At 37.1% G+C, this 57,671-nt stretch carries 56 protein-coding genes, 1 tRNA gene and 1 other annotated feature (2 of these 58 only partly in view); of the genes, 12 read left to right on the top strand and 45 right to left on the bottom strand.

Going from position 1 to position 57,671, the window contains the following annotated elements; all coding sequences use genetic code 11:
• The 4 genes from IGJ66_RS08835 to IGJ66_RS08850 form a co-directional block, all read right to left on the bottom strand.
• Positions 1 to 448 carry the 5' portion of a mannose/fructose/sorbose PTS transporter subunit IIB gene (locus IGJ66_RS08835; protein ID WP_067480482.1) on the bottom strand. It extends 44 nt beyond the left edge of the window, so the window shows 448 of its 492 coding nt (coding positions 1–448); it begins with the start codon at positions 446 to 448; the stop codon falls past the left edge of the window.
• Between the two features lie 205 nt (positions 449 to 653).
• Complete coding sequence (locus IGJ66_RS08840) at positions 654 to 3,467, bottom strand: sigma 54-interacting transcriptional regulator (RefSeq protein WP_067481324.1); 2,814 nt, start codon at positions 3,465 to 3,467, stop codon at positions 654 to 656.
• A 710-nt stretch (positions 3,468 to 4,177) separates the two neighbouring features.
• Positions 4,178 to 4,333 carry a hypothetical protein gene (locus IGJ66_RS08845; RefSeq protein WP_157495812.1) on the bottom strand — a complete coding sequence of 52 codons (156 nt, stop codon included), beginning with the start codon at positions 4,331 to 4,333 and terminating at the stop codon, positions 4,178 to 4,180.
• A 134-nt stretch (positions 4,334 to 4,467) separates the two neighbouring features.
• Entirely contained in the window at positions 4,468 to 4,695 is a 228-nt protein-coding gene (locus tag IGJ66_RS08850; protein ID WP_067480478.1) for a helix-turn-helix domain-containing protein, read from the bottom strand.
• A 255-nt stretch (positions 4,696 to 4,950) separates the two neighbouring features.
• On the opposite strand from IGJ66_RS08850, the gene IGJ66_RS08855 reads away from it, so the two are divergent.
• Positions 4,951 to 5,658 carry a GntR family transcriptional regulator gene (locus IGJ66_RS08855; protein WP_071868197.1) on the top strand — a complete coding sequence of 236 codons (708 nt, stop codon included), beginning with the start codon at positions 4,951 to 4,953 and terminating at the stop codon, positions 5,656 to 5,658.
• A gap of 132 nt (positions 5,659 to 5,790) precedes the next feature.
• On the opposite strand, the gene rpmA is transcribed toward IGJ66_RS08855, so the two are convergent.
• Genes rpmA through rplU form a run of 3 tightly spaced genes read right to left on the bottom strand, consistent with a single transcriptional unit; the run spans position 5,791 to position 6,778 of the window.
• The gene (rpmA, locus tag IGJ66_RS08860) at positions 5,791 to 6,084 is read right to left on the bottom strand and encodes a 50S ribosomal protein L27 (protein WP_010751514.1); all 294 of its coding nucleotides are present in this window, start codon (positions 6,082 to 6,084) and stop codon (positions 5,791 to 5,793) included.
• A 12-nt stretch (positions 6,085 to 6,096) separates the two neighbouring features.
• Positions 6,097 to 6,441, bottom strand: coding sequence for a ribosomal-processing cysteine protease Prp (locus IGJ66_RS08865; protein WP_067480472.1), 345 nt, complete (start codon positions 6,439 to 6,441; stop codon positions 6,097 to 6,099).
• Positions 6,442 to 6,469: 28 nt separating this feature from the next.
• Entirely contained in the window at positions 6,470 to 6,778 is a 309-nt protein-coding gene (gene rplU / locus IGJ66_RS08870) for a 50S ribosomal protein L21 (protein WP_067480469.1), read from the bottom strand.
• Between the two features lie 19 nt (positions 6,779 to 6,797).
• Positions 6,798 to 6,873 (bottom strand) — a sequence feature (ribosomal protein L21 leader region).
• Positions 6,874 to 7,022: 149 nt separating this feature from the next.
• Here rplU and IGJ66_RS08875 point away from each other — a divergent pair.
• Positions 7,023 to 7,682 (top strand): uracil-DNA glycosylase, encoded by a 660-nt coding sequence (locus IGJ66_RS08875; RefSeq protein ID WP_067481322.1) that lies wholly within the window; start codon positions 7,023 to 7,025, stop codon positions 7,680 to 7,682.
• Between the two features lie 37 nt (positions 7,683 to 7,719).
• On the opposite strand, the gene IGJ66_RS08880 is transcribed toward IGJ66_RS08875, so the two are convergent.
• The 6 genes from IGJ66_RS08880 to IGJ66_RS08905 form a co-directional block, all read right to left on the bottom strand.
• Positions 7,720 to 9,345, bottom strand: a complete 1,626-nt coding sequence (locus tag IGJ66_RS08880) for a SulP family inorganic anion transporter (protein WP_067480466.1) — start codon at positions 9,343 to 9,345, stop codon at positions 7,720 to 7,722.
• A gap of 253 nt (positions 9,346 to 9,598) precedes the next feature.
• The gene (locus tag IGJ66_RS08885; protein ID WP_368026919.1) at positions 9,599 to 10,150 is read right to left on the bottom strand and encodes a DUF1697 domain-containing protein; all 552 of its coding nucleotides are present in this window, start codon (positions 10,148 to 10,150) and stop codon (positions 9,599 to 9,601) included.
• A complete protein-coding gene (locus IGJ66_RS08890) occupies positions 10,147 to 10,608 on the bottom strand; it encodes a GNAT family N-acetyltransferase (protein ID WP_270608094.1) in 462 nt (153 codons plus the stop codon). Before IGJ66_RS08890 ends, IGJ66_RS08885 begins: the two co-directional genes overlap by 4 nt.
• A gap of 266 nt (positions 10,609 to 10,874) precedes the next feature.
• A tRNA-Arg gene (locus IGJ66_RS08895) sits at positions 10,875 to 10,948 on the bottom strand.
• Between the two features lie 274 nt (positions 10,949 to 11,222).
• Positions 11,223 to 11,918 carry an O-methyltransferase gene (locus tag IGJ66_RS08900; RefSeq protein WP_067480457.1) on the bottom strand — a complete coding sequence of 232 codons (696 nt, stop codon included), beginning with the start codon at positions 11,916 to 11,918 and terminating at the stop codon, positions 11,223 to 11,225.
• A 113-nt stretch (positions 11,919 to 12,031) separates the two neighbouring features.
• Positions 12,032 to 12,544, bottom strand: a complete 513-nt coding sequence (locus tag IGJ66_RS08905) for a signal peptidase I (protein ID WP_067480455.1) — start codon at positions 12,542 to 12,544, stop codon at positions 12,032 to 12,034.
• Positions 12,545 to 12,757: 213 nt separating this feature from the next.
• Between IGJ66_RS08905 and IGJ66_RS08910 the strand changes: the two genes are divergently transcribed.
• Positions 12,758 to 14,590, top strand: a complete 1,833-nt coding sequence (locus IGJ66_RS08910; protein WP_430616515.1) for a hypothetical protein — start codon at positions 12,758 to 12,760, stop codon at positions 14,588 to 14,590.
• A gap of 65 nt (positions 14,591 to 14,655) precedes the next feature.
• On the opposite strand, the gene IGJ66_RS08915 is transcribed toward IGJ66_RS08910, so the two are convergent.
• The 11 genes from IGJ66_RS08915 to IGJ66_RS08965 all read right to left on the bottom strand — a co-directional run bounded on the left by IGJ66_RS08915 (position 14,656) and on the right by IGJ66_RS08965 (position 26,216).
• Positions 14,656 to 15,660 (bottom strand): lipoate--protein ligase, encoded by a 1,005-nt coding sequence (locus tag IGJ66_RS08915; protein WP_067480448.1) that lies wholly within the window; start codon positions 15,658 to 15,660, stop codon positions 14,656 to 14,658.
• Positions 15,661 to 15,670: 10 nt separating this feature from the next.
• The gene (locus IGJ66_RS08920) at positions 15,671 to 16,411 is read right to left on the bottom strand and encodes an MBL fold metallo-hydrolase (protein ID WP_067480445.1); all 741 of its coding nucleotides are present in this window, start codon (positions 16,409 to 16,411) and stop codon (positions 15,671 to 15,673) included.
• A gap of 62 nt (positions 16,412 to 16,473) precedes the next feature.
• Positions 16,474 to 17,286, bottom strand: coding sequence for a DUF975 family protein (locus tag IGJ66_RS08925; protein WP_067480442.1), 813 nt, complete (start codon positions 17,284 to 17,286; stop codon positions 16,474 to 16,476).
• A 3-nt stretch (positions 17,287 to 17,289) separates the two neighbouring features.
• Entirely contained in the window at positions 17,290 to 18,369 is a 1,080-nt protein-coding gene (locus IGJ66_RS08930; protein ID WP_067480439.1) for a M42 family metallopeptidase, read from the bottom strand.
• A 264-nt stretch (positions 18,370 to 18,633) separates the two neighbouring features.
• Positions 18,634 to 19,893, bottom strand: a complete 1,260-nt coding sequence (gene dltD / locus IGJ66_RS08935; protein WP_218657891.1) for a D-alanyl-lipoteichoic acid biosynthesis protein DltD — start codon at positions 19,891 to 19,893, stop codon at positions 18,634 to 18,636.
• Positions 19,894 to 19,895: 2 nt separating this feature from the next.
• Positions 19,896 to 20,129, bottom strand: coding sequence for a D-alanine--poly(phosphoribitol) ligase subunit DltC (gene dltC, locus IGJ66_RS08940; protein WP_067480435.1), 234 nt, complete (start codon positions 20,127 to 20,129; stop codon positions 19,896 to 19,898).
• A gap of 50 nt (positions 20,130 to 20,179) precedes the next feature.
• Complete coding sequence (gene dltB / locus IGJ66_RS08945) at positions 20,180 to 21,385, bottom strand: D-alanyl-lipoteichoic acid biosynthesis protein DltB (protein WP_067480434.1); 1,206 nt, start codon at positions 21,383 to 21,385, stop codon at positions 20,180 to 20,182.
• Positions 21,382 to 22,896 (bottom strand): D-alanine--poly(phosphoribitol) ligase subunit DltA, encoded by a 1,515-nt coding sequence (gene dltA / locus IGJ66_RS08950; protein ID WP_311798180.1) that lies wholly within the window; start codon positions 22,894 to 22,896, stop codon positions 21,382 to 21,384. Before dltA ends, dltB begins: the two co-directional genes overlap by 4 nt.
• 10 nt (positions 22,897 to 22,906) lie before the next feature.
• Positions 22,907 to 23,056 carry a teichoic acid D-Ala incorporation-associated protein DltX gene (locus tag IGJ66_RS08955; protein WP_067480430.1) on the bottom strand — a complete coding sequence of 50 codons (150 nt, stop codon included), beginning with the start codon at positions 23,054 to 23,056 and terminating at the stop codon, positions 22,907 to 22,909.
• Between the two features lie 318 nt (positions 23,057 to 23,374).
• The gene (locus tag IGJ66_RS08960; RefSeq protein ID WP_413124011.1) at positions 23,375 to 25,459 is read right to left on the bottom strand and encodes an ABC transporter permease; all 2,085 of its coding nucleotides are present in this window, start codon (positions 25,457 to 25,459) and stop codon (positions 23,375 to 23,377) included.
• Positions 25,449 to 26,216, bottom strand: coding sequence for an ABC transporter ATP-binding protein (locus tag IGJ66_RS08965; protein ID WP_071868189.1), 768 nt, complete (start codon positions 26,214 to 26,216; stop codon positions 25,449 to 25,451). Before IGJ66_RS08965 ends, IGJ66_RS08960 begins: the two co-directional genes overlap by 11 nt.
• A 303-nt stretch (positions 26,217 to 26,519) precedes the next feature.
• On the opposite strand from IGJ66_RS08965, the gene nrdD reads away from it, so the two are divergent.
• Together nrdD and nrdG are read left to right on the top strand one after the other, a co-directional pair.
• Positions 26,520 to 28,703 (top strand): anaerobic ribonucleoside-triphosphate reductase, encoded by a 2,184-nt coding sequence (nrdD, locus tag IGJ66_RS08970; protein WP_067480422.1) that lies wholly within the window; start codon positions 26,520 to 26,522, stop codon positions 28,701 to 28,703.
• A gap of 145 nt (positions 28,704 to 28,848) precedes the next feature.
• Positions 28,849 to 29,451 carry an anaerobic ribonucleoside-triphosphate reductase activating protein gene (gene nrdG / locus IGJ66_RS08975; RefSeq protein ID WP_067480419.1) on the top strand — a complete coding sequence of 201 codons (603 nt, stop codon included), beginning with the start codon at positions 28,849 to 28,851 and terminating at the stop codon, positions 29,449 to 29,451.
• A gap of 84 nt (positions 29,452 to 29,535) precedes the next feature.
• Here the strand turns inward: nrdG and IGJ66_RS08980 are convergent, their stop codons facing one another.
• The 14 genes from IGJ66_RS08980 to dnaX form a co-directional block, all read right to left on the bottom strand.
• Positions 29,536 to 31,056: an MFS transporter gene (locus IGJ66_RS08980; RefSeq protein ID WP_067480416.1), complete on the bottom strand. Its 1,521-nt coding sequence runs from the start codon at positions 31,054 to 31,056 to the stop codon at positions 29,536 to 29,538.
• A 20-nt stretch (positions 31,057 to 31,076) separates the two neighbouring features.
• Positions 31,077 to 32,492: a glucuronate isomerase gene (gene uxaC / locus IGJ66_RS08985; protein ID WP_086270785.1), complete on the bottom strand. Its 1,416-nt coding sequence runs from the start codon at positions 32,490 to 32,492 to the stop codon at positions 31,077 to 31,079.
• Between the two features lie 101 nt (positions 32,493 to 32,593).
• Positions 32,594 to 33,667, bottom strand: a complete 1,074-nt coding sequence (gene uxuA / locus IGJ66_RS08990) for a mannonate dehydratase (protein WP_430616516.1) — start codon at positions 33,665 to 33,667, stop codon at positions 32,594 to 32,596.
• A 2-nt stretch (positions 33,668 to 33,669) separates the two neighbouring features.
• Positions 33,670 to 35,298 (bottom strand): mannitol dehydrogenase family protein, encoded by a 1,629-nt coding sequence (locus IGJ66_RS08995; protein ID WP_430616517.1) that lies wholly within the window; start codon positions 35,296 to 35,298, stop codon positions 33,670 to 33,672.
• A 547-nt stretch (positions 35,299 to 35,845) separates the two neighbouring features.
• Positions 35,846 to 36,961 carry a DNA polymerase IV gene (gene dinB / locus IGJ66_RS09000; protein ID WP_071868185.1) on the bottom strand — a complete coding sequence of 372 codons (1,116 nt, stop codon included), beginning with the start codon at positions 36,959 to 36,961 and terminating at the stop codon, positions 35,846 to 35,848.
• A 563-nt stretch (positions 36,962 to 37,524) separates the two neighbouring features.
• Positions 37,525 to 38,397 (bottom strand): 16S rRNA (cytidine(1402)-2'-O)-methyltransferase, encoded by an 873-nt coding sequence (rsmI, locus tag IGJ66_RS09005; RefSeq protein ID WP_270659599.1) that lies wholly within the window; start codon positions 38,395 to 38,397, stop codon positions 37,525 to 37,527.
• An 84-nt stretch (positions 38,398 to 38,481) separates the two neighbouring features.
• Positions 38,482 to 38,829: a DNA replication initiation control protein YabA gene (locus tag IGJ66_RS09010; RefSeq protein ID WP_067480400.1), complete on the bottom strand. Its 348-nt coding sequence runs from the start codon at positions 38,827 to 38,829 to the stop codon at positions 38,482 to 38,484.
• Positions 38,822 to 39,646 (bottom strand): PSP1 domain-containing protein, encoded by an 825-nt coding sequence (locus tag IGJ66_RS09015; protein WP_067480397.1) that lies wholly within the window; start codon positions 39,644 to 39,646, stop codon positions 38,822 to 38,824. The genes IGJ66_RS09010 and IGJ66_RS09015 overlap by 8 nt, the downstream gene beginning before the upstream one ends.
• 29 nt (positions 39,647 to 39,675) lie before the next feature.
• On the bottom strand, positions 39,676 to 40,620 hold the full coding sequence (gene holB / locus IGJ66_RS09020) for a DNA polymerase III subunit delta' (RefSeq protein WP_218657894.1): 945 nt from the start codon (positions 40,618 to 40,620) through the stop codon (positions 39,676 to 39,678).
• Between the two features lie 8 nt (positions 40,621 to 40,628).
• Entirely contained in the window at positions 40,629 to 40,958 is a 330-nt protein-coding gene (locus IGJ66_RS09025) for a cyclic-di-AMP receptor (RefSeq protein WP_067480388.1), read from the bottom strand.
• Positions 40,959 to 40,972: 14 nt separating this feature from the next.
• Positions 40,973 to 41,617, bottom strand: a complete 645-nt coding sequence (gene tmk / locus IGJ66_RS09030; protein WP_067480385.1) for a dTMP kinase — start codon at positions 41,615 to 41,617, stop codon at positions 40,973 to 40,975.
• Between the two features lie 64 nt (positions 41,618 to 41,681).
• Entirely contained in the window at positions 41,682 to 42,278 is a 597-nt protein-coding gene (gene recR, locus IGJ66_RS09035) for a recombination mediator RecR (RefSeq protein WP_067480382.1), read from the bottom strand.
• 24 nt (positions 42,279 to 42,302) lie between these two features.
• On the bottom strand, positions 42,303 to 42,617 hold the full coding sequence (locus IGJ66_RS09040; RefSeq protein ID WP_067480379.1) for a YbaB/EbfC family nucleoid-associated protein: 315 nt from the start codon (positions 42,615 to 42,617) through the stop codon (positions 42,303 to 42,305).
• A gap of 21 nt (positions 42,618 to 42,638) precedes the next feature.
• On the bottom strand, positions 42,639 to 44,387 hold the full coding sequence (gene dnaX / locus IGJ66_RS09045; RefSeq protein WP_430616518.1) for a DNA polymerase III subunit gamma/tau: 1,749 nt from the start codon (positions 44,385 to 44,387) through the stop codon (positions 42,639 to 42,641).
• Between the two features lie 217 nt (positions 44,388 to 44,604).
• Between dnaX and IGJ66_RS09050 the strand changes: the two genes are divergently transcribed.
• Genes IGJ66_RS09050 through IGJ66_RS09060 form a run of 3 tightly spaced genes read left to right on the top strand, consistent with a single transcriptional unit; the run spans position 44,605 to position 47,862 of the window.
• Positions 44,605 to 45,852: an SPFH domain-containing protein gene (locus IGJ66_RS09050; protein ID WP_086270783.1), complete on the top strand. Its 1,248-nt coding sequence runs from the start codon at positions 44,605 to 44,607 to the stop codon at positions 45,850 to 45,852.
• Between the two features lie 19 nt (positions 45,853 to 45,871).
• The gene (locus IGJ66_RS09055) at positions 45,872 to 47,065 is read left to right on the top strand and encodes a TFIIB-type zinc ribbon-containing protein (protein WP_430616519.1); all 1,194 of its coding nucleotides are present in this window, start codon (positions 45,872 to 45,874) and stop codon (positions 47,063 to 47,065) included.
• Positions 47,062 to 47,862, top strand: coding sequence for a TPM domain-containing protein (locus IGJ66_RS09060; protein WP_067480367.1), 801 nt, complete (start codon positions 47,062 to 47,064; stop codon positions 47,860 to 47,862). The genes IGJ66_RS09055 and IGJ66_RS09060 overlap by 4 nt, the downstream gene beginning before the upstream one ends.
• 57 nt (positions 47,863 to 47,919) lie before the next feature.
• Here the strand turns inward: IGJ66_RS09060 and IGJ66_RS09065 are convergent, their stop codons facing one another.
• Positions 47,920 to 48,834, bottom strand: coding sequence for an N-acetylglucosamine kinase (locus IGJ66_RS09065; RefSeq protein ID WP_067480364.1), 915 nt, complete (start codon positions 48,832 to 48,834; stop codon positions 47,920 to 47,922).
• An 8-nt stretch (positions 48,835 to 48,842) separates the two neighbouring features.
• A complete protein-coding gene (locus IGJ66_RS09070) occupies positions 48,843 to 50,291 on the bottom strand; it encodes a glycoside hydrolase family 1 protein (RefSeq protein WP_071868179.1) in 1,449 nt (482 codons plus the stop codon).
• Between the two features lie 232 nt (positions 50,292 to 50,523).
• Between IGJ66_RS09070 and IGJ66_RS09075 the strand changes: the two genes are divergently transcribed.
• On the top strand, positions 50,524 to 50,829 hold the full coding sequence (locus tag IGJ66_RS09075) for a hypothetical protein (protein ID WP_368026906.1): 306 nt from the start codon (positions 50,524 to 50,526) through the stop codon (positions 50,827 to 50,829).
• A gap of 27 nt (positions 50,830 to 50,856) precedes the next feature.
• Positions 50,857 to 52,203, top strand: a complete 1,347-nt coding sequence (locus IGJ66_RS09080; protein ID WP_271026867.1) for a PTS sugar transporter subunit IIC — start codon at positions 50,857 to 50,859, stop codon at positions 52,201 to 52,203.
• 506 nt (positions 52,204 to 52,709) lie between these two features.
• On the opposite strand, the gene IGJ66_RS09085 is transcribed toward IGJ66_RS09080, so the two are convergent.
• A complete protein-coding gene (locus IGJ66_RS09085) occupies positions 52,710 to 53,366 on the bottom strand; it encodes a Crp/Fnr family transcriptional regulator (protein ID WP_067480351.1) in 657 nt (218 codons plus the stop codon).
• Positions 53,367 to 53,559: 193 nt separating this feature from the next.
• Between IGJ66_RS09085 and IGJ66_RS09090 the strand changes: the two genes are divergently transcribed.
• Together IGJ66_RS09090 and IGJ66_RS09095 are read left to right on the top strand one after the other, a co-directional pair.
• Positions 53,560 to 53,844: a hypothetical protein gene (locus IGJ66_RS09090; protein ID WP_067480348.1), complete on the top strand. Its 285-nt coding sequence runs from the start codon at positions 53,560 to 53,562 to the stop codon at positions 53,842 to 53,844.
• A gap of 18 nt (positions 53,845 to 53,862) precedes the next feature.
• Positions 53,863 to 55,050 (top strand): MFS transporter, encoded by a 1,188-nt coding sequence (locus IGJ66_RS09095; protein ID WP_067480345.1) that lies wholly within the window; start codon positions 53,863 to 53,865, stop codon positions 55,048 to 55,050.
• Between the two features lie 163 nt (positions 55,051 to 55,213).
• Here IGJ66_RS09095 and IGJ66_RS09100 read toward each other — a convergent pair whose 3' ends face one another.
• The 4 genes from IGJ66_RS09100 to IGJ66_RS09115 form a co-directional block, all read right to left on the bottom strand.
• Positions 55,214 to 55,858 (bottom strand): sugar O-acetyltransferase, encoded by a 645-nt coding sequence (locus tag IGJ66_RS09100; RefSeq protein WP_270492367.1) that lies wholly within the window; start codon positions 55,856 to 55,858, stop codon positions 55,214 to 55,216.
• 28 nt (positions 55,859 to 55,886) lie between these two features.
• Positions 55,887 to 56,276 (bottom strand): VOC family protein, encoded by a 390-nt coding sequence (locus IGJ66_RS09105; protein ID WP_067480340.1) that lies wholly within the window; start codon positions 56,274 to 56,276, stop codon positions 55,887 to 55,889.
• Between the two features lie 68 nt (positions 56,277 to 56,344).
• On the bottom strand, positions 56,345 to 56,980 hold the full coding sequence (locus tag IGJ66_RS09110) for an SdpI family protein (RefSeq protein WP_067480337.1): 636 nt from the start codon (positions 56,978 to 56,980) through the stop codon (positions 56,345 to 56,347).
• A gap of 263 nt (positions 56,981 to 57,243) precedes the next feature.
• A protein-coding gene (locus tag IGJ66_RS09115) for an endo-beta-N-acetylglucosaminidase (protein WP_430616520.1) crosses the window boundary here: on the bottom strand, positions 57,244 to 57,671 show its end. The gene runs 2,416 nt beyond the window's last position; the window shows 428 of its 2,844 coding nt (coding positions 2,417–2,844); its start codon lies off the right edge, out of view; its stop codon occupies positions 57,244 to 57,246.

The raw sequence follows: 57,671 nt of genomic DNA on the forward strand, positions 1-57,671 counted from the left end.
TTCTGTCTGCAGGTACTTTGCGAATCTCTAACTCTACTTTTTGACTATCCAAATAGTTAAAAGCTTCTATATCGCGCTGATTTACTGAAACAAAATTAGTAATCATTGTTTTACCATCAGTAAAACTCATACCGCCAATATTTAATGAGCTGAGCTGTACACCACAGCGAACAATTGCTTCTACATCCTGAGGGTTGGTGAACAACAGCATTACTTTCGCATTTGCTAATAATCCACTTTGATAAACTTGAATCATCTTTTGAACGGTTATAACGTTCGCATGAATTCCTGGCGGTGCAGCCTCTTTTAACAGAAACTTTCTCAAATCATCTTTTGCCACCATATCGCTGACCACAATGATTCGTTCAACACCAGTCGATTTTGACCAAGCCGTCGCAACTTGTCCGTGGATTAAACGATCATCTATACGCGCTAATCGAATATCCATCTTCAAAACTCCTTTTTTCAAACTACTTCACAGAAACCCCTATCATTTCTGTGAAAGCAACCAATTCCTAGCACACTTATATAAAAGCAAGAAGCGTGCCAACTTTTAAACAATACACTACTGGTTCTTTAAGCTTTTTTAAACAATACACAAAAAAGATACACTTCTTTAGTGTATCTTTTTTGTGTATTGTTTATTTAGTGTGTTACACCTTGGCCAACTGATTATGAATCAAGCGCAAAATATAATAGCTTTCAACTAAAGGAATCTTGAGATTCACTCTTTCTTCCAATGGAACAATTAAATTTTGAAGCATCCTATAAAATGGGTCTTGAACTGTTTCATCCAGCTCTTCTTTCTCAGCAGTTAGCGGTTCATTTAATACGATTCGTTCGATCATTCCTGCGGTGTGCATGACCAAATTGATTTTAAAACCGTATTCCCTACTAGCCAGTCCAATACTTTCTGTCACATGCTCAGCAAAGTCCCAAATAGGATCAATCAGCTTTCTTCCATTAATAAACGTAAAGTTATCTGATATAAATTCCACGCAGGTTTCTTTCGCTGTTTCCTCGGTTAAAGAAACATCTGGTGTTTCTTCTAAATCTGCTTCAAGCAACAGTTGATCTAAAATCAATTCGATATTTTGATCAATGAATCGTTCTAGTGGAATAAATGGCGCTGCAATTTTAGGATCAGTGATTCCCGTTGTAGCAATCACTTGATAATCTGCTTGAATACGTGGTAGTTCTTTTTCTAATTCAACGATGGACAAAGCTAAAACCGTCAGTTCTGCTTCTTGTCGCTTACTTACCGCACGTTCGATCAATTCTTTGATTCTTTTTGCCGTACCTTCACCCGAAGCACAAATAGCTAAAATTGCTTTTTGCTCTTGGACTGGCTTCTCAATAACTGGTGCAGGAGAAACGGCCGCGTAACCACGAAAGTTTTTTAAGGAGTCATAAAGCGTATCTAAGTCTGTGCCTAGGACAGAAACTTTTCGAACAGTTTCTAAGACTAATGAGGTCGTCACCATGTCGACTGTTCGAATGGGAACCCCTGTATCTCGTTGAATTTGGGTATTGAATGAAGCCAACGACCCCATATCAACCAACAACACAACCCCACTTCCCTCATCAACTTCTTGAACATTTCGTTCAATGCGACTAAGTGCAGTTTTAGGATCCATGTCCAACGGCATATCGACTGCTCGAACATTATCAACATCTAAAAGTTGTTTCACCACTTGAACCATGCTACTAGCTGTGCTATTCCCGTGAGCTGCAACGACCACTCCGATTCGTCCAGTAGCTTGATTGGCTCTTAAAGAAACTAACAAGACCGTCAAATAATAATCTTCACTTTCCGGAATACGAACTTGAAAATATTCTTCAATGTATTTACGTACTTCTTTTGCAACAGCATACTCTTCTGGAAAATCAAATGTCATTTCTCGAATATTATCATTGGTATGTCGTTCTTCACCTAAATTGATTTTTTTCAAAAATGAACTGATATGCAAACTCATTGCATAAATAAAATTCTGTTGAAATTCATAAGGTAAAGAGTTCTTAACCATACTATAAATTTGATGTGTCACTTCGATTACTTTAGGATCAACAAATTCAGCTAACTTATTGTCAGCATTGAAAGAAAAACCATGATCTTTATAGAAAGATTTCAAATGAATATTGATATCTGTCGAAATAAAATGGTTGATTGCTTCTTGATCTAAGCCATCAGATTTCAACAAAGCCGCTTTATCTCCAATAATATCGTATAAGTTATAAGGTAATTCATACGAATCTGATTGAATTTTCATCACATCATCGTTTGGTACGATTGTTAGCTTCGGTTCTAAAATTTTTGATAGCTCTGCCATTGCTACTCGGTTGCTAGCTAATTGGATCAGACCACTTCGAATTCCTTCAGTTAAATCACTAACCGTAATCGAAATTTCGGGTGAGTTCATATGATTCAGGAATCCACGCGCACAAATCAATTGGATATTTGATTTCAATTGTCCAATATTCCCATAAGTAACGCTACCAATCAAGGCTTTGGCAACATCTTCTGTCAGAGAAATTTTTCGTTGAATTCGATTCGCTTCGTGAGCAATCATGATTTTTACCAAATCGACTTTTTCATTAGCAGGTCGCTTTTCAAAAGACGGCAACTGAATGTTGATTGGAATTCGTCTCACAAAAGTTTCTAATAAAGAAGAACCTGGGTCTTCTGTTGTTGCGCCAACGATCCGGACATTTGCTTCATGTGATTTTGTCGTCTCACCCAATCGGCTATAAGTTCCATGATCCATAAAATAAAAAATCATTTCTTGTCCTTCTGGTGGTAAGCGATGAATTTCATCTAAAAAGAGCATCCCGCCATCTGCCTGGTCGATAATCCCCATTTTTTCTTCAGCCGCGCCAGTAAATGCTCCTTTGGTATAACCAAAAAGATGACTCATCAATAATTCTGGATTATTCGCATAATCGGCACAATTAAACACAATCAATTCATTTTCTTCATCAATGACATGATTTGCTTTGGCAAAATGAAACATTGCATGTGCAAAATAGGTTTTTCCAGAACCAGTTGGTCCCGTAATTAAACAATTTAATCCTCTAGGTGGATATAAAATAGCAGCTTTCGCCTGTTCAACAGCATTTTTCATACTGCCATTTTCACCGATAATTTTGGAAAAAATATCTTTTGTATCAATATGAACGATTGGTTCTTCAACTGGTAGAACATCTTCTTTGTAACTAACCACGTGCTTGCTTACAGGTTTTTGATATTCGTCTGCCTTTTGATATATGTAACGGACTGGTCTGCCATCGGACTTGACTAATTTCCCTTCACGAACTAGCTGGTTTAAATCTTTACTGCTATTTGTTCGTTGAATTCCTAATATTTCAGCAATTTCTTGAGTAGTTACTCCTTGATCTGCTTCTACTTTTGTTAAATGAGCGGTTTTTTCTTTGACATAGAGATAAATTCGGTCAATACGCTTTGTCAATTGATACGCCCCTTCCTGTGTTTCCAAATTTCCTGCTACACTATTTTCCTTACTATTATAGAACAAACATAACTAAAAATAGCTAACTACAAAACATAATACTATGGATTTCTAGAGGATTCGTCAACTATTTACCTCATGCTTTTTCAAAATAAACGAAACATTTGTTAAACAAGTATTTACTTTTATACACTATTGTTCTTTTTTCATTAAAAAAACTTTCTTTAAAAGTAACTAAAACTATCATTTTTTACAGTCAATTCACTTGTATTATTTAGTACCGCACTTGGAACTTTTTCACCAATCAGTGATGCGAATAAACATGTGCCCAGCAAGAACAAACAACCAAAATTTTTAATTTCTTTTTATATTTACTATTCACATAGTGAAAATAAAAAAATTATTTATTCAGTCACTTTCCCTATATTTATTCTATTTCTTTTATTAAGTTGAATTTTATCAAAATTGTCATTTAGAATAGCTGAATACATAATGCAAACTACAGAAGGCTTCAATTGATGATGTTTTCATCAGAATCGTTGGCAACGTTTCTCTTTCATCGTCTTAGTTTATAACAAAAAACTGTAGGACAAAGAATTTTTCCTTTGTCCTACAGTCTGAGAAACCTGACGTCTGTCAAATTTCTTTTTATTCAATGATACTTGTCATACACACAATATTTTTTAACATAGATCTTACATTACAATGTTTTACCAACCCGCAAAATAACCAATGATTACTTGCATCAACCGTCCAAACCAAACACTTACCAACAGGCAGGCAACCAGCCCAAATAAAACTTCAGCTACAAACAACAACACTTGAAGCAACGGATGCCCATTTAGGTTCACTGATTTTACCTTCATCAAAAGCCCTTCTTTTGTCCTGTGACTTATTCACTCCCCCAACTTTCCTTCACCATACAATGTATCTAAAATATTTACCATAGACAAAATTTACAAACTGTTTGGTTCCGCTTTCTTCCCACCTGTTCTTTCAATTATTTTTTCCTTCTTGGCTCTGGCAACTTCTTTGAAAAATCCGTGCGCCCTAACAAAAAATCTAAATTTGTCTCAAAAAAATCAGCGAGTGCAATCAAAATATATAGCGGAACTTCCCGTTCACCACGCTCATATTTTGAATAGACAGAATAATCACAGTGAAGATGTTCAGCTAATTTTCGAATCGTTAGCTGATGCTGCTTACGTAAATAATATAGTTTCTTCATAATGAAATCCTTTTTTGCTAATTATATAATGCGCTTTTCTCAATCGGTCAATTGTGGACAAAAAGACCACTTGTTTCAGTAAACCAGACTACACAACACGATGAATGACTTGCTCTAACTTCCCTTCTTTCTTCATTTTATTTTGACAACCGCAAATTTGTTCTTTCTATTATTCCCTTTATTGCGAAAGAAAAATGAACATGCTATTCTTAAAATTGATAACACTACACCAACATTTCGGAAAAAGGTGATTTTATGATTCCAAAGTATGAACAAATCAAACAAGATTTACTAACTGAAATCAAAACAAATAAATTTGTTCCAGGTGATAAATTTTATTCAGAAGCTGCGATTAAGCAAAAGTATGCCGTCAGCTCAATCACAGCGGTTAAAGCACTCAATGAGCTAACGAATGCCGGCTACCTTTATCGAGTACAGGGAAAAGGCACTTTTATTTCACGATCAAAAGTAGCAGAAACTGTCAAATTCTCAGATCTTGAACGGAATTCATTTGATAAAGAACACGTCACTGTATTATCCATCGAAGAAAAAAATGATGCCACGATTTTGCATGAATTAAAATTACCTAGCGATGAAACCTATTACAAAATCAAACGCGTTCGTTACTTTGATGAAACGCCTTTCTTGGTTCACCTTACTCACTTACCCAAAAAGCTAATGAAGCAACCACTTGCAGATGACTTATCAACTTACACAAGTGTCTACGAACGAATCCGTTTAGATTTCGGTATCGATCTTTTTTCCTTAGCATCTGTTGAAACAAATGAAATTGTCTTTCCTGATGATCCCGAGTTGCTTCGTTTGTTGAATCTAAGTTTTAGAGAGCCTGCTGTCAAACAGGTCAAACATTCTTACCTACCAGATAAAAGTGTTGCGGAGTATATCGTTAGTTACAAACATTGGAAATATTTCAAAACAAAAATTGAAGTAGAAGCAAAATAAATTAGCGACATTCTTTAGGTACTTTTTATTTAAAAATTACTTAGCCAATAGGTCATCAAAAAATTATACAAACTTGCTTAAAAACAAAAAAGCTCCATCCCTCGCCAAGCGAGGGATGGAGCTAACTGTTTATTAAGCTTCTTGAGCTACTGGATAAACAGACACTTGTTTTTTGTCGCGGCCTTTACGTTCGAAACGTACTACGCCATCAACTTTAGCAAATAAAGTGTCGTCTCCACCAATACCCACGTTTACACCTGGATAGATTTTTGTACCGCGTTGACGGTAAAGAATTGATCCACCTGTAACAGTTTGTCCATCAGCACGTTTAGCACCTAAACGTTTTGATTCTGAGTCACGGCCGTTAGATGTAGAACCGCCACCTTTTTTGTGGGCAAATAATTGAAGATTCATAGATAATAACATGGTCTGCACCTCCTATTTATCAGTAATTGTTTTAATTTGGATATATTCTGAATTCTCAGCTTCTATGGATTGTAAACCTAATAAAAGATTTTCCAGTAGAATTTCGGCAATATTCGTTTGTTCCTGTGTCATGATTGAGCTAACTTCGGTATAAAGATACCCGCCGTCTTCTTCATTCACGTCAACAATCGGATCAAAACCAGCTAATGAAGCAATCCCATTGACTGTGCTGATTGCTAATGCAGAAACACCTGCACATACAATATCACTTCCATAAGGACCCGCATCAGCATGCCCTGTCAAAGTAAATGAAACGATTTGACCTGCGTCATTTCGCTTAAATGTTCCTTTGATCATCATTCAGGCCTTCTTTCTCAAACACTAATTAAGCGTTGATTGCGTCGATAACCACTTTTGTGTATGGTTGACGGTGACCTTGTTTGCGGTGTGAATGTTTTTTAGGTTTGTATTTGAAAGTAACGACTTTCTTTTGTTTGCCGTGTTTTTCAACAGTTCCTTCAACAGTTGCACCGTTGACTGTTGGAGCGCCTACTTTTGTAGATTCGCCACCTACTAAAATAACTTCGTCAAAGACAACTTTTTCACCTGCTTCAACGTCAAGTTTTTCGATGTAGATTGCTTGACCAACTTCAACTTTTACTTGTTTACCACCAGTTTTAATAATTGCGTACATGCTATAAAGCACCTCCTTATTTTATACTTAGACTCGCCATCCTAAGTGACAGCCAGGCTGTGCTTACTACTTATTCTGTGCGGTTGTAGCTGTGGAGTCCACAATTACAACGTTACTAGCTTAACAAAATAAACACTATCCGTCAACTAAAATTTCTGATCTTTCTGACCTCTTTAGTCGCATTTTTTTCTCTATCCTTTTATACTAAAAAAGAGTCAAACGAAAAATGAAAGTAGATGAACGCATGAACTACCCTACTACATTAGTGAAAGAAGTAAAACAACGAATGAATAATCGACCTGTCGAAGGTTTTGTCGCAGGGCAAGGTTCTCTTAAACCAAAAATAATGTTTGTTGGTGAAGCTCCAGGAAAAAACGAAGTTGAAAACCATATCCCTTTCAGCGGACAAGCAGGGAAAGAATTGATGGCCTGCCTTGAAGGACTGAAGTTAACCAGGGCAGATGTCTACATTACTAGTGCAGTTCGCAGTCGACCTTATCGTGTTGTTGAACGAATAAATAAGCGAACTCATGAAAAAGAAATCGTTTATCCAAACAGAACCCCGACTAAAGCTGAAGTGTTTGCACACGCCCCCATTCTCGACTATGAAATTGCCAAAATCAAACCTGATTTAATTGCTACTTTAGGAAATATCGGCCTACAACGTTTACTAGGAAAAGACCACACTGTTTCAAAAAATCATGGGCAATTATATGTGGGACCCGTTTTAGAATTGAACAAACAGAAAACACACTACGAATGGTCAAAGAAAACTTATCGCATTGTTCCCCTGTTTCATCCTGCTGCTATTTTTTACAATCGTTCTTTAGCTCCACTTATTAAGCAAGACTGGGAAATACTGGATACGCTCATCAACGATACAAGAAAAGGAAGCTCTGAATAATCTCAGGCTTCCTTTTTTAGTTTAGTTATTTCTTTTATTAATTCGTTTCATATCGTGCATGTAATGCAGACAATGCATGTGCTACGGTTTGATGTTGTTCCGTGCTTTCTCCTTGCCACAAGTGTTTCATATATTTTTCTACTTCTGGTTGGAGGGAAGTATAGATAACTAGTTGGCCTCTTTCGTCTGCATTCGTTTGAAATTCGTCAAAGACAGACAGCGCCGTCAGGTCAATACTCGGAACACCACGCATCGAAAAGATAATGCCATCTTGGTCACTCAACTCAGCTAATTTTGATTTTAATTTTTCTGATGACATGAAAAACAAAGGGCCACTGATATAAACAACTGTCCAGTCTTTTAATTTTTCAGTTTCAGGTAAATCCATTCGTTTCCAATCAATTGTTTCAAGCGAAATCGTAATCGCCGCACTTTTCATGACAAAGAAAATGCACCCGCCAATGATTCCGATGACGATTGCAATACTTAAATCAAAAACAACCGTACAAATCATTGTTAGGAAAAATAGAAGAATAGAAGTCCAATATTTTTTTGAAAACAACTCGCGGATGGTTTCCCACTCATTCATTCGCCAAGCAGTAACAATCAAAACACCCGCCAATGCAGGCATCGGAATTTGAGACATCACTGGTGCGAAAACGAGCATAGATAGGAATAGAACACCGGCATGAATGATTCCAGCTAGACGTGTCTGAGCACCTGATTTAATCGCAACACTCGTTCGAGCAATTGCGGCTGTCGCAGGAATCCCACCAAAGAAAGGTAATAACAAGTTACCGATTCCTTGCGCCACTAATTCTTGATTACTATCTAATGGTTTGTTTGCCATTCTTCCAGCTGACGCCCCGCATAATAAACTCTCGACCATTCCTAAAAGTGCAATGCTGACTGCCGGAACTGCTACTTGTTGTAAATCGGCAATCTGAAAATCACTTAAAACTAAACGATTGCTACTAATTATTGTCTGTGGAATTTTACCTACCGTCGCCACAGGCAAATGAAAAATCAACATGGCACCTGTCGCAAGAATAATTGCTAAAAGCGAGCTTGGCATTTTTTGTGCCCAGCTTTTCGGATAAAAAGCCATTCCCAGAATCACTAAACTTCCCATGAACAAGGCGCTCCAATTAACTGTAAACCCTAACGTCTGATAACTGCTTAATTTTTCAATCACATTCGCGCCTTGTGAATGAACACCAAATAAATTATCCACTTGGCCCAAACCAATAATGATTGCGATTCCTGACGTAAAACCGGTAATTACCGGTGCCGGAATAAAAGAGGTTAATGTTCCCAACCGAAAAATTCCGGCAATCAACAAGAAAATCCCAGCTAAGAAAGTCGCCAGCAACACACCATGGATTCCTTGCGTTGCTACAATGGACATTAAGATTGCTGCCATTGCCCCAGTTGGTCCAGAAATTTGATAAAAACCACCTGACAAACCACCAATAATGACACCAGCTAAAATAGCAGTAATCAATCCTGCCGCCGCATCAGCACCACTTGAAACCCCGAACGCTAACGCAAGAGGCAAAGCAACTGCTGCAACAGTTACACCTGCCAACAAATCTTTTTGAAACTTTGCTAAATCATACCCTGAAAATTCTTTTTTTAACAACAAACGATAATTTTTGAACAACCTACAAACTCCTTTTCATGAAAATTTCTTAAATACACAATCATTAGGATAGCATAATTTTAGTCTAAAAGTAAGAACATTCACAAAGTCCTGTTATCATTAATCAGCTTTGCTACTACTGAACTAAAAAACGTGAGAAAATATATTAAAATAAATAGAACAAGAGGTAGACCAAAAAAATCTCTTCTTGATCTGCCTCTTGTCGTGTTCAATTATTCTTTTCTTTAGTTGTTTGCTTTTTATCGTAAAAAAGTCAGCTAGTCAATAATTCACTGATTTTATTTAAGGTTTTTCGATTGCGAACAGTAAAAGAATCATCGAGTTTTGTCAATTTATTTCCCAGTTTAGAATTCCGAATACTCTGCGCACTCAAGAAATAAATTTCTCTTTTTCCAACAAAAACCTTGTCTTGCCCTACAAATTCTTCAGCCAGCTTTGCTACAGCAGACGCATCGATTTCTTGATTGCCGAGATAAAAATACACGTGCTCGACCTCTGGCAAATGATCATTCATTTTCTGGATTTCAGCTTCTGTAAATGGAAACTCAGCTAAGATAGTTGCAAATTCCTCAGCTGTTCGTAAAACAATTTTGCTCTCAAAACCAAATCGTTCAACAAATGCTCTGACAAGTTCAGACATAATCATTGTTTCTGGTCTATTTGACTCAAAAATGACATTCCCACTTTGAATATACGTTTTGACATTTTGATAACCTAAATCACTAAATAATACTCTTAAATCAGCCATCTTAATGCGATTTTTACTTCCAACATTGATTCCCCGAAAAAATGCGATATAGTTCATTTGTATACTCCTTCTTTCTCGTTCTCGCTCTGCTTAACTAAATGAAGGATGGGATAATTTTTCCCAAAACCATCTATTTGGTCCTCTGAATCAATTGTAAATCCATGTTTCAAATAAAATGCTTTAGCGTTTTTATTTTGCGCGTTGACATCTATTTTTTGAATGTTTTTATTTTCTAATAACCAAACTAAAATTTTACTGCCATATTTTTTTCCCATAAACTCTGGGTTAAGAAATAGCATTGCTAACTCTTCATCCTGTGTACCACTAAATCCTAGCAACTGTTCATCATCGTACCATAACAAGAGTTCAACAGCATTCAAGTAGTTTGGTATAGCTTCTTGATAAAACACAAAATCTTTTTGTGATAAAAAGTTATGTGTTTCTTTAACTGATTTCCCCCAAACTTCTAGTACTTTAGGGTAATCATCCAGTACAGCTTTTTTATGCGTCAACATATGCTTTCTCCCTAACTTTAATAATAAATTTTTCTGGTGCTGAATGGATTATTTTTGTATCTATTTTCTCAAATGCATCTAGTTATTTGTTGATGATACGAACTATTTTTCGATAAATTCTATCTATTTTGAAGTGTCAAATAGACGCATTTAAAAGACCTAGCTAACCCAACTGCTTCTAACTTTAACTGAGTAAAAACTTTTACCACAAGTTTGACACAAAAACAAAAAACCGTTAGAAACAAACGTTTCTAACGGTTTTTATACGTCACAGGAGGGATTCGAACCCCCGACCGTCCGCTTAGAAGGCGGATGCTCTATCCAGCTGAGCTACTATGACCTCACATGTTTATCACATGAATTAGCGCAACAAGGTAATTATAGAGAAACAAAAAGATTCTGTCAATAAGAATTTAGTTATTTAATTGCAAAAAGTTTTCAACAAAATCATAGAATTCAAAATAAAAGCTTTTTTTCTACGTATCTTTTTGTGAAGGCTTAGATTAGACAATTTACTAAATTAATTTCACAAAAAAGACTGGGATCTCTCCTTCCCAGCCAGATAACTATTTTTATTTTCTTTTTAGAATCAGTGATTGCTTAGTTCTGATTGTTTATTGAACTTCAGCTAATGAAACATCATCAGCTTCTTTAGTAATCATAATCACACCATCACCCAACGGCAAGATGCTTGATGTTAGTCCAGGATGATTCATGACAACTCTTAGAAATTCATTTAATTTACGATGAATTGCTCGTTTTCCTCTGGGAATTTCTTCATCTGGTAATAAAATTGTGCCGCCTTGAAAAATATCATCTACCATCAGCACCCCGCCTTTTCTTAATAAACGCAAACATTCTGGAAGGAACTCAATATATTTTGACTTCGCACTATCCATAAAAATAAAATCGTATGGGCCTATCAATGTTGGCAAAATTTCAGCTGCTTGTCCTTCAAGTAACGTTACTTTATCTGTTAAACCAAGACGTTCATAATTTTTTTTCGCTTTTTCAATCATTACATCAAAACGATCAATCGTTGTAACGTGGCCTACCTCACTAATTGAAGTTGCCATCAAGCTAGACGAGAAGCCTATGGCAGCGCCAATTTCTAATATATTTTCTGGTTTCATTTGACCAAGGAAAAATTTCAAAAAGAGTGCCGTTTCATGAGGAATGACAGGAACTCCTGCCTCATGCGCCTCTTCTTCAAGAAGCCCTAGCTCACCAGGTAATTTTTTTTGTTGTGTTCGCATAAAATCCAGTAATTCTTCCTTTATAACTGGACGATGCATCATTTCATTGCGCATACTTCTCCTCCTCTTTCCAACATTATACTTAGAACAAATTTATTGTACAAGTTACTAAAAGTTTTTCTTAGCAAAAAAAGTTCGACAGAAATTCTGTCGAACTAAGTATTTGATCAAATCATTCTACAATTTTTCTTTTTCCGAAATTCATCTACCGTGTTCCACGTCGTGACAGCAGTTAAACAAAATGCCATACCCCAAAACAAGATATTCATTTTCGAAAAGCTATCTTTAGCCAGTAGCGCACCTACATAGGGAATTTGAAAAACTGGTTTTCCAATTACACTTCGTGGTTTTATCATGCCTGATTCAACTTGTGTCTGCGTATCTGCTTTCGTATAAAAATATTCTTGGTTCTCACCTGCAGCGACCACACGTCGGGTTTTCACTCGCTCACCAGAATTTTCATAATAAGTAATGACGTCACCAACTAAAATATCTTCCGCTTTTTGTGGTCGAACATAAACCACACTTCCGTTTGAATACAGTGGAGCCATATCTTTATCAGTAACAATTTGTGGTGTTAGGCCAAGCAAGTGTGGCAATAAAACAATACATAAGATAATGGCTAAAAATAGAATCAATACAATTGAGCCAATAAGAGTTATTTTTTTGTTAAAAGGCACCGTTTTCCACCTCAATTCCCTAATTTACTAAAGTAACAATATAATAACACAAATTTTTATCTATATTTCTTTTTTATTAGAAAACTGATATTTAAAACTTGAAAATCTCCTTATTTTCTTAATTAAATAGCTAATTAAGTGTTATAAAGGCATTGACTACAAATAAAAAAAAGTTTAACCTAAATGTACTCCAATTGGAAAGGACCGTTACATATGACTCCTTTAAATAACACACATAATAAAAAAGATTTTTTTTCAACAAAAATGAAATGGTTTTCTATAATAACATTATCCTTGTTATTTTTATTTGGCATTAGCTATTTCTTCTATTTTATCCTTTCTCCAGTCGATAGTGATGAAACAAAAGAAATTCAACAAGCTTGGGATTTTTATTCAAAGGATGATCCTGAGACTCGCTACAACAGTGAGTATTTAGAAAAAGTGCCCCAAGTTTCAAAAAATGAAACTTTCGTGATGGAAACCACTTTAACAAAAAAGCTTGACCAAGCCAGTATCTTGTTGAAAGGAAATCATCAATGGATCAAAGTTCGATTAGATCAACAAATTCTTTACGAACGAACAGGTGACGCAAATACCAAAAATCCTGGGTTATCACTAGCAGTCATTGATTTACCTGACAATTATGTTGGAAAAAAATTATCAATTGAAGTTGCCTCTCCTTACATAAATTTTGCGGGGATCCCACCAAAAGTTTATATTGGTACTGCCTCTTCAATGGTCACGTTTATCTTCTCTAAATCAGTACCACAGTTTCTGACTATGATTATCGCAATTCTATTAGCGGTTGGAACATTGATTATGGCAATCTATATTATGTATAAACAACAGCGGCTGGATCTCTCATTGATTTTTTTAAGCTGTTTTGCATTAATCGTCGGCTTTAGCGCAATGTCTGAAGATATTTTGAGTGGATTGTTATTTGATCCAATCGTTCATTCTACTCTGTCGCATCTTTTTACCGTTTTAAGTGCATTGTTCCTAATTTCTTATTATGCGTTACGCATGGAACGTTATCGACGGCTTTTTGGAATCTGGTGTCTTATTCAAGTTTTCTTATCTTGCTTACCCATTTTATATGCTCTTTTCACACCAGAAGAGCTTCCTGAAATGATGCAATTGATTAGTATCATTCGAGTTTTCAGTACACTGGTGACTTCCCTTGCCTGTATTGGTGAAGCCTATCATGGAAATCGTTTTTTCGTTTCCTGTACGCCTTGGATCATTCTGATTGCAATTAGCCACTGCTACTTGTTTATCCAAAGCACCCTAGGAAATTACGCTAGCACACTCAACTGGTCAACTATTCTTTATATGATTATTTTGCTAGTAATTGTCATTTATAGTATTTCTGAACATATCCATGCCGTAGATCAAAATATTCGAGAAGCTAATTTTTTAAAAACTAAAACTGAGCTGCTTGAGGCGCATTATGAATCCTTACGTGCACATATGAAGGAAATCAGCACACTTCGTTTAGACTTTTTAGATCGAATGACAACAATTCAAGCAATGTTGCAAACTAGTCAACCAGAACAAGCAGAAAACTATCTGAATGAACTTCTTGATGAAGCACAAAATTTTGAGCTTATGACTTCTTTATCTGGTCATTCATTGACAAATTTGATTTTGGCACGTTATCAAGAAATTGCGAATAAGCAAAGTATTGAAATTCATTTTAATGCCGACCTTCCAGGAACGTTATTTGTTCACGATGACGACTTGACCCAATTATTGATTCATATCTTGGAACATTCTTTCAGAGAATCACATGCAATTGAAAACCCATTACAGCGAAAAATTTTCCTTTCAATGCGTGTCAGTGATGATGATTTCATTATTCATTGTGAACACAATGCACATTATGATACAAATATTTTTGACCGTGGAATAACGACCGAATTAGATAGTCAAGAACACTTTGATTTAATGATGATAAAGCTTGTCACTGATAAGTATTCTGGTAAATTAACTCAAGAAAAAGATGAAATTTTTGATCGTGTTACGATTCAACTTTCTCGCATTTAAAAAAATAAAAAAGCTTCCGGAAAAATTTCCCGGAAGCTTTTTTGGTTACTAATCGGTCACTCTTTTTAATAAAGTAATGACAGTAAGTCTTCCGACTCGATTGCACCAAAGTATTTTTTAACGTCGATTGTATCGACCGTTTTCTCTAATGAAGCTTTTTCATATTTTTGACCAATCAACGCTTGTTCAACATCAGCGATATTTCCTAAACCAAAGAAATCACCATAAATTTTTGCATCGTCGATCAATCCATCAGCAACATCTAAATGAACTTCAATCGAGCCAATTGGAAAACGTTTTTGACGAGAAAAATTGAAATCAGGTGATTTTCCATAATTCCAATTCCAATTTCTGTAATAATCTTCAGAAATTTGATTGATTTTTTCCCAATCAGCTTCAGTTAATTGATATTCTTTAATATCAGCCTCTGATTCTACACCAAAGATTTTTAATAAGATTTCTTGACGAAACTCTTCCGTTGTCATCTCTTGTTTATCTTCTGGCAAGAATGGTTTGATATTTGTCACACGTGAACGAATAGACTTGATCCCTTTTGATTCAATCTTGTCTTTTTTCACCTTCAAAGCATTAACAACTTCATTGATATCGGAATCGAACATGATTGTCCCATGGGCAAACATTCTGCCACTTGTCGCATACATTGCATTCCCAGAAAACTTCATTCCATCAATTACTAAGTCATTTCGACCTTTTAACTCGGCACCTGTAACACCTAATTCATGAAGTGCTTGAATAATTGGTTGTGTAACTTTTGCAAAATCACGGAAAGAATTTCCATCATCAGGCATGATAAAACTGAAATTCAAATTACCAAGATCGTGATAGACAGCTCCGCCACCACTTAGTCGGCGAACCACATGGATTCCTTGCTCTTCAACATAGTCACGATTGATTTCTTCAATCGTATTTTGATTACGTCCGATAATAATCGAAGGCTCATTGATATAAAAAAGTAGAATAGGTTCATCTAAAGGCATTTCTTGTAATAAAAATTGTTCAATTGCTAAATTTACTCTTGGGTCGTGGTTTTCATTCGGTACAAAAATCATGGTCGTCCTCCTAGATTTCAAATACTTTATCGACAGCTGCCAATTCAACAATCACATCTGGACCAGCAGCTTTTTGTGCTTCGTTTCTTAGTTGTTCCAAATCACCAAATTGAGGTAAATGCGTCAAAACAAGTTTTTTCACCTGTGCAGCTTGTGCCAACTCACCAGACTCTTTTGACGTAAAATGCGCACGATGGCGTTCATTTCCTTCAAATAAATAAGTGTCTGCTAAAAATAAATCGGCTTCTCGTGCAAACGGAATAAAACTTTCCAGATAACCAGAGTCACCAGTGAACACAAATACTTTTCCAGTAGCTTCTTCTACGATTCGCATCGCATAGCAAGGAACTGGATGGATCGTCTTCATAAAAGTAATGAGAAACGGCCCCACTTTTAGTTCTTCTGGTTCATAATAAGCAATTCCTTCTGAGACACCGGGCATACTTAATTCAGCAAAATGAAAAGCATCTTCCGTATGACCATAAATCGGTAATACTGCCTCTGGGTCTTTTTCAGGATGAAGTTGCCAATAGTACTGCAACACACCTAAATCCGCAATATGGTCATGGTGATAGTGACTCAAAATCACCGCATCCAAATCCAGTGGTTCAAGATGTTCCTCCAGTTTAACTAACGTTGCACTTCCCGCATCAATTAGTAAATGAAACTTGTCAGATTGTAATAAATAACCGGTTGTTCCTTGATTTTGATAAGGATAGGCACCTAAACAGCCTAAAACCGTTAATTTCATCGTACATTCCTCCTCAAAAACTTATCCTACCACAAAAGTAATCTTTTCGATGAATAAACTGCTTACACTTGTGCAAAATATTCTGCAGGTGCGCCTTTTTCATTCCTTGCATGGTCGTAAAATCCAGCGGCAGTCACGTTAACATATGCAATAACCCATAATAAACCAAAGACTAAAGCCAACGCTCCTAAAATGTACCAGCCAACAAATGACAACTGCAATAAAATATAAGTGAACCAACGATCTTTCATCAAATACCAAGCATAGCGAAGTGCCTGCATTACGGTTAATTCTGGATAATCAAACTTTGCCCAAACAGCAAACTGAAATAAACCACCCACAATGTTCATCAAGATAACTGAGATAAAAAGTAACAATAACATGCCAAAAATGACACCAAAATCAAGAAAACCACCCTCGCTCACACTGACAGCCACTGTCCCAGATGAATTTAAAATCAAACTGGCATATGAACGAACACCAGACATCAAGATTGCTGGTAAAAACACCAATGAATTAATCAACCAATTCACTACAGTGTTCAACAAATGGATCAGCAATAATGGCACAAAATATTCCTTTTGAAAAACAACTAGCAATAGATTCATTTTTGCCTTCCCACCACGCATCACAAATAAAGCAATGTACACTAGCGAATAAGTAAATGCAAATAGTAAAAAGTTATCTAGCAAAAAGTTGAGAATATTTTCTTGCGTGCTATCTGGAGCAAAAGAGGTCATATTTCCAAAAATCATCTCAATGATGCCTGAGATCAAGCCAGCTAAAAAGATTAACCCAGCATTAATACCCCACTGTTCCTTTAACGCCGTACGCGCCTGCGCACGATAATCTGAAATGCTTACCGTCTTATTCATCAATTAATAGCTCCGAATCTTTTCAACAGTTTCATGGTCTAGACGTTTTACTAACTCCGTCACCAATTTGACTGTATTTAAATAGTCATCTTCATGAATAACCGATGTATGTGAATGTAAGTAACGAACCGGAACAGTGATTGCAACTGAAGGAACACCATCTCTTGTTAAATGCATTTGACCTGCATCTGTTCCTCCACCAGTAATGACTGTATATTGGAAAGGAATCTCCAGTTCTTCTGCTACATCAATCACAAAGTTCAATAATTTTTTATGCGGAATCATTGAAGCGTCAAAAATCAAGATTTGTGGACCTTTTCCTAAAACAGAATCTGCTTCTTTTGGTGTCATTCCTGGTGTATCACCGGCTGTTCCCGTGTCTAATGCAAAAGCAATATCTGGATTTACCAAATGGGTACTTGTTCGTGCACCACGTAAGCCAACTTCTTCTTGAACATCACTACCTGCAAATAAAACATTCGGATGACCTTCTTTGGCTAAGTTTTCTAAAACTCGTAAAGAAACGGCTGTTCCAATTCGATTGTCCCAAGCTTTGGCTAATAAAAATTTACCACCATTTAATCGTTTATATTCAATATAAGGCGTAACCATATCTCCAGGTCGAATGCCCCACTCTTTAGCTTCCTTGTCACTCGTTGCACCAATATCAATAAACATGTCCTTGATATCATATGGTTTATTTCTAACTGCGGGCGTTAAAACGTGAGGCGGTTTTGAACCAATCACACCATGGATCACATCCCCCGCTTGTGTTTTGATTTCAACTTGTTGTGCAAGCATTACTTGTCCCCACCAGCCACCAAGTGTTTGAAATTCTAAGAAACCTTTTTCTGTAATTTTTGTAACCATGAAACCGACTTCATCCATGTGACCAGAAATAAAAACTTTTGGTCCGCCGCCAGCACCATGCTTTGCAATGACGCTTCCTAACCCATCAAAGAAAATATCATCCGCAAATGATTGCGCATACTCTTTGAAAACTTCGCGCACTTCTTCTTCATTTCCAGGTACACCTTTAGCAGATGTTAATTTGATTAATAATTCTTCTTCCTTTTTGTCCAAACTCGTTCCCTCTTTTCTTATTTAGTAAACTAAATTATACCATTTCTCTGCAAGAATGGAGAAAAAGGTTTTCAAGAAAATCATGAAAAAAAGAAAAAGAGGTATGACAAAATTCGTGTCATACCTCTTTTTTTCAGAATAAATGGTATTCCCCAAGCAGCCACTTGGGCAATCAATCTTTTTCCTCTACAAATACGAGTGGCTATTTTTAGGGAAAATCCCGTATGGCTTGCTTGTTGCCGTAACTTTCGACCTACTTAATCGTTAATTTAACTTATCTGGCTCTTTTTGTTGCCACTCTTTACTATAAAAAGCATTATCCAACTTGTAATGAACAGGTGCTTGCTTTTCTGCTAAAAAAGGTGCAATTTTTTGATCGGCGGCTAACCAACCTTGCCAACCTAAATGAATTGTGTCTTCCATAAAATAGGGTGTATTTGCTTGATTTGTTAGATCAACAACTTGTTCAAAGCCTTGACTGGTTAATTGGAATTTCACTTTTTTCGCAAATTGTTGCAACATCTCTTGAGACAATCCAGTGTAATCACTCCATTTTTCATTCACTGGTGGAATGATGAACATCACTTGCATTTTTTGTTTAGCAAATTGTTCCAAAACTAACTGAAAATCTGAAAACTCTGGTGAGCAACGATAGTCCCAGTTTGTCTGTGACTGCTTTAATTTTTCAATTTCTGGACGTACGCGATGCGTATAAAATTCATTTTTTAGTCCATATGGATTATTATTCGTCGATTTTTCACCAATTTTATTTGCTAGTTTTTTCAATTGTGTATCTTGATAAACTTCTGGTAATTGTCCAGTTGCATGATCAATTCGTTTTTGCTTCCCAACTAGCCCAATCTGACTAAATAATTCATCTTCTCTTTTCAATAACTGCCACGCTGGATAGAGTTTCTTACGACTTTTCTCAGTTGGCAACCGACCAGCTTTGATTTGTTGGAGCAACTCAGTCAGCGTTTGGTTTTCTGTTACTTTAGGAAAGCTAAGCAATCGGCGAGCTACATAGCGGTCAGCTGATGTCACTTTTTTCAATCCAAAGAGCCAATCATATGTTTGTAACTCTGAATAATACATATTAAAGTAATCTTTACTTACCCCCTTCTTAACAAACCACTGAGGGGAAATAATAAAGACTGCTTTCTTATCTTTCAAATGACTTCCAGCAGATTGCATCAACATAAATTGACTAAACGATTGGGTACCTGGTGCCCCTAATAAAAAAGGTTCGTAGTCACGCTGATATTTTTTTGCTAAAACACTAGGGTGGAAAGGGCTGATTCGACTTAGTTCACTTGAACCAAAGAAGGGCACATATTTTTCTTCGGCTAACGCTTCGTTTTTGATAGCGTCCCCCTTCAACAAATTACCAGACATTGAACTAGCTGCTTCATGAATAACTTTTGGATCATTTACATTCACACGATAGGGCGAAATAAACAAGAAAACTAATAATCCGATTGCCAAAACAACTGGTCCAAATATGGCAAAAAGCTTCTTTTTCATCATTAATCCTTTAAGTTTTCCGCTTGTGCAATAATTTTATTTGGAGTCGCCCACTCTTCACGTTCAAATTCAGAAACAGGTACTTGAATTCCTAACTCGCCATCTAATTCTACTAATAGTTGAACAGTTGCAAGTGAATCAAGTAGTCCTTCATCAAATAAGTTCATATCGCGATTGTTTCGAACCTCATCCGTTCCAGTAATTTCTGTTAAAATTGTTAAAATTTGTTCTCCCATGTGTATTCTCTCCTTTTAATAAATGTAATTTTCTTTTGTTGAATCAAAGATCAAGCAAAAAGTAAGGTATTTAAAATTCCTGAAAAGATCAATAAACCAAAACAGATTGCCTGAAATGTTAAGAAAACTGCAAATGCGTGTGTCAACTTATTTGCAGGTAACTGACCTTTGTGCTTGCGTTTGAAACGAATCCACGCATCGGTCAGACAAATCAAAGTTGCGTGGTAAATCCCGTAAACAATGTAAAACCAAGTTAACCCATGCCAGACACCCATGATTAGAAATAACACAAAGTAGCCAACATTAGAGGCAACGATTTTGCTTTTAAAAACTTTATTCTTCATCAAGAAAAACATCAGGCGCATATAAATATAATCTCTAAACCAAAAAGATAACGTCATGTGCCAACGATTCCAGAATTCTTTGATGTTCCAAGATAAAAACGGTTTGTTAAAATTGATTGGTGTCTCATAACCCATGAGATAGCTCGTGCCAATCGCAAACAAACTATAGCCAGCAAAGTCAAAGAATAGATACAAACTATAGACATACATATAACCAAGTAATGCCCACGAAATGCCACCATTATGAACCACCATATGTTTCAAAGCTGGTTCTAGAACTTGCCCTAGATAATACCCAATAATAAATTTGTAAAGAAAACCAACAAAAATATTTTGGACACCTTTTCCCAATAACTCAACATATTTCTCAGCACTTGGCGGCTGCAACTCATCCTTTTCAAAACGACGATAGCGGTCGATTGGGCCCGATGAAATGGTTGGGAAAAAGAGTAAAAATTGGATATATCGCAATGGATGATATGCTTTGATCATGCCATCGCGAATCTCCATAATCATCTGAACGGATTTAAAGGTCAGATATGAGATACCTAGAAATCCGATGAATGAAATTGGCTTATCTGTTAGTAATGGCATAATCTTGGTGATTGTCAAAGGTGCAATCGCCAAAAATACTGCCAAGTAAAACCAAACTGTTTCGTTCTTTCTCTGGCGATAACTGAAATAAAGCCAAACTAAGATTACCTGCCAGATAACATAGCCAATTAAAGCAACTCCTTGTTTCCAGTCTGCCCCACCAAAACTAATGAATAAGAAAAAGACAGTGACGATTGCCTGATAAATCGGTAATCGCTTGTTCCGTACGAGTAAGGAAAAAACGATAGGTGCTAACGCAACCAACAATAGCAGAAAGTACAAGGGTTGCGCATAAGGAATCATATGAGGAATCGTCATGTTGGATTCACCTCAGCCAGTAATTTCTTACGATCAATTTTATCGTTTGGTGTTTGTGGTAATTGATCAAGATAGTTGATTCTTTGTGGAATCATGTACTCCATCACTGATTGTCCTAGCTCTTGTTTAATTGCTTTCGTTAACTGAAACGATGGTTCGACCTTTTGTTCTAAGACAATAAACGCAACCAATTGCTGAACTTTCACTCCTTGATATTTAGGTACCACTACTGCTTGTTTAACATTTGGATTCATCCCTAAATAATGTTCGATGTCGCCAAGCTCAATTCGATAACCATGTAACTTGACTTGAAAATCCAAACGACCTTCATACAAAAGCATGCCATCTGTAGTCAAGCTTCCGGCATCACCTGTTCGGTAGCTTGCCTGATTTTCATAATCAAAGAATGCTGCTTCCGTTTTTTCCGGGTTATTCAAATAACCTTTTGAAACACTTGGTCCTGAAATAATGATTTCGCCTGTTTCACCGGCTACACAAGGCTGATTTTCCGCAAAGATTGTTACTTTTGTATCTGATTTCACTTTACCAATTGGAATTCGTTCATACGCATCTAACACAGCTTGCGTAACTTGAACACTAGAAATTGCAACTGTAGCTTCAGTTGGACCATAAGTATTGTAAATTGCCGCATTGGGAAATCGTTTCAATAATTCTTGTGCTGTTTTTTTCGTCAGTTCTTCTCCACAAAAAATAAATTGTTCGAGTTCAGGAACATGCTGTTCATTAAAGTTTGGTTCCATCAAACAAATATCCATAAAGGACGGTGTCGAAACCCATGTTTCCAATTTTAACTGTGGCAAAGTCTGAAATAATTGCTTGAAATCTTGAATAACTGCTTTTGCTAATGGAACAAGTATTCCGCCAGAAACCAATGCTGGATAAATAGAGAAGACCGATAAGTCAAATGAAAAAGGTGCCTGTGCTAAAAAACGCATGCCGGGATGGATAGTAAAATCTGTTAATGTCCATTCCACAAAACTTTTTAAGTTGTCGTGACTAATTTGAACGCCCTTTGGTTGTCCTGTTGTTCCCGAAGTAAAAATAATATAAAAGTTTTCCGTCATGTTTACTGGATGACTAGGCTGAAATGAAACTTTCTCTTCAAAAATAGAAACGAATTCTTTTTTTGTTAAAACTGTTTGTTGATTCAATGCTTCTGGCCATTCGCCCACTCCCACAATCAAGGTTGGCTGCGCCACCGTTAAAATGGCTTCGATTCGTTCTTGCGGTGTCTGTTCTTCAATTGGCAAATAGGCGTGTCCCGCTTTGACAGCTCCTAAAAAAGCAACCAGCATTTCAAATTCTAAATTACCAAATACGACGATTGGCTTTTTATCGTCTACATTTGATTCTAAATAATAGGCAAAAGCATCAGATGCTGCTTTCAATTTTCCATATGTGTACTCTTCGTTCGCCGTGCGGTAAGCCACGCGTTCTGGCTCAGTTACGCCCCAGCGATCGATTGCTTCAATGATTGTGCTAAATTTCATGATGTCCCTCCTAAAACTCATTGTAGATAAAGGATCCTCCCTGGATATTTTTATAGTGATACAAATAAATCAGCGCAAGGAATATCAAACTATAAAAAAGGGTGCGAATGAAAAATTTTCCCCAATAATTAACTTGAGGTTGTGCCCACCATTTCTTCATCAAAACACCTCCATATCAAACTTCTACAGAAATTTTAACGATTTTTCGTCTAAGGGGACATCTATCTAGCTTACGATAAGCGATTTCAGGCTAACACTTTTGTCACAAGGTTGAGAAATAAGGATTATGTCAAAAAATAAAAATAAAAATTAACAGAAATTTTTCTAATTCCTTCAAAAAAATTTAAACTTTTTTCCAACCTATTTTTAGTAATTCTCCCTGCAAGCATTACTCCTTCACTTTCTCCTATTCAACGTACAAAAAAACAACACTCCTATCGACTGTCCATCGATAAAAGTGTTGTGGGTTTCATTTTATTTATTCTTTGATAATTCGATAGTACCAACGACAAGTAATCACATAAAGCAGCACATAGACAACCACAAGTAGTCCACAGACTAAGTATGCAAGCCAGTAATCAGCAGTCTTAATGTATTGAGCAAAGACATTAATTGCAAAAACGGCATGCAAAATACCTAAAATCATTGACGGGAAAAAGGTAATCGCATTTTGCCCATAAATCATCAAACTTACTCTTCTTTGTGGGATACCTAGTTTCGTAAGTAAATGATAATTTCCTTTTTCTTCTTCTGCTTCTGCTAACTGCCGTACCATTAAGATACTACCCGTCGTAATGACAACAATCATCCCAACGAATAACGAAACAAACGTGTAACTTCCCGTTTGGCGATAAACCGAACGCATCTGTGGGTACCTTGCTGTAAAATTCAAGCGTGCGGACTGCCCTGTTTCTTTACTCGTATCAGCAAAATCTTCCGTTGAACTATCTTCAAATGCCTCATCGTCTTCTGTAACTTTTGCAACGATTTTCCCAGTCAATTGCTGCTGATTGATTTCATATTGATACGCAACAGAATGATTCCAGTTGATTTCAACTTTTCGATCCAAAATCTCATTAATAGCTTCATTATTTCCACCAGTTACATTCCAATGAACAACTTGATACGCCGCTCCTGGTGTTGCGTGATAAATTTTCTCACTGACAATCAATGTTGGGCCACTGTAACGCATCGCGCTCTCACCTAAGACATCAGGATGGATGGATTGAATTTTCAAAGCTGTTTGATTCGGCAGGTAGATTCCCTTTCCATAAATCGAAATATTTCTCACTAATGACTGGACTTCATCCAACAATACCGTGTGCTTATCCGACTTCAATCGAATTTTTGGCAATCGAGGATTCATTTTTCTGAAGTCTTGATATTCTTTCTCTGTAATTAAATTCACCAGTTGAAACTCTTGCCCATCTTCTACTTGTCCAAGACGAAAATCATGTACACTTCCAACTACTTTATAGTTCAATATCATTTCTTGTGTAATTTTTTGCTTTTCTTTAGCTAAAATCGGTGCAATAAACTCAGCTGTTTGGGCATCTAATTGATAATCCGTTGCGTTTTCAATATCCGTTGTATGCGTCAATAAGGTAGATAAGGAAGTCACCCCACCAATCGTAGCTAAAGAAACACCTAAGATCAACGTAATCAAGGAACTTGTTCGCCAGCCTTTCATCAGATGGATCTGAGTATTGCCAATCATCAACAGATTAATTCCACGGTAACTAACTTTCCATTTACTAAAACTATTGAGCAAGAAGCGTAAAGAAAAACAGAAAAACAGATACGTGCCAATCACACATAGGATAAAAATCAAGAAGGGATAACTAAAAATCAACCCAAATTGAGCACCATTTTCAACTAACCAAGTCAAGTACTCTCGAAAATGAATTGCCCCAAAATAACCACTTGTCAGCAGAAATAAGCCGATAATACCCAACAAACGATGTCTGGTTCGCAAACGCATTTTTTTACTAACCACTCGCTCTGTATTACCAAAGCTTTGAATCATCGGGTAACGCCAAATCTTCCAAGTCGAGTGTACCGACACAATCAAAATAATTAGAAAAAATGCAACCAACGTATCGACAATGGACGACCAAGAGACAAAAAATGGACTAGTAATTTGCATTCGCATCATTCGGACTAAAATCATTTGAAAGAGTTTTGAAAAAATAATTCCTAACAGAATTCCTGTTATACAAGAAAATAAGCCAATCACCATCGTTTCAATCAGATAGATAGAAGAAATCTGAAACTTACTTACACCAAACAATTGATAGATACCGATTTCTTTTTCACGACGGTTTAGAAAAAAACGATTCGCACTAAAAACAAAAAACAGTAATACCAAGGTAATCATGAACGTTCCAAAACCGAGCGCACCATCAATAGAACCATCTTGACTGGCACGGCGAACTAACGATTGATCGTACGTCATCGAATTGAAGGAATAATAAATCATAACTGAAAAGGTCAGACTAAAAAAATAAATCAAGTACCCTCGCGACTGTCTAAGTAAACTTCTGGCAGCCAACTTATAAAGCATTGATTTTGCCACCTCCCCCGATTGTCGCTTGCATATCGATCACTTTTTCAAAAAATTCACTTCGCGAGCCACGACGAACAACTTCAGAAAAAATCACACCGTCTTTGATAAATAAAATGCGATTACAATAACTTGCGGTGTAAGGATCATGGGTCACCATCAAAACAGTTGCTTTTTCTTTTTGATTCATCAACGTTAAATAATTTAATAATTCTGTTGCTGATTTTGAATCAAGAGATCCTGTTGGTTCATCTGCAAAAATAACTTTTGGATGAACAACCAAGGCACGCGCCGCCGCAATTCGCTGGCGTTGTCCAACCGATAATTCATCTGGGTAGCGTTTCATGATTTCTTCAATATCGAGTAGCTGTGCCACATGTAAGACACGACGCTCCATTTCTTCTTTCGGTATTCGTTCCACTGCTAAAGGCAACAAAATATTATCTTTTGCATTCAAGGTATCTACTAAATTAAATTCCTGAAAAATAAAGCCTAATTGCTTTCGTCTAAAATCACTAAGCTGACTACTCTTCATTTTAGTGATTTCTTTTCCTTCAATCGTGACACTTCCCATAGTTGGCAAACTGATCGTCGATAAAATATTCATCAAAGTTGTTTTCCCTGCACCACTTGGACCCATGATTCCTACGAATTCTCCTTCGTCCACAGTGAAAGAAAGATTGTCTAGTACTTTGACGGGTGCTAATTTATTTCCATAAATTTTACTGAGATGTTTCACCTCAATCATTCGTTCCATGTGTTTGCCCTCCTAAAATATTCCTCACTACTTTTATTATACTTGCATCGTAGCATAGTCTTTTGTTTTTTTCTCTTTAGTTTTTGTCACTTGGAGCAAAAAAAATGTTTTTTTATTTTTTTAATTTTTTTTATTCATTTTATAAATCCTGTACTTTCACGTTTTCACTTTTTTTCACAAGGAAATATACACCATATATGGTATATTCACTTATTTATACATCGACAAACCCACTACATATAGTTGCCCGTTTCACTAATTTGTTTTATGATAGACAAGAACAATTTAGTAGGAGTTGAGAAGATGAAGGTAAACTATAAAGAAATTCCAGCCAATGAAGTACAAGCATCAACAATCAAAATCATCAAACGTGATGGTCGTCACGTCGACTTTGATGAACAAAAAATTAATGAAGCACTAGTGAAAGCTGAAAAGAAAGTTCATGGCTCTTTATCTCCACTTGCCTATGAACGTATTCAGACAATCGTTGATTTAGTCGTTACTGAAATCAATAGTCGTTTTGTTGAAAATGTTAAAATCTATGAAGTTCAAAATATCGTTGAACACATTCTACTTGAAAAAAATGAATATGAACTTGCTGAAGAATATATCAATTATCGGACACGCCGTGATTTTGAACGTAGCAAAGCAACTGATATTAACTTTTCCATCGAAAAATTGATTAACAAGGATCAAACAGTCGTCAATGAAAATGCGAACAAAGACAGCAATGTTTTTAACACGCAACGTGATTTGACTGCCGGAATCGTTGGTAAGTCAATTGGCTTGAAGATGTTACCTCCTCACATTGCCAATGCACATCAAAAAGGCGATATCCATTATCACGATTTGGACTATCATCCATATACACCAATGACTAATTGCTGTTTGATCGACTTTAAAGGCATGTTAAATAATGGGTTTAAAATTGGAAATGCTGAAGTTGAATCACCAAAATCAATTCAAACAGCAACTGCCCAAATCTCACAAATCATCGCCAACGTAGCTTCTAGCCAATATGGTGGCTGCTCGGCAGACCGTACAGATGAATTACTTGCCCCATTTGCTGAATTAAATTACCAAAAACATTTAAAAGATGCGAAAGAATGGGTCGAAACAACTGAGCGACAAGAAGCTTATGCCAAATCAAAAACGAAAAAAGATATTTTTGATGCGATGCAAAGTTTAGAATATGAAATCAATACGCTGTTTACCTCTAACGGACAAACACCTTTTACTTCTCTTGGCTTTGGTCTTGGTGAAAATTGGTTTGAACGTGAAATTCAAAAAGCCATTCTACAAATTCGAATCAACGGACTTGGAAGCGAAAAGCGGACAGCTATTTTTCCAAAACTTATTTTTACCCTCAAAGCTGGCGTGAATCTTGCTCCAACTGATCCAAACTATGATATCAAAGAATTAGCTTTGGAATGTGCAACTAAACGGATGTATCCAGATATTTTAAATTACGATAAAATCGTTGAACTAACTGGTAGCTTCAAAGTCCCAATGGGTTGTCGCTCATTTTTACAAGGCTGGAAAGACGAAAATGGAACAGAAATCAATGTAGGACGCATGAATCTAGGTGTTGTCACACTAAACTTGCCTCGAATTGCAATTGAAGCAAAAGGAAATCAAGAAAAGTTTTGGCAATTATTATCTGACCGTCTTGAAATCATGAAAGACGCACTTGTTTATCGTGTAGAACGTTGTAAAGAAGCTATTCCTGCGAATGCGCCTATTCTATATATGTATGGTGCTTTTGGCAAACGTCTGTCACGTACAGATGCCGTTGATGAATTATTCAAAAACCGTCGGGCAACTGTCTCTCTTGGTTATATTGGTTTATACGAAGTCGCCTCTGCTTTTTATGGTGGTGAGTGGGAATCAGATCCGGAAGCAAAAGAATTTACCTTAGCTATTCTTAAAAAATTAAAAGCCAATGCAGATAATTGGGGTGATGAATATGGCTATCACTTTAGTGTATATTCAACACCAAGTGAAAGTTTAACTGATCGTTTCTGTCGTTTAGATACTGAAAAGTTTGGCATCATTGATAACATTACAGACAAAGAATACTATACAAACAGTTTCCATTACGATGTTCGTAAAAATCCAACACCTTTTGAAAAACTTGATTTTGAAAAAGATTACCCACAATATTGTTCTGGTGGTTTCATCCACTATTGTGAGTATCCAATGTTGCAACAGAATCCAAAAGCATTGGAAGCTGTTTGGGACTATGCTTACGACAAAGTTGGTTACCTTGGAACAAATACACCAATCGACCACTGCTATGAATGTGGTTTTGAAGGTGATTTCACTCCAACAGAACGTGGTTTTGAATGTCCTGAATGTGGCAACCACGATCCAAAAACTTGTGACGTTGTTAAACGTACTTGTGGTTATTTAGGTAATCCACAAGCTCGCCCAATGGTTCATGGACGTCATAAAGAAATTTCTTCTCGTGTAAAACACATGAAGTAGTCCATTACCCGATTGTAAAACTGAAAGTTGTGATAAAAATCAAATTGCTTTTTGTCACAACTTTTTTGATAAGCACTTTTCCACTAATTTAGATTACTTTGGTAGCTAAACTGCAAGAACTTATACTATAGAAAGAAGTGTTTTGATGAGAAATCCAAAACCAAAAGAATGGTTAGCTGAAGATTATAGTCAAAATTATATTGCTGACTATAAAGCATTTAATTTTGTCGATGGCGAAGGTGTCCGCAATAGCTTATACGTCAGTGGTTGCCTGTTTGCTTGCGAAGGTTGTTTCAATAAAGCAGCTCAAAATTTCCGCTATGGAAAACCATTCACTCAAGAACTAGAGGAACAAGTAATCGAAGACCTTCGCCATGATTATGTTCAAGGTTTGACCTTACTTGGTGGGGAGCCCTTTTTGAATACAGATGTTTGTTTGCAAGTTGTTCGTCGAATCCGTCAAGAGTTTGGTCATACTAAAGACATCTGGTCGTGGACTGGTTATACTTTTGATGAATTGTTACAAGACTCCGAAGATAAGCTAGCTTTACTAGCAGAAATCGATATCTTAGTTGATGGTCGTTTTGATCTTTCCAAACGTGATTTGAAACTACAATTTCGTGGAAGCAGCAACCAACGAATTGTCGATGTTCAAAAATCTTTAGCACAAAATAAAGTCGTTATCTGGGAAAAATGCTTCGACGCTACTCAAACATACGAGCAAATCAAAAAACAAGATTTGATTTGACAACAAGCACAACCAGCTACCAGAGTTGATTATTCAGTCAACTTTGGTAGCTGGTTGTTTGTTTTCCTATTTTAAATTTATTATTTAAACATTCGGTTGCTTTGGCCACGCCTCTTGATAAGGATGTCCGGTTAATTCTTCTACTACATCTTTTGCTTCTGGTGTCACCATTGCTTTCAAGCCACCATCTTCCAAACGATCAATTTCATGTTTCAACACTTCATGCGTTTCACGATTCAATTTAAACGTCAGAGCCATCACTAAAGCACAAGAAATCAGAACGACGGGTGCAATAAAGAAAATCAAGGCGATGCCCGTTTGAATATGGTGAGGGGTATTCGTAAAATTCGTCATTGTTTTTGAATCAAAACCAATCGCTGCTAGTAAAATCCCGGCAATCCAAGAAGCTAATGCACCAGTTGATTTTCTAAAGAACGTCATCACTGCTGCATAAATTCCGGCACGATCGCCTCGAGTCATCATGCGGTCAACATCTGGAATAAAGGGAAAAACATTCCAAGGTGTAAATTCTAAAATTGCACGCGCACATTGATAAAATACGGAAATAATTACTAAGACCCAAAAAGCATTTTGGACGTGCAGTGCCCAAGTTAAGAGGTACCCAACCATCGTAACAATAATCGTAACGTAGCTTAGCATAAATAAGTAACGAGGACCACGAGTTAACATCAGGCGTGCAGCCACCAATGTTGCAATGATTCCAAAAATGGAAAGTGCTTGAAGTGTCCACGGTGTATCCTCTTTTACGCCATGAATACAACAAATAATAAAAGTTGGTAACAACGTAGAATAAAAATCTTTCCCAGTAAATGATAATAAGTAAATACCTAAATGTTGACGAAATGCTCGATTTTTGAACGTTGAAAAATAATCTTGGACTGTTTTCTTCATAAATTCGCCTAAAGATAATTTGGGTTGACTTTCTAACTCTGCTAAAAATTCAGGCGTTAACGGACGTTCCCACGTTGTTCGGTAAGAAATAAAAATCGCAACAACAAAAATCACCGTCCAAATAATGCCCGTAATCAGATAAGCATTTGGGTTTTCCATATGCTGCAACGCTGCTAATACTAAGAAAACAAGTGCTGTCCCCGTTGCAGAAATAAACATACGCGAGCTAGATAAAATCGTACGCAGATTATAATCATCGGTCATTTCTGTTGGTAAAGTTTCCCACGGAATCAAAATCATGGCAATTGCAAGTTCGATTGCTACATAAATAACTAGATAATAGATCCAACTATCTGCCTGAACCCAGAACAACGGAAAGAGAATCGTAAACAAAATTCCGCCTAATAAAATAAAGAAATGACGACGTCCGAAACGTTGACCTAATTTTGTCCGATAAAAGCCATCCGTAATCGCACCAAAAAATAACGAAAACATGGCGTCAATGATCCGACCAATCCCTGTGATTGCTCCGGCAAACGCTGGATTGATTCCTTGACTCAACACGAAAGCGAAAATAACACCTGAAACGATATTATTCCAACCACCACCCATTAAATCAGTTAATCCATAGGCAACTCCTCGACCAATTGTAATTTTTTTCGGTTGATAAACCCACTGCTTATTTTTGTCCATTTCTCTTCATCCACCCTCCGTCAACTTTCAAAAAAGCCAAAATATTCATGTGCATTGCCATAACAAATATCTTTGACGATCTGTCCCAAATATTCATCTTCCTCAGGCAATCGGCCTTGATCGACCCATTCACCTAAGAGCTGACATAATACGCGACGGAAATATTCATGACGTGGATAACTCAAGAAACTTCGAGAATCAGTCAGCATCCCAGTAAAGTTAGCCAACAAACTTTGTTGTGCCATAATCGTTAGCTGATTGCGCATTCCTTCACAAGTGTCGTTAAACCACCACGCACAACCCAGTTGAAGTTTCTGAACAATTTCTCCTTGAAAACTTTGCATCGCTGTTGCTAATGGTAACCAGTCATTTGGATTCAACGAATATAAGATTGTTTTTGGTAACTGATTTGCCTCTTCTACCTCAGCAAATAAGTTTACGATATTTTTTGTCAGTTCACTTTGATCCCCCATTGAATCACCACCAACATTGATTCCGATTTCTCGTTTCATTTTCGTTGAGTCGTTGCGAAATGCGTTCATGTGCATCTGCATCGTCCATTGACGCTGATGATATTCTCCCATCAAATGCTTTTGGATTGCTGTTGTAAATTGAGCCACTTCCGTTGTTGTAAAGTTCGTTTCTCCAGTTAGTGCACGTGCTAAAATTGCATCTAATTCTTCATTGGTTGCCGGCGCATACACAAACGTATTCAATCCTTGATCCGCTAAACGTCCCCCCATTTCGTGGAAAAATGCTACACGATTTGATAAAGCAATTGTTAAATCTGCAAACGTTTGAATTGATTGTTGTGCACTCTCACCTAGTTTTTCTAAGTATTCACGATATTCTTCTGTAGTAATTGCCCAAGTGTTATCTGGACGAAAAGTTGGCAATACTTTAAAGGAATTATGTTCTTGTGCTAATACTGCATGATACCCTAAGTCATCAGTAGGATCATCGGTTGTGCAGATTGCTTTAACTTTCATCATTTCTAATAATTTTTTTGGTCGATATGCATCGGTTTGAATTTTTTCATTGGCTTGTCGCCAAATTTCTGGTGCATTTTTTTGATTAATGATTAAATCAATAGCAAAGTAACGACGCAACTCTAAATGAGACCATTCATAAATTGGATTTCCCGGAGCTTTTTCCATTGTTCGAACAAAGGCCAAAAACTTTTCATAATCATCACCATCGCCACTAATTAGTTCTTCAGCGACACCATTAGCTCGCATCAAACGCCATTTATAATGATCGCCTGCTCCGCGATCGTTGAGCCAAACTTGAGTTAGGTTCTCATACTGTTGATTTTCAAAAATGACTTTTGGCTCTAAGTGACAGTGGTAATCAATAATTGGTTCATCTTTGGCATACTGATGGAATAACTTGCGTCCTACTTCATTGGTTAATAAAAAATTTTCATCTAAAAACATAGTTAAGCGCTTCCTTCTTTTTGATTTTTATTCAGAGGCTGAACTTAAAAATTGCTCAGCCTCATTCCTTTTCTGTTGACGTTAAAGATGATTCCTTTCAATTATTTTTGATTTTCTTTTTCTAATGCTTCCCAAAGACCATTCAAATACACCGCCCCAAGTGCGCGATCATATAAGCCATAACCCGGGCGTCCTGTTTCCCCCCAGATCATTCGTCCATGGTCAGGACGGATATAACCATTAAACCCATTGTCATACATTGCTTTTAAAATTCGATACATATCTAATGAACCGTATTCTGATTTGTGTGGTGCTTCATAGAAATCTTTTTCTTGGATAAATTTGATGTTACGAACATGGGCAAACGGAATCCGATCTCGTTGACAAAATTCTGCCATGATTTCATAAACATTATTTGCTGGGTCTTCCGCAATGCTACCTGTACACAACGTAATTCCATTTGCAGGACTATCAACTACTTGACAAATCCAGTCCAAATCTTCTCGATTTTTCACGATTCGTGGCAAGCCAAAAATCGAATACGGTGGATCATCTGGATGGACCGCCATTTTTATACCAACTTCTTCACAAGTCGGAATAATCGCCTTCAGAAAATAAGCAAAGTTTTCGCGTAACTTAGCTTCATCCACCTCTTTATAGGCTTGAAGTAATTCTTTTACTTGTGCCAAACGTTCTGGTTCCCAGCCCGGTAACTCAAAGTCATTGCTGGAATTTTCAACTTTTTTAATAATTTCTTCTGGATCTTCCGGAATATCTGCTGCAATATACGCTAATGTTGAGGAACCGTCTGACAAGCGATAATCGAGATCGGATTTTACCCAGTCAAAAACAGGCATGAAATTATAACAGATTACTTCAATACCAAATGCTGCCAAATTTCGAATCGTTTGTTGATAATTTGCAATATATCGGTCCCTACTTGGCAAGCCAATCTTGATATCATCATGAACGTTAACACTTTCTATAACTTTTAACGTTAAGCCTGCTGCTTCAATTTCTTCTTTCAGTGCTTTGATTCGTTCTTTCGGCCACACTTCTCCAACGGGGATATCCATAAGTGTTCCCACAATCCCCTTCATCGCTGGAATTTGTCGAATTTCTTCTAACGTAATCTTTTCTTCTTGTGAACCGTACCATCTAAAAGTCATTTCCATGATTATTTTCCTCCGAAATTTGTTAAGTAGGTACGAATCGTTTGTCTAACTGCTCCTGGACCTACTAACATTTCTGTTACTATTTGTTCAATTTTTTCGCCAAGGCCTACTTCATATAAATTTGAACCAAAAATTGTTTCATTGGCTAAAATACTTGCAACACTTTGATGAATTACCTCTGGCGATTGTTCACCTAAATGAAGACTTGCCAGCTGCTCCTGTAATTCAGCTAACAATGGATCAGGGCTTGGTACAAATTCATTTCCTTCATCATCAACTGCCAACAAGTAACGTAACCAAGCTGCAATTGCCACTGGAATAAATACGAGAGATTGCGCAGCTGACTTTTCTGTATATTTTTTAATGGTTTCACCAAAACGAATTGCCACTTTTTGCGAAGTATCGCTCGCAATTCGTTGCGGTGTATCAGGTATGTTGGGATTAGGCAATCGTTTCTTAATCACCTCATCAATGAATTGTTTAGGATCAATTATTTGGGGATCTTCTACTACTGGTAGGCCTTCTTGATACCCAATTGCTTTAATCAATCCCACAATCTCTTCGTCTTCCATCTCAGCTGCAATCGATTGATAACCAAGCAAACAACCAGTAATTGCCATTGCCGTATGAAGTGGATTCAAACATGTTGTTACTTTCATCACATCTGCTTTATCAACAATTTCCTGGCTCGTAAGGATGACACCTGCCTTTTCCAACGCAGGGCGCCCATTTGGAAAATGATCTTCGATAATCAAATAATGAATAACCTCTGTATTCACAAATGGTGCAATATTCGTGCGTTTTTCTGTATGAATAATTTCCATATCAACAAAACCGAGCTTCTCAAGTTCCGCCTGTACAATTTTTGCGGGGTTTGGTGTAATGCGATCAATCATGCTCCAAGGAAAGGTTACTTTTTCTGAATCAGTTAAATAATCAAGAAATTCATTGGAAACAAACCCTTTTTCTTGCCAGCATTTGGCAATTGTCAGTACGCTATTTTGGAATCGCTTTCCATTTTGCGAAAAATTATCAGTTGAAATCATGGCAATCGGTAATTTTCCCGCTAAAAATCGTTTGTGTAATAATGCGGTCACAATGCTCATCGTATGTTGAGGAGCTTCAAGACCATTTTCAATATCTGCTTCTACTACTGGGAAAAATTTCCCAGCAGCGTCTTTCAAGTGATACCCTTTTTCAGTAATCGTAAAGGTGGTAAACTGTAAGCTAGGATTTTCAAAATAATGAACAACTTGTGCAAAACTTTCTTTCTCACTAGGATGACAAAAGAAAGCATCTGCTGTTGCAGCTAAAAGCTTTTTATCTAACATTCCATCATCATGCATCACTACTTCCACTACATCACTATGAAATGGTTTGTAAGCCTTCTCAATTATTTCTTTGTCGAAAGTTTCACATACAACTATACCAGCAGCTAATTCTTTTTTATCAGCTAACCGTTGTGCAATCTCTGCGTGAAACCCACGATATAAATTTCCACCACCAAAATGAAGCCACACAGGTACTTCTTTTCCCTTTTCCTTGACTGAAGCAACATCATAGTTAGGAATAGTAATTCCTGCCTGTTTTAACTCAGTTAGTGATTTTTGCCAATCTTTTAAGTCAATCACAGAATCCCCCCAAACTGATATATCAGTTGTTTTGATACTTGCATTATATTCGCCCATTTAGGCTTTGTCAATACGTCAATTTCATTTATTTTTATCTTATAATTAAAAAAACAGCAAATACTAATATATCAGAAAACCCAAAAAAGGGTGTGGCATAAGTCTTGCCACACCCTCTTTTTAAGAGTAAACGGTGTTCCCCAAGCAGCTTCTCGCACTAATTCATAACTGTCCAAAAATATGAAATGCTATTTTTGTCAGTTGCTCATTATTTTTTCGAAGCTGAACGTTTGGCGCCACAACCTTATTCACGGTGTTCCCAAACCAACTCCTCGAGATAGCTTGCATTCACTTCAAAATATAAAGAGCTATTTTGAGTGCTTGCTCGCTATCTGTTCGGAGCTAAGCAGTTTGCGCCACAACCTTATCCACGGTGTTCAAGAAGTAACTTCCTCAAAATAAGTCTAAATTACTCAAAAATTTGAGAAAGATTTCTGGTAATTTATTCTTATTTATTGGAGCTAGGCACTTCTTTTACAACATCTCCTAATCAATCCTTCAAATCCCATAAAGGTAAAACAATATTTTCATAGGTCATAGGATCTAAGTTCGTAAGTGTGATTCCTAACAATCGAACACCCTTCTCTACGCCCAAAACTTCTTCCCAAATCAAACTAGCTTGATAATATAGAGCTTCTTTTTTATAAATATATTCAGGTAACGTTACCCGCTTCGTAATTGTTGAATAGTCCGTATAGCGAACTTTTAATACGACTGTTTTTCCATGCTTTTGAACTTTTCGTAGTGCTTCTTCTACCTTTTCTGCCAACTGTCGAAGCTGTGCCAAAACAGCTTCTTCTGTTTGCAATGGCTGACCATAGGTATGCTCTTTACCAACTGATTTTCGCTCTCGAGTCACGTTGACTGGAGAATCATGAATCCCGCGAACTTTTCGATAAAGTGAATAGCCCATTTTTCCAAAATTTTGAATCAGCTGCATTTCACTCATTTCATATAAATCTGCACCTGTAAAAATTCCTAGCTCATTCATTTTAGGAACTGTTTTTTTACCAACACCATGAAATTTTTCAATTGGTAATTTTTTCAAAAAAGACACCGCTTCTTGAGGAGTCACCACAGTAATCCCTCTTGGCTTTTGATAATCAGAAGCCAGTTTTGCCAAAAATTTATTGTAGCTGACTCCTGCCGAGCAAGTTAAATGAACAGCTTCCCAAATATCTGCTTGGATCATTCGAGCAATTTTAATTGCTGATTTACACCCCACTTTGTTTTCTGTCACATCCAGATACGCTTCGTCAATACTGACAGGTTCAACGATATCCGTGTACCGGTGAAAAACTTCTCGAACGATTTGGGATACTTCAGAATACTTTTGATGATCGCCAGGTTTAAAAATAGCTGTTGGACACAATTCAAATGCTTTTTGCGCACTCATCGCTGAGTGAATTCCATATTGTCTGGCTTCATAATTTGCTGTTGTCACGACACCCCGACCACCAGTATCACTTGGATGGCGAGCAATAACCAAAGGATGTCCTCTGAATTCTGGATGATCTCGTTCTTCAACCGAGGCGAAAAAAGCATCCATGTCGATATGGATGATTTTTCTAGATGTATCATTATGTAAAGGAAACTGTAGTTCCATATTTATTCACCTCGACCTTACTCTCTTTGTTATTATAGTCGAACTTTTGTTCCCTATCAAGCAATTGTGATTTAAATCTTATGTTTTGAAACGTGCGTGATTATTGATAAAGAGCGTTACTTTTTTTGTTGCTTAATCATGAAATGGTTCCATTTACTCGGTGCAAAATCATTCATTCGGTTCGCTTCATGCAAAAAGGAAGTAAAAACGATAGACTACTCACCATTCCAGCTAGTAGACGCTAAATTTTTATCATCATTAGATATGAAAAAACTTTCAATCTAAAATTTGGTTAACAGCCCTTTATTAGTCTATGGAAAGGACTTTTTTATCGTTGAAACTATTTCGTCCACATGTAGAAACACCTAGCTTTTGTTTCGCACGTAAAACAGATGAAACCGACTAAAGTCATTAATAAACAAGCGTACACATTTCTGAAATTCAACACTCCTCTTCCCACTTATTTTGAGTAACATGTATTAAATCAGCTTTTAGACAAAAAGTCGGGAACAAAACACATGCTTTGTTCCCGACTTTTTGTCTATTACGTTGAAATTTTGTTCTCATTCATCTAATTCATGAAATTGTCGATAGACTTCTTGCTTTTTCAGATGATTCATTGCAGCCACTTTTTTAATAGCAGCATTTGGTTTCTCACCAGCTGTAATCAACGCCTCTACTTGCTCCTTCAAAGAAACTTGATTGACTTCCTCTGCTTCGATCAGGCGACCATCATCGCCCGCAACCATCAAGCAACATTCACCTTTGATTTGATTTTCTTTTAGATACATTAATAGTTCGTCTACGTCTCCACGTAGATATTCTTCATGGATCTTCGTTAGTTCTCGACATAGAACCACTTGGCGATTTCCAAATACCACGCGTATGTTTTCGAGTGTAGCACTTACACGGTATGGTGATTCATAAAAAATAAGTGTTGCTGTTTGGGTCTTTAATTGCGCCAAAGTTTCTTTTTGTTCTTTCTTTTTCCTTGGTAAAAATCCATAAAATAAAAATGGTTGTGGTACGAGACCTGAAGCAATCAAAGCCGTGATACCTGCCGTAGGTCCGGGTACCGAAACGACTGGGATTCCTTCTTCGATACATGCGACGACTAATTCGTGACCAGGATCGCTAATAGAAGGCATTCCCGCATCACTCACTTGGGCAATCGATTGTCCTATTTTCAATTGCTCGAGTAAGTACGGAATTCGTTCTTTATAGTTATGTTCATGCAAACTTTTTTGTGGTGTCTCCACTTCAAAATGGTTTAATAATTTTTGTGTATTACGTGTATCTTCACTTGCAATCAAATCTGCTTCATGTAACAGACGAACACTCCGGTAAGTCATATCTTCAAGGTTACCAATCGGCGTAGGAACAAGATACAAAGTTCCTATACCTGAATGATCCTTAAAACTTTTTTGATTATACATTTCCTGCCTCCTTAATAAAAAAAGAGCGAAGACACAAGTCGAACGACTCACGTCTTTGCCCCTAGCATAGACAACTTTTTAGTATTAGCGTCCACTTTCACGATAAATGACTTCTAAACAAAACGCGCAAGGCTCATCATTTTCGCGACGTGAACCATAGAGGTCATAACAAACATGAAATCCCTCTTCGTAAATTTTTTCTAAATTCATTCGGGATTTTGACAGTTCTTGTTTGACGCTTTCAGCAGGTGCTTCTGCCACTTGATTCAACTCACGCAAATGTTCACGCAGGCGTTGGTTTTCCATCTCAAGCGTAGTATTTTTTTCGACGATTTCATGAAGTGCGTGCTTCATTTCTACTAATTCAGTTAAGGTATTTCGTAATTCTGATTCTAGCTGGTTTAAGCCGTCATATAAAGATCGCTTATCCATTCATCTCACCTACTTGAATGAAGTCTTTTAATTCATCCCATTCATACTCCACTGGATTTTCTCGTCCTGTCAACCGAACTTTTACAATTCGGCTAAGCAGGTTTAATCCTACGACTTTCCCTTTACCATCAGGTGTTTCAATCATTTTTCCAAAGTCAGGGAGTTCTTTTTTTGCCGCCTCATATTCTGCGCTCTCATATTGCAGACAACACATCAACCGTCCACATAAGCCAGAAATTTTTGTTGGATTCAAAGAAAGCCCTTGATCTTTTGCCATTTTGATTGAAACCGGTACAAAATCTCCTAAAAATGTCGAACAGCATAATGGTCGACCACAGGGGCCTATTCCACCAATAATTTTCGCTTCATCACGAACGCCAATTTGACGTAACTCGATCCTAGTCCGAAAAATACTTGCTAACTCTTTCACCAATTCCCGAAAGTCAATTCGTCCATCAGCAGTAAAAGAAAAAATCATTTTACTTCGATCAAACGTGTACTCCACCTTCACGATTTTCATTTCTAATTCGTGTTCGCGCGCTTTTTGTTTGGCGATTTTTAACGCTTCGGTAGCATCTTGTTGATTTTTTTGTTCTTTTGCTAACTCGGTAGCCGAGGCTTTATGCAAAATGGGTTTGACTTCTTCTGGTAAATCTTGGGAATCAAGTTCTCGTTTGGGAATGGCAACTGTTGCAATATGTAAGGTTTGTTGAGATTCGACTAACACCTTATCATTATAAAAATATTCAGAATCCCCTGGCGCAAAATAATAGATATGCCCAGCATCTCTATAACGGACGCCTACTACTTCTACCATTTCCAACCTCCTTGGTTACTCAGCTATAATTAAAAAATCGTTTGTAAAACGAACTGTTCAGCTACTGCCTGAAAACTCACATTACTGCGTAGTTTTTGTTCAGCAACTAAAATATGTTCAATGATTTGATTGGCTTTTTTTGTCTTGTTTGATTCTTCAGCAAAAATTGCTTGCTTTTGTGCTTCTTGGAAATAAAATAACAGAATTGAAAGTGCCATAAACTGTTGACTTTTTTCCTTAAATACTTTGGTCAATTTCTTTTGGACATAGATAAATGCTTGTGGGTCTTGCTTTTGTAGATAGGTGAACCACTGATAAATCGAGTCCTTAGCCTCATTAAACCATTCATCTTCTGAGATTTCAACTGCTTTTCGTAAACTGTTGGTTAAGAATGCCAAAAGTTTCGCTTTTTCCAATGGAATTTGTTCTTCTTGTAGCTTGTGGATTAAAACTTCTTTTGAAAGTTCTTGAAAATGCAAAACTTGGCAACGTGATTGAATCGTTGGTAAAATTCGGCCAATCGCATCTGTTTCTAAAATCGCTAGAAAATCACCCGGTGGCTCTTCTAAGAACTTGAGTAGACTATTTGCCGCACTCACATTCATTTTCTCTGCTTCCTTGATTATGAAAACTTTCTTTTTTGATTCATATCCACTTCGACTAAATTCTGTTTGTAAACGACGAATTTGATCTACCTTGATTGTTTGCCCTTCAGGTTCGACCACTAATACGTCTGGATGTTCGTTATTTTGAATCCGCTGGCAGTTATTGCAAACACCACAAGGCTGGTTATCTGTTAATTGTGTACAAAATAAATGCTGAGCCAACCAAATACCCATTTCATGTTTACCCGTTCCTTTTTCGCCCTCAAAAAGATAAGCATGAGCGAGGCGCCCATGCTCAAAACTTCGTTGAAGCTGTTGATAAACGAAATGTTGCATTTGAGCCAGTTTCACTAACTCTTCTTGTTTCATAGCTCCTCCTAAAAATGATGGAATCCTTCGACAGGTAAAACAAAGACTGTTGCTCCGCCAACTTCCACCTCTACTGGGTAAGGAACGCCGCCATCCATAGAAATATCCAACGTAACTGGTGTTGAAACAAATTGTTTACGAGATTCACAAGTCTTCTTGATAATTTCAAGCGCTTCATCTACTCGTTCATCTTCAATCCCTACAATAAATGTGCTATTGCCAGCTTTTAAAAAGCCACCAGTTGAAGATAATTTTGTTGCTCGGATATTGGCATCAATCAATTCATTAGATAAACGGTTACTATCTTTGTCTTGGATAATAGCTAAAATAATTTTCATACACAGTCACCTTCCTAATTTTCAAAAAATTGTGGATATTTCTCAATAATAGCATAATAACTAGCCTGAAGAACTTCTTCAAAACTCAATCTTGCATCAATTTTATGAATACGTTCTGGGTATTCTTCCGCAAGTTTTAGATACGCATGACGAACCCGTTGATGAAACTCAAGTCCCTCAGAATCTAAGCGATCAATTTGATTCTGGCGATTTTTTTGGATACGATGCAACCCAGTATCAGAATCAACATCCAGATATAAAGTAAAATCAGGCGTCAATCCTTCCGTTGCAAACTCATTTAATCGAGCGATTTCACGCATGCCAATACGTCGTCCAGCACCTTGATAGGCAAGTGAACTATCCACAAAACGATCACAAAGAACAATATTTCCTTCTTTTAATGCGGGCAAAATCTTTTCAACTAAATGTTGTCTTCTAGCAGCTGCATAAAGAAGTGCTTCTGTTCGTTCATCCATCCGTTCGTTTTTAGGATCAAGAATGACTTGGCGAATTTCTTCCGCAATTGGAATACCACCAGGTTCTCTTGTTTGAATCATTTCTGTTTTTGCGACTTTTTTCAATAGAGGAAATAATTCCTTCAGGATGCTCGTTTTTCCAGCACCATCCGGCCCCTCAATTGTGATAAATAGTCCGTTCACACTTTTGCCTCCATCTCTTGCACTACATCTTCATTGTAGCTGAAATTCAAATTATTTCAAAAAATTACAGCTCACGCCGTCCTTCAACTGCTTTTAACAACGTAACTTCATCCGCATACTCGATATCTGAACCGACAGATAAACCATGTGCTAGTCGAGTGACTTTGATGCCAGCAGGTTTGATTAAACGAGATAGATACATCGCAGTTGCTTCACCTTCCGTTGTTGCGTTTGTTGCTATGATGACTTCTTTTACCTCATCGTTATGCAGTCGTTGCAATAAAGAGGAAATATTGATATCTTCTGGTCCAGTTCCTTCAGTTGGCGATAACACGCCATGAAGAACATGGTATAAGCCATGGTACTCGCGCATTTTTTCCATTGCCATCACATCTTTGGGTTCCTCGACTACTAAAATAATACTGCGGTCGCGTGACGGATCTTTACAAATTTCGCAAGGGTCTTCTTCAGTAATGTTTCCGCAAATGCTACAAAAGTGCAAATCACGCTTGACACTCAACAACGATTTGGCAAATTCATTAACTACTTCATCTTTCATATCGATTGTAAAAAATGCTAAACGTGTAGCCGTTTTTTGACCAATCCCAGGAAGTTTCATATAGCTGTCGATCAGTTTGGCAATTGGTTCTGGATATTGCATAATCATTACTCCTTCACGAAAAAATTAGAATCCAGGCATTCCTTTGGTATATTTACCCATTGTTTTTTCAGTTTCTGTGTCAATTTTTGTTAACGCATCATTGACAGCCATAACTAACAAGTCTTGCAACATTTCTGGATCTTCTGGATCTAGTACTTCTGGTTTGATCTCAACGTCTTTCATGCGACGATCCCCAGTGAACGCTACTTTTACTAAATCATTGGTTGCTGCCCCTGTAAATTCTTTCTCATTCAACGCATCTTGTGCCTGAACCATTTCTTTTTGCATTTTTTGTACTTGTTTCATCATTCCTTGCATATTTCCCATTCCACGCATCATTGTATCTCTCTCCTTTAAATGTTAATCATCAATAATAGTTACTGAGTCTGTTCCAAATAGCTCTTCTGCCTTTGCCACCACAGTTTCTACTGTTTCTGGCTCTTGGGGAATCAACTCGATTTCTTCTTCATCTGTTTCTGGAACAAAAGAAGTGGATTGTCCGTTATCTTTACTTTGAATCAAATAATTTTTACGCAATTCTGGCCAGCTTTCTCGCGTGATATACACAGTATCTGGTGCATAATCGTGAATCATTCGACTCAAGTTATTGTGAATCGCTAATTGCAACTCATCGTCATTTGTTGCTCGTTGACAAACGATTTCGTAGTCAAAAGCGATTACCATACTTTTCGGTCCTGCTGCCACTGGTTCACTTGCTTTCAACATCGCTCGCTGTGTCACTGACAGGCTCATCAATAAATCATCCCAAACTTCTTTGACCTGATTCAAATCTTGACGAGTCGCTTCTTTTAACACTTGGTACACTCGCTCAGTCGGTACGCGATAAGAGCTTGCTTGTTTTTTATGCACTACTTGTGGCGCAGGCTGACTAGCGTTATTGGCTGTACCCTGATTACTTTTGAGTGCTTTTAATTCTTTTTTCAGCTCGGAAACTTCTTGCTGAAGCTTCTCCACTGCTTGGCTTTCAGCTGGTTCACCTTGAGGCAGTGCTTGCGGGCCTGTCAATGATGTTTTTTGCGCTAGCTTGACAGTTGCGACTTCCAAATAAATCGTAGCACTATTGGTAAACCGAATCTCATTTTGTGTTTCACTTAATATCTTGATCATTTGAAAAAGCTGTTCAGCTTTCATTCCTTGTGAAAGTTTCACAAAGGTCGGAGTTAGCTGACTCGTTTTCTCCGTCACTAATTGAGGTGCTTGCTGATACATCAGCAAATCACGACAATATTGCAGTAAGTCTTCTAAAAAACGACGGGCTTCTTTTCCTGCGACTAACATCTGTTCCAACGCATTCAATGCTTGTGCAACATTCTGTTCGACACAAGCACTCAAATAGTCGTCCATCATTTCATACGTTAAGCTACCGGTTACCTGCATTGCATCATTTAGCGTAATCGTTCCTTCACTAAAAGAAATGGATTGGTCTAAGATACTCAGTGCATCCCGCATCCCGCCTTCAGCAGCGCGCGCGATGACGCCTAGCGCTTGCTCTTCATATGAAATATTTGATTCATTTAAAATAAATTCCAAATGCTCAACAATATCAGATGCATTGATTCGTTTAAAATCAAATCGCTGTGTACGAGAAATAATTGTTGCTGGAATTTTGTGTGGTTCTGTCGTTGCCAAAATAAAAATGACACTTTCTTTTGGTTCTTCTAATGTTTTTAGTAACGCATTAAAAGCCCCTGTCGAAAGCATATGGACTTCATCAATAATATAAACTTTATAGGTTGCCTTCGTGGGTGCATAATTGGCGCGATCACGAATAAAACGGATTTCTTCCACTCCGTTATTACTTGCAGCATCGATTTCAATTACATCTTCTTGTGTTCCAGCTGTAATTGATCGACACATCTCACATTCATTACAAGGTTCACCGTCTTGACTGTTTGGACAGTTGATTGCTTTAGCAAAAATTTTTGCTGCACTTGTCTTACCAGTTCCTCGAGGCCCAGTAAATAAATACGCATGAGATGTTTTATGGGAAACGATAGCATTTTTCAATGTCTGTGTAACAGCTTTTTGTCCAACAATGTCATCGAAGCGTTGTGAACGCCAGACACGGTAAAGTGCTTGGTATGCCATATAGATCCCCCTCTTAAAAAAAATTCACTATTATTTATTATACGTGATTTTATTAAAAAAAACTACTCTACTCCTTGGCTTTTTCCAAGAGGAAACATTCATTCACACGAAAGCTCTTTAAGACTTTTGGCTGAGAGCATTTTCATTCCCCTATGGTATAATAAAGAAAATAATTTAAGCTGTTTCTTTAGGCTATTTATCTAAGGAGGAATTTTTTATGGGATTAATTAAAGCTGCAACAAGTACAGTCGGTGGTGGATTAGCTGATCAATGGCTTGAGGTCATTGAACCAGATAACATGAGTGATACGACCGTGATGACAAAAGGTGTCAAAGTTCGTAAAGATGATAAACGCGGTTCAAATCGTAAAGGGACGGAAGATGTTTTAACAGACGGAACTGTTGTCCATGTCTATCCAAACATGATGATGCTCCTTGTTGACGGTGGAAAAATCATTGATTACACAGCTGAAGAAGGTTACTACACCATCAAGAATGATGCTGCACCTTCTATGTTTAATGGCTCATTAAAAGACGCAATCAGCGAAACATTTAGTCGTTTTAAATTTGGTGGCGTCACACCACAAAAACAACAAGTCTTCTATATTAATTTACAAGAATTAAAAGGAATCAAGTTTGGTACAACTTCACCGTTAAATTATTTTGACAATTTTTATAATGCAGAATTATTTTTACGTGCGCATGGTGCTTACTCAATCCACATCACAGATCCAATCTTATTTTATACAAATGCTATTCCAAAAAATAAAACACAAGTGGAAATTGCCGACATCAATGAACAATATTTAGCAGAGTTTTTAACTGCTTTGCAATCGGCAATCAACCAAATGTCAGCAGATGGTCAACGAATTTCTTATGTCCCATCAAAAAGTTTGGAATTAAGTAAATATATGGCCTCTGCTTTAGATGATTCGTGGCGTGAACTACGTGGGATGGAAATTGTTTCTGTAGCCGTTGCAAGTATTTCTTACACCGATGATTCTGTCAAACTAATCAACATGCGAAATGAAGGTGCCATGCTTGGTGATCCAAGTGTTCGTGAGGGCTATGTTCAAGGCTCGATTGCTCGCGGAATGGAAGCCGCCGGAAAAAATGAAGGCGGTGCAATGACTGGTTTCATGGGTGTTGGCATGGGAATGAATGCTAACAGTGCTTACCTTGCTCAAGCTGCACAAAATAACCAAGAACAAATGAAACAACAAGCAGAAAAACAAAATCAACAAGCTGCAACTGGAAATGCTGATACTTGGACTTGTCCCGTTTGCGGTACGGAAAACACAGGTAAATTCTGTTCTAATTGTGGAGCAGCTAAACCTGCACCCGCTGCACAACCAAAACTAGAAATGAAATGCAGTGAATGTGGTGAGGTCGTTGATCTTTCAAATGGTATCCCAAAATTCTGCCCGCATTGTGGCAAACCATTTAAAGGAGTACCTTTGGACTAAAAAAGAAGGGGTGTAGCCAATGGATGTCATTACACATAAATGTCCAAACTGCGGCGGTCCTTTAACTTTTGATCCTAAAGACCAAAAATTTCATTGTGACTACTGCCTAAGCATATTTACAGAAGAAGAAGTTAGCCTCTATGAGCAACAGCAAAAAGAAGCTCGCGCTATTGATTCATCAGCTGATACAGCTGATGAATCAATAAATGCAACTGGTGACTTTACCTTCACAGCACAAGAACAATTAGATAAAATGGACGACACCGAACGTCAAGCTTATGATGAAGCCGTGGGCGCCACTGAAGCAAATGGTCAAGAAACAAATGATGAAGCGCCTACCATGGAACTATTTCTTTGTCCAAGTTGTGGAGCCGAAATCGTGACTGATGCAACAACAGCTGCGACGTATTGTTATTATTGCCATAATCCAGTTGTTTTGTCGGGCCGATTAAGTGGTGAATTTTTACCAAATAAGGTCCTCCCTTTTGCAATTGAAAAAGAGGAAGCAATCAAACAATTTTTAGCATGGACAAAGAAAAAATGGTTTATTCCAAAAGCCTTTTTTAATTCTGAACAAATCGACAAACTAACTGGCGTTTATTTTCCCTATTGGTCAACCGATGCTGAATTAGAAGGAGATTTCCAAGCAAATGGAACTGTCTTGCGCGTCTGGCGCGTTGGCGATATTGAATATACCGAGACAAAACAATTTGCTGTCTATCGTGAGGGAAAACTTTCTTTTAAAGAGTTAGTCAAGAATGCTCTATCTAAAAATACTCAGCAAAAAATGGTTGAAGGTGTCCAACCTTTTCCGTTGAATAAAGCAATCGACTTTAAAAATCAATACCTTGCTGGATTTCAGGCAGAAAAACGGGATATTGAATATCAAGCGATTCGTTCAGAAGTCGAATCAGAATTAAAAGACTATTCCGAAAAACTTTTACGCGAAACAGCCTCTGGTTACACCACTTTAACTGGTGTTCGTAGTTCCGTTGCAATTAACAATCAAACAAATAATTATTTGTTACTTCCGGTCTGGCTGGTGACTTACCGTAGTCGTGACTCAAAAAAAGTTTACTATTATGCAATGAATGGACAAACAGGAAAAGTAAGTGGTGTTCTGCCTGTCAGCAAAAAGAAATTGGGGCTCACATCACTTGGTATCTTCACCATTACTGCTATCTTGTTGATGATTGTGGGGTATTTGATATGAAAAAACAACTTTCGATTTTCTTTTTCGTTTTAATTGGCTGTTTTTTCCCGCTTGTTGCTCATGCCGCAACCCCGACAGTCAATGATGAAGCTGGTTTGTTTACAACCGAACAAATTCAAGCATTAGAAAACCAAGCTAAGCCTATCAACGAAAAAATCAAAGGCGAAGTCTTAATCGTTACAACAACAAACAATTCTGATGAACCACGTGATTTTGCAGATGATTACTTGCGAGATGCCGTTGGAAATAATGAAAATGGTTCTGTTTTATTGTTAGATATGGGGCAAAGAGAAATTTACATTTCAACCTCGGGCAACATGATTGACTACTTGGATGACAATCGAATCGAATCAACACTTGACGAAGTCTATGATGGCATGTCCAATCAAGATTACTACCAAGCTGCGACTGCTTATCTTACCAAGGTTGCCGATTACGTCGAAGCAGGTGTTCCAGGTGGGCACTATCGAGTGGATGAAGAAACTGGAAAGATCACTCGCTACAAAGTCTTAACAACTGTTGAAATTGTACTTGCGCTCATCGTTGCATTGGTATTGAGCCTTGTTTTTTACTTTGTAACAGTTTCTAAATATCAACTAAAATTTGGTTCATATAAATATCCTTATCGTGAAAATTCAAGCATCAAGTTAACTGATAAAACCGATCGTTTAACAAACTCTTTTGTCACTACTAGACGAATTCCTAAAAGCCCGCCGCCAGGAAGTGGCGGTGGTGGCGGAAGCACTACTCACTCAAGTGGTGGTGGAACTTTTGGCGGTGGTGGAAGAAGCTTTTAAGCCATTATCTGCCAAAGAAAAACTCCTCAAAATCGGATTGATTTCGAGGAGTTTTTTTTAGCGAAAGTTAGCAGTACTTATGCTTTGTGCAGCCAACTGATTCTTCCAAATAACTAATGCAGCCTTCGCATTCTGAACCGTATCAGGTATAAGCACAACTTCGTAACTTTTTAATTGTTCGAGAAAAACTTGTCGCACCGTCGCCTGTTTTTCCAGCAAGCTACCATTAATCCCCAAATAAAATCCTGAGGTTAACTTCATTTTTTTAGCTAACTGAGTGACTTGCTTGGCTAGTAATTCACCCGTTTGTTTCAGCAGTTCTGACACACGCGCATCTTTTTGTTCATAGCTTGAACAAAAAGATGCTACGCTAGCAATTTCGCCTTTGTTTTTTTGATAAATTATCTTTACCAAGTTCATCACATCCTCCGCACCAAAAAAAGCTAATAAGTCTTGAGCAAAAGGTGACAATGTTTTTCCTTCATCAAATTCTGCTAGAACTAATTTGATAGCAGCAATTGCTAAATGATAAGCGGAACCTTCATCACCTAATAACTGACCCCAGCCACCTACGCGGTACCACTGTTTTTCTTTTAGACCAAAAAATGCAGAACCTGTTCCAGCAATTGCTAAAATTCCTGGTTGAAACCCCACCTTTGCTAAATAGCTAAATTGTGCATCATTATATAAATAAACAGGATAGTCATAGTACGCTAACTCGTTCTGAATTTTCTCTCGTAAACCACCACCATCAATACCAGCGATGCCTAACGCAATCAATTGACAGTCAGCTCTTCCAAATTTAGTTAGCAAGTCGTCAATTGCCCGAAAAATATTCGCCTTTGCTTGTTCATAAGAAATCAACAAATTGCCAAAGCCTTCAATTGCCTCTCCTAAAACATTCTCTTCTAAATCATACGCAATCGCCTGTGTTTTCGTTCCTCCACAATCAATTCCAATGACATATTTCATAACTTCCTCTACTCCACTTTTTGTGACTTTCTTCTTTCTGCTTTTTGCTCTGCAATAAATGTTTGATACCAATAAAAGCTATCTTTTTTATAACGATTATAAGATCCATTTCCTTGGTTATCTGCTTCAACAAAAATAACACCATATCGTTTTTCCATTTCACAACTTCCCGCCGAAACAATGTCAATAATCCCCCAAGCAAAGTATGCTAGGACATTTACTCCTACTTGCTCTGCTTCTAAAATTTGCTTAAAATGCTGCTTAAAGTATTCGATACGATACACATCATGGATACCATCTGCCTCTTTCAAATCTCTTGCACCTAATCCATTTTCAGCAATCATTACTGGTTTTTGATAACGGTCATACACCTTTAGCAGTGTTGTCTTCAATCCAACTGGATCAATTTGCCAGCCCCATTCACTTGCTTTTAAATAAGGATTTTTTGTCGTCGCTACTAAATTTCCAGCCGTTTGCTGTTGACTTTCTTCTACCGAACTAATACTTGAAGAATAATAAGAAAAGGAGACAAAATCACAAGTATTTTCTTTTAAAAGCTGACGATCTGCTTCACTTATTTCAAAATCGACGTTGTGTTCCAAGAAAAATTTGTCCATATAATAAGGATATTCTCCTCTTGCTAGGACGTCCATACAGAACCATTGATTGATTTGTTCATCTAAAACTAACTGTAAATTATCCTCAGGTTTTGGTGTTAAAGGATAGTAACAAAAACATGAAATCATTGCACCAAATTGCCCTTTGACCTTCATTTTTTTCCCTAGAGCAATAGCTTGTGCACTAGCAATAAATTGATGATGCAAACTTAAAAAGATGTCATTGTACGCGTAAGCATCATCTTCTGGCTTCAATAATCCCGTACCATTATAAGGACTAAAGTATCCAGCATTGATTTCATTGAAAGGTAAATAATAATCAATCAACTCGCCCCAATGACTAAAAATAACTGTAACTAATCTCAAATAACTATCAATTGTTTTACGATTTTTCCATCCGCCTTGTTCTGTTACTAATTGAAGTGGCAACGCATAGTGATTGATTGTCAAAAAGATTTTGATTTTTTGTTTGGTTAGCTCTTTAAAAATGTCGTCGTAATACTTCATTCCGTCTTCATTAGGAATCTCTTCATCCCCATTTGGAAATAAGCGTGACCAACTAATTGATAAACGATAAACATCTAAGCCTAGCTCACTAAGCAATGCTAAGTCTTCAGCCGTTCGTTCCTCTCCGCTAGATCCTTTTCTGAACGGATAAAAAAATTGATTTTCTTCCATCGCTTGTTCAACAGTCTTTTTAGTTAGCAATCGTGTAGCCACTGTCGCATTCGATGTTTTTTCTAAATAAGGTCGACAGTCTTGTGTGTCTATCCCTCTCTTTGTGTAACCGCCTTCATATTGGCTGGCAGCAGTTGCCCCGCCCCATAAAATTTTTGTCATTGTCCTCCTCCTTCTTAATCGCCTTTATCATACCATCTAAGAAATGCGTTTTCAAACATATAAAAAAATAAAGAAATTTCAATTCTATCAAGAAACAAAATTACAAAAAAATAAAAAATATATTGATTTTTAATTTCTTAACTGTATACTAAAAAAGAAGAGATCTCTAGGCGCTCTTTTTTATTGTTATCTTTTGTAAGCGTTTAATTAATTGTTGAAAGGAGGTAATTTTATGCAAAGAGAAACAAATGAAACATTGCATATTCACTTTGGTGTGAAAACAGCTGGATTACTTTTACTTGCTTGCATTTTTGGCGGTATTTTTATTCCTTATTTATTTTACTTGGCAAACTGGAGTATCAATCTTGGCGTTATGCTTTTCTTACCCATTAGCTTAGCGACAGTTTTAGCGGTGAATCCATATTTCATCCAAACAAAAAGAGGATTTTGTAAGGGCTTTTTTATTACTTTTGGCATCTCACTGATTGTTTTAGAAATTTTAGCGTACATTTGGATCTATCAAGGAATTATTTTTTAATTGATTTTATTTAAAGGAGTGTAAACTATGTTAACAGCTTTCACTAATTTTATTGAGTTACATTTAGCTGGACCAATGGCAAAAATAGCCAATCAACGACACTTACGAGCGATTCGTGACGGAATCATTGCAACGCTACCGTTAATTATTGTTGGTTCGTTCTTTTTGATTATTGCCTTTCCACCACTACCACAATCATGGGGCATTTATCAGTTTTTGTCTTCTAACGCCGCAACAATCTTGTTACCTTATCGTATGACCATGTACATCATGTCCCTTTATGCAACATTCGGAATTGGGGCTAGCCTTTCAAAAACGTACAACTTAGATGTTGTTTCCGGCGGCATTCTGTCTACAATTGCTTTTCTGTTGACTTTTGTACCTGTAAATATTCCTTTAGAAGCTGCTGATGCTGCTGGAACTTCTGGTTTTGTCTTACCAATGGCGAACCTTGGTGGTGGAGGAATGTTTGTCGGCATCATCACATCAATTTTTGCAGTTGAAGTCTATCGCTTAACAGATAAATCAAAATTCAAAATCACTATGCCCGAGCAAGTACCACCTGCAGTTGCTCGTTCTTTTGAATCATTAACACCAACGTTAATCGTCATTCTAGTTATTTCTACTATTAGCTATTATATTGGTTTTGACTGGCATTCAGCTGTTTCAAAAATTGTTAGTCCTTTAATCAGTGCAACTGATACGCTGCCAAGTGTATTGCTACTGATTTTCATGATTACTTTCTTCTGGGCATTTGGGATTCACGGCGTTTCAATTATTGGATCACTGGCGCGTCCACTATGGTTACAAATCTTAGAAGCTAATACTACAGCTGCTGCTGCTGGTGAAACTTTACCAAATATTGCAGCTGAGCCTTTTTACCAATGGTTTATCTGGATTGGCGGATCTGGTTGTACAATCGGCCTTGCTATCTTACTAGCCTTCACTGCCAAATCAAAATACGCTTCAAAACTAGGAAAAGCAATTATTACACCATCCATTTTCAATATCAATGAACCAGTTATTTTTGGTGTCCCAATTGTTTTAAACCCAACATTGATTATTCCCTTCATTTTAACTCCGATGGCTTGCGCAACTATTGCTTGGTTCGCAACTAGACTAGGTTTTGTCAGTGCCGTTACAATCACTGCTCCTTGGACTCTACCTGGACCAATTGGTGCGTATTTAGCTACTGGAGGCGACTGGCGCGCAGCGGTTTTAAACTGTCTGTTGATTGTTCTGTCAGTCGTAATGTACTATCCATTTGTTAAAATTTATGACAAAAATGAATTAGCAAAAGAGCATGCCTTAGAACAAGAAAAAACTGAAACTGAAGAATTAGTTTCAACAACTGTTGTTGAAAGCAAATCCTAAGTCGTTTAAATAATTATGTTACTAACATCCGTTAAAAAGAGGGGAAGACAGTGTTGTCTTCCCCTCTTTTGCTATTAATCAAACTGTTGTGCTTGCTTACTTGCTAACGTGTTAGAGCTAGACGTTTTGTGCTTCAATCTTTTTTCTCGGTGTTCCCCAAGCAGCTTCTTCGGCAATAAGTCTTTTTTTCATAAAAACATGAGTAGCTATTTTTAGAAAAAATTCCTTATTGCTTGAAGCTGAACGCTTGGCGCCACAACCTTTTTCTCGGTGTTCCCCAAGCAGCTTCTTCGGCAATAAGTCTTTTTTTCATAAAAACATGAGTAGCTATTTTTAGAAAAAATTCCTTATTGCTTGAAGCTGAACGCTTGGCGCCACAACCTTTCTCTCGGTGTTCCCAAAACAACTCCTCCATATAGCTTTCATTCACTTCAAAACATGAGATACTGTTTTGAGTGACTGCTCGCTATCTGTTCGGAGCTGAACGTTTTGCGCCACAACCCTTTTTAAAAAATAATATTATCTTCCAACAGCTCCATATTCGTAATGATCAAATGGTGATCCTGAACTGCAATAATCCCCTTATCTTTTAGTTGCTTCAAAATTCGACTGACACTACTTGCCGTCGAAATACCACAAAACTTAGCAATTTCTTCATTCGTAATTGGAAAATCAATCAGCAACCCTTCAGGTGTTCGCACACCAAACATGTCATACAATTCATACAATTGCGTACAAACTGCGCCCAATTTTCCATTTAATAGCATCTGTTGCATTTTTTTCATGACGCTTAATAAGCGGAAACGGTAAAATTCTTTTACATGATGCTGCAAATCAGGATTATTATTGATGTCCTCCCAGAACTTCACTCGATTTACACGATAAAACTCCGCATATTCTGATTCCACCCGAATATTATAAGGTGAATCAATAAATTGTGAGTATTCATCTTTAATTAGTGATACCACTTCTAAGTCATTGACATATCTTAGATTGAATTCTCTTCCGTCGTTTGAGATCACGCTTGCTTTAACGATTCCCTCTTTCAAGATGTAAGTGTAACAATCCTCGACTCCTTCAAATGTTAAATACTTGTGATACCCCTTTCGTATAATTGGAATATTTTTACTTGTTACATATTCTGCTAGTGCTCGATTATCCAATCATGCTCCCCCATCCAAACATTTATCTAAAAAAATAATACAAGATTTCCAAGATTTTTAAAGTTCATAGGTATTTTACTAATGATAGTAACATTTGTTAAGTACCTTTTTGTATAACCAAGTTCATTTTCTTCATTTTTTTTCTTCGATATACTCCGTATGTAAAAAAAATTACTGAATCGAGGTCAAAAAAATGCAATTTTGGATGAACACTATTATTAACCGATTAGAAACAGCGTACCGCACAAGATTTGATATGAAAGCATCATTAGTTTTCCTAAATGATGCTTATCAAAACTCAATTGAGTTGATTAAATCTGTTGAAGAAACGCCAGATGAAGAGTGTCAAGAATTCTTACAATTGTTTATGGAAACACGTGATCTATTTATCCAACAACTTGTCGATCGTTATCCATCAAATTATCACGATGTCGAAGTTCAAATCGAAAAACTAAAAGCATATTCATATGTACATTAAGGGGAATTAGCAAAACAAATGGAAGACAAATTATTCAACAAACATTTTATTGGTATCACACTTATTAACTTTATTGTTTATCTCGTTTATTATTTATTAATGGTCATCATCGCAGTTATCGCCCAAGACAGCTTACACGCTAGCTTAAGTCAAGCAGGATTTGCTTCTGGCATTTATATTATTGGTACTTTGCTTGCTCGTTTATTAATGGGGAAACAACTTGAATTGATTGGCCGAAAAATTACGTTACAAGGTGGTGCAATTTTTTACCTGTTGACTACCATCGCTTATCTTTACATGCCTTCCATCGGAATTCTTTACCTTGTCCGCTTTTTAAATGGTTTTGGCTATGGAACAGTTTCAACTGCAACAAATGCAATTGTAACAGCATATATTCCAATGAATAAAAAAGGTGAAGGGATCAATTATTATGGTTTGAGTACTAGCTTAGCTGCTGCAATTGGACCATTTTTAGGAATGATCTTGTTGAATATGACTGATTTCCATTTCATCATTTGGTTCACGATTGTCTTAGTTTTCTTAGTCACTATCGCCTGTCTGTTCTTCCCTGTCAAAAATATTGTTTTGTCAGCTGAACAAAGAGAACAATTGACTTCATGGACAGTTGATAGTTTTATTGAGAAAAAAGCCTTATTTATTACAGGAATCGCTTTTTTGATGGGCTTATCTTACTCAAGTGTTCTGTCCTTCTTATCTTCTTATACGCAAGTGATTCATTTAGTTAGCGCTGGTTCCTTTTTCTTTGTTGTTTACGCGTTAGTAATCACCTTTACTCGTCCGTTGACAGGTCGAATCTTTGATACGAAAGGTGAACAATACGTCATGTATCCTAGCTATCTTTTCTTAACTGCTGGCTTGTTTTTACTCAGTGCAACAACCAATAGTTTCATGTTACTGGTTTCAGGAGCCTTAGTTGGACTTGGTTATGGAACCTTTATGTCTAACGGACAAGCAGTTTGTTTGAAAATCGTTCGTGAACATCGAATCAGTATTGCGTTATCTACTTACTTCATTGGATTAGATTTAGGATTGGGCGTTGGTCCTTATATTATGGGAACCTTGAAATCGTTCACTTCATTCAGAGGATTATACATTGTTTCTGGAATCATTCCATTGATTTGTACCTTCCTTTATTTCATAAACAAACGGAAAAAGAAAGTGGTAGAAGAAGTATCCAGCTTCTAAAAAATCGTTCATATCTGTTTGAGAAAAAATGTGGATTGGGGCAGAAAAATATTTTTGAGAATGTTCCAGTGTCCTCACTGCTCAATTAAATAAAGTAAAAAAACGAGATTAGGAAAGAACATTTCCTCGTCTCGTTTTTTATCTAGTTGGTTTACTGTCTATTTTACTCACTCATTTTATTGAGATGTTCTTCCTTACGCAAGTGATATTTTTTCATTTGCTTTTGCCATTTTTCTTTATCAGCTTGATTGACTTTCCGAATCACTTTTGCTGGGTTTCCGCCAACAATCGTATGATCAGGTACGTCTTTTGTAACAACTGCCCCCGCCGCAATAATCGAATTGTTTCCAACCGTTATTCCAGGTAGTAGAACACTGTTTCCACCAATCCAAACATTATTTCCAACAGTAATCGGTAAGCCAAATTCTAAATCTGTTATGCGGATTTCTGCATCTGTTGGGTGACCTGCGGTAAAGAAACTGACTCGTGGCCCCACCATGACATTATCCCCAATTTTTATTTTATTCACGTCTAGAAAGATGCAATCCATATTTGCATAAAAATTTTCGCCAATCTCCACATGACGACCATAATCGACATGAAGAGGTGGATTGACATAAATATGTTCACCCGTTTTACCAAAAAGTTCTTTTTCCAGTGCCACAATTTTTTTCGTTTCATCAATTGGTAATTGATTGATTTTCTGTGCTAGCTTTTGTCCATTAATCGAGCGATTTTCTGGAAAAATACCTGATGCCTTATAAAGTTCACCAGCTAGCATTTGCTCGTAATCAAAATCTCTTGCCATTCGCTTTAACCACCTTTTTTATGATTGATTAGTCGATTGCATCTGTCGTTAATTCAATCAAGTTTCCTTCTGGATCTTGGATTACTGCCTCATAATAACCATCACCTGTTGTTCTTGGTCCGCTCAGTAAAGGATAGCCATCTTGGACAAATCGATCAGCAAAACGATCAACTTCTTCTTTCGTCCCTACCGCCATCGCTAAGTGTGCATAGCCTAAATGATCTGTGACTCGATTTGCTAGATGTGGTTTCGTTGTCAATTCTAAGCGACTCCCTGAACCAAAACTTAAAAAGTAAGATTGAAATTGTGTTTTTGGATTACGATAGCGTTCACTACTTGTTGCCTGAAAATATTTTTCGTAAAACGTTCTCATTTTTTCCAAATCTTTCGTCCAAACAGCTAAATGTTCAATATGCATCCTTCTTCATCTCCTAAAATAGTTCATTTTCATCCTATTTTCTGCTATTTTTACTAGTTTTCACTTTATCAAATTCCTTTTCGATGCAGCCAAAATGAATAAATCGTTGGAATCAAAATAACAATCACGATAATTGGCATCATTAAAAATTCCCATGAAACAAAACTTGCGAGTAACATCAAAATACCGCCTGCAATAAATGTTTTGGCACCAAGTCGATTTGTTTGTAGCCAATTCTGTTCACTGCTCAGCGTCCAAGGTAAACGAATACCCACTGTATAATTTTGCGGAACAGCGGTCAGAATCACTCCTGAAACAATAAAGATGATTCCGATAAATGCAGCGGGACTAATTTTCATCAACCATGTTGCCTGATTGCCTAAAGCATAACTGATGGTCAATGCTTGAACAAAAAGTGCAATCAGCGGAATGATTCCTAAAACGCTGTAGATAATCCAACGTTTTGTCACTTTTTGCTTTGGATCATTTAACACGAAAAAGGCAACCAATAATTGTAAGCCTGCCAGAAGAAATGGTAAGCCAATCAACGCAAATCCCTTTGAGCTCCAGCCATTCGCTTGCCAATTCAAATCAAAATGTGTCGCAACTTGATTCGGAATTTCTTCCCAAAAAATGGCACTTGCCACAAGTGGTAACAAGGTAATGATTACCGAGATAACAATTGCTCCACGATATTTTTTCATTTCAGACCACGTCCTTTTTTCTCTTAATGATTGTCAGCAACTCTTTTGATAATCGCTATTTCTAAGTGTACCTTTTAACTGGCAAACTGCCAACTTTTTGTCTGGATTATCCGAAAAAGGATAGACTTTTTTGATGATTAACAAAAAAGTCTAATTAAAGGAAAAAGAAAGAGCTGTGACACGAGTTTTGTCACAGCTCCTAAATTTTTATTCACTTGTTTCCTTTTTTTGCAATAGGGCTGACCTATCTTCTTGTCAATTTTTTATTTCAATAAATCTTTCATTCCATAAACACCCAATTCATACATTCGCACTGCTGTGTCTGAACCTTGTGTAGGTTTATCCACAGTTACTTTCACATATCGTGCTTGTTCCACGGCAAAGGTATTGGTGCTATTTTTTTCCGTATTATTGATTGTTCGTGAAACTTTCTTGTACTCTTTTCCATCTTGGCTTACTTCGATTGTATAAGCCTTTGTATTCATATCTGCATTTTCGCCACCAGCCTCTGCATGTGCGAATCGAACTTCACTGACTGTTTGGCTATTACCCAAATCGACAATGATTTCATGGGGAGGTGTTCCCGTTGCACACCATTTTGTTTCAAGTTTCCCATCAACTGCAAATTCAGGCGCTTCCGAATCATTTGTAAACGAAGAGGCTTCTGTTTTCGCATTTAAAGATAGCAACA

The organism is Enterococcus sp. DIV0176 (assembly GCF_050528535.1).
Classification (GTDB): Bacteria; Bacillota; Bacilli; order Lactobacillales; family Enterococcaceae; genus Enterococcus_B; species Enterococcus_B thailandicus.

Coding starts and splice junctions, on each gene's coding strand:
- IGJ66_RS09060 (WP_067480367.1), top strand. CDS start 47,062: ATGAAAAAACAACTTTCGATTTTCTTTTTCGTTTTAATTGGCTGTTTT.
- IGJ66_RS08885 (WP_368026919.1), bottom strand. CDS start 10,150: ATGAACTATATCGCATTTTTTCGGGGAATCAATGTTGGAAGTAAAAAT.
- IGJ66_RS08965 (WP_071868189.1), bottom strand. CDS start 26,216: ATGGAACGAATGATTGAGGTGAAACATCTCAGTAAAATTTATGGAAAT.
- IGJ66_RS08915 (WP_067480448.1), bottom strand. CDS start 15,660: ATGATTTTTGTACCGAATGAAAACCACGACCCAAGAGTAAATTTAGCA.
- IGJ66_RS09090 (WP_067480348.1), top strand. CDS start 53,560: ATGCAATTTTGGATGAACACTATTATTAACCGATTAGAAACAGCGTAC.
- rpmA (WP_010751514.1), bottom strand. CDS start 6,084: ATGTTATTATCTATGAATCTTCAATTATTTGCCCACAAAAAAGGTGGC.
- IGJ66_RS09070 (WP_071868179.1), bottom strand. CDS start 50,291: ATGACAAAAATTTTATGGGGCGGGGCAACTGCTGCCAGCCAATATGAA.
- IGJ66_RS09055 (WP_430616519.1), top strand. CDS start 45,872: ATGGATGTCATTACACATAAATGTCCAAACTGCGGCGGTCCTTTAACT.
- holB (WP_218657894.1), bottom strand. CDS start 40,620: ATGAAACAAGAAGAGTTAGTGAAACTGGCTCAAATGCAACATTTCGTT.
- IGJ66_RS08845 (WP_157495812.1), bottom strand. CDS start 4,333: ATGAAGGTAAAATCAGTGAACCTAAATGGGCATCCGTTGCTTCAAGTG.
- IGJ66_RS08920 (WP_067480445.1), bottom strand. CDS start 16,411: ATGAAATTAACGGTTTTAGGCTGTTTAGGTGCCTATCCTTATCAAAAT.
- rsmI (WP_270659599.1), bottom strand. CDS start 38,397: ATGTATAATCAAAAAAGTTTTAAGGATCATTCAGGTATAGGAACTTTG.
- IGJ66_RS09080 (WP_271026867.1), top strand. CDS start 50,857: ATGTTAACAGCTTTCACTAATTTTATTGAGTTACATTTAGCTGGACCA.
- IGJ66_RS09065 (WP_067480364.1), bottom strand. CDS start 48,834: ATGAAATATGTCATTGGAATTGATTGTGGAGGAACGAAAACACAGGCG.
- dltA (WP_311798180.1), bottom strand. CDS start 22,896: ATGAAATTTAGCACAATCATTGAAGCAATCGATCGCTGGGGCGTAACT.
- IGJ66_RS08875 (WP_067481322.1), top strand. CDS start 7,023: ATGAACTACCCTACTACATTAGTGAAAGAAGTAAAACAACGAATGAAT.
- dltD (WP_218657891.1), bottom strand. CDS start 19,893: ATGAAAAAGAAGCTTTTTGCCATATTTGGACCAGTTGTTTTGGCAATC.
- uxuA (WP_430616516.1), bottom strand. CDS start 33,667: ATGGAAATGACTTTTAGATGGTACGGTTCACAAGAAGAAAAGATTACG.
- dinB (WP_071868185.1), bottom strand. CDS start 36,961: ATGGAACTACAGTTTCCTTTACATAATGATACATCTAGAAAAATCATC.
- IGJ66_RS09050 (WP_086270783.1), top strand. CDS start 44,605: ATGGGATTAATTAAAGCTGCAACAAGTACAGTCGGTGGTGGATTAGCT.
- IGJ66_RS08960 (WP_413124011.1), bottom strand. CDS start 25,459: ATGCTTTATAAGTTGGCTGCCAGAAGTTTACTTAGACAGTCGCGAGGG.
- recR (WP_067480382.1), bottom strand. CDS start 42,278: ATGCAATATCCAGAACCAATTGCCAAACTGATCGACAGCTATATGAAA.
- IGJ66_RS08890 (WP_270608094.1), bottom strand. CDS start 10,608: ATGTTGACGCATAAAAAAGCTGTACTGGATGATTACCCTAAAGTACTA.
- IGJ66_RS08980 (WP_067480416.1), bottom strand. CDS start 31,056: ATGGACAAAAATAAGCAGTGGGTTTATCAACCGAAAAAAATTACAATT.
- IGJ66_RS08925 (WP_067480442.1), bottom strand. CDS start 17,286: ATGAATAAGACGGTAAGCATTTCAGATTATCGTGCGCAGGCGCGTACG.
- IGJ66_RS08955 (WP_067480430.1), bottom strand. CDS start 23,056: ATGAAGAAATGGTGGGCACAACCTCAAGTTAATTATTGGGGAAAATTT.
- IGJ66_RS09010 (WP_067480400.1), bottom strand. CDS start 38,829: ATGGATAAGCGATCTTTATATGACGGCTTAAACCAGCTAGAATCAGAA.
- IGJ66_RS08855 (WP_071868197.1), top strand. CDS start 4,951: ATGATTCCAAAGTATGAACAAATCAAACAAGATTTACTAACTGAAATC.
- IGJ66_RS09095 (WP_067480345.1), top strand. CDS start 53,863: ATGGAAGACAAATTATTCAACAAACATTTTATTGGTATCACACTTATT.
- IGJ66_RS09025 (WP_067480388.1), bottom strand. CDS start 40,958: ATGAAAATTATTTTAGCTATTATCCAAGACAAAGATAGTAACCGTTTA.
- IGJ66_RS09100 (WP_270492367.1), bottom strand. CDS start 55,858: ATGGCAAGAGATTTTGATTACGAGCAAATGCTAGCTGGTGAACTTTAT.
- nrdD (WP_067480422.1), top strand. CDS start 26,520: ATGAAGGTAAACTATAAAGAAATTCCAGCCAATGAAGTACAAGCATCA.
- IGJ66_RS08910 (WP_430616515.1), top strand. CDS start 12,758: ATGACTCCTTTAAATAACACACATAATAAAAAAGATTTTTTTTCAACA.
- IGJ66_RS09015 (WP_067480397.1), bottom strand. CDS start 39,646: ATGGTAGAAGTAGTAGGCGTCCGTTATAGAGATGCTGGGCATATCTAT.
- dnaX (WP_430616518.1), bottom strand. CDS start 44,387: ATGGCATACCAAGCACTTTACCGTGTCTGGCGTTCACAACGCTTCGAT.
- IGJ66_RS09075 (WP_368026906.1), top strand. CDS start 50,524: ATGCAAAGAGAAACAAATGAAACATTGCATATTCACTTTGGTGTGAAA.
- nrdG (WP_067480419.1), top strand. CDS start 28,849: ATGAGAAATCCAAAACCAAAAGAATGGTTAGCTGAAGATTATAGTCAA.
- IGJ66_RS08850 (WP_067480478.1), bottom strand. CDS start 4,695: ATGAAGAAACTATATTATTTACGTAAGCAGCATCAGCTAACGATTCGA.
- IGJ66_RS08865 (WP_067480472.1), bottom strand. CDS start 6,441: ATGATCAAAGGAACATTTAAGCGAAATGACGCAGGTCAAATCGTTTCA.
- IGJ66_RS09040 (WP_067480379.1), bottom strand. CDS start 42,617: ATGATGCGTGGAATGGGAAATATGCAAGGAATGATGAAACAAGTACAA.
- dltC (WP_067480435.1), bottom strand. CDS start 20,129: ATGGGAGAACAAATTTTAACAATTTTAACAGAAATTACTGGAACGGAT.
- IGJ66_RS09110 (WP_067480337.1), bottom strand. CDS start 56,980: ATGAAAAAATATCGTGGAGCAATTGTTATCTCGGTAATCATTACCTTG.
- IGJ66_RS09105 (WP_067480340.1), bottom strand. CDS start 56,276: ATGCATATTGAACATTTAGCTGTTTGGACGAAAGATTTGGAAAAAATG.
- dltB (WP_067480434.1), bottom strand. CDS start 21,385: ATGACGATTCCTCATATGATTCCTTATGCGCAACCCTTGTACTTTCTG.
- IGJ66_RS08900 (WP_067480457.1), bottom strand. CDS start 11,918: ATGCGCAATGAAATGATGCATCGTCCAGTTATAAAGGAAGAATTACTG.
- rplU (WP_067480469.1), bottom strand. CDS start 6,778: ATGTACGCAATTATTAAAACTGGTGGTAAACAAGTAAAAGTTGAAGTT.
- uxaC (WP_086270785.1), bottom strand. CDS start 32,492: ATGTTTTTAGATGAAAATTTTTTATTAACCAATGAAGTAGGACGCAAG.